The organism is Cellvibrio sp., assembly GCF_039207905.1.
Lineage (GTDB): Bacteria > Pseudomonadota > Gammaproteobacteria > Pseudomonadales > Cellvibrionaceae > Cellvibrio.
On record NZ_JBCECX010000021.1, the window covers coordinates 1 to 57,671 of the forward strand.

Here is a 57,671-nt window from a genome sequence, read left to right on the forward strand (position 1 = left end):
GTGTTGTAGTAACAAACCAGTCCAGCCATTTGTTGGAAATTGGTCGGCGTAAAATCTATTTTGCAACTGACTTCTATATCAAACGCTTGTACGCGCCGTGCAATTAAGCTTTGTTCTTTTGTGGAGCTGAGTGATTCCCGCCCTTTCAAGCGAACAAATCCTTCGCGCTCGCTCAAACTTAACCATTGCCCGGTAACAGGAACACGTAAGCTCTGCCAATAGGGTTGTAACTGCGATTCAGAAAAATCATCACATGCGGCAATAACAGGAAACGGAAATGCCGGTAATGCAGGAGCAGGAACTTGCATGCGTGTCGTTTTTTGATTAGTGACTGGATAAAGCCAGTCATCATCACGCCACTCAACTTGCTCGATGACCGTTTCACGGCCGAGCGTGCAACGACCGCGCGTTGTTAATGGACGACCGGCAAGATATACCGCATACCACTCACCATTTTGCGTGGTCACCAAATCAGCATGACCGGTCTTTTGTAATTGCGCTTCCGGAAAATTGCGCGCTGAAATAATCGGATTGTCAGGGTGCAATTCATATGGCCCGGTAATATTTTTTGCGCGCGCCAGACTGACTGCATGGCCGTATTCAGTGCCGCCTTCCGCAGTTAACAAATAGTACCAGCCACTGCGCTGGTAAATATGCGGCCCTTCCGTTAACCCTAAATTGGAACCGGTAAAGATATGCGAAACTTCACCAACCATCTTTTGTGTTATGGGATCAAACTCTTGTAGCTGTATGCCACCAAAAAATTTTCCGCCGCGATGATCCAGCATCATATTCGTCAGCCACTTTTTTCCGTTGGTATCATGAAATAGCGACGCATCAAATCCGCGTGACATTAAAAACACCGGCTCTGACCAAGGGCCGTGAATGGATGGTGCTGTGACCAAATAATTAGGTGTGTCTTTCCATACACCATCGAACGAGGCAACGTTGCTGTACACCAAATAAAATAAACCATCGCAATAACTCAAACACGGCGCCCATACTCCACAAGAATCGGGATTACCGCGCATATCCAGTTGCGATTTACGATCCAACACCTGCCCGAGCAATTGCCAGTTTTTCAGGTCGCGGGAGTGATGAATTTGCACACCCGGAAACCACTCAAACGTCGAGGTGGCGATGTAGTAATCATCGCCCACACGTACGATACTCGGATCTGGATTGAAGCCGCGTAAAATCGGGTTTTGAATCATGTCATTCATACAGCAACCTTGAACATCAATAATTTTAATGTGCACGAACCAAACTGGTTTCCAACTGTTCCAGCGTTTTCCCTTTGGTTTCAGGAATAAAGCGCACCACAACCACCAAACAAAGCAACATGCAAAAGGCGTAAATCAAATAGGTAAAAGCCGAACCAATAACATCCAACTGCCAAGGGAATAAACTTGCAACAGTAAAACTCGTTGCCGCATTTAGTACGCCAGCGGTAGAGATGCCGATTGCGCGCAAATGATTGGGGAATATTTCTGCCAGCATTGTCCAGGTAACAGGCCCAAGTGATATAGAAAAACCCGCGATAAAACCAAGCAAACCGATAAGCACCGCCATTGCATTGATACTGATGGCAGCCTTCAGGATTTCCGTTTGATAAACACTCAAGTGTTGATTGACTGCCAATGTCAATGCATGCTCATCCTGCGCATCAGCGTAAGCTTCCAGATCCCCCTGCTGACGCTGCGCGATAATCTGGTCTTTAACTGCCAACTTCACTGCGGCAAATAATTGCACTTCACTGGTAAATTCTTTTCCCGTAAGGGATGTTAATCCGCCTGCGAGTAGATCCAGCTCTTGCTGCTTTATTTTTAAATCGGCATCAGTAAGCGATAAGCGAATAATTTCATGCTCGCCTTGCTTGAACACGGCATCGTCCTGCTCAAAAACAAGTGCATCTTGCTGATAAGTATCGGGATCGAGATTGGCAGCTTTTGCTAGCAAAACCTGTTTGAACAATTCAGCGCGAACGTTCTGTACATCATTGGTATCTATCTGATAACGCGCCTGGAAAAACGCGAAACTTGCTAAACCCAACGACAAGGCCATCACACTGGTGCCAATAATCAACAATAATTTTCGCCCGATTTTATCGATCAACACCATCGCAATTAAGGTGGTAATAACAAACACCAGCCCCAGGATAATGGTTTGCAAAAATGCGTTGTCACGCCCTACGCCCGAGCTTTCGAACACCATAGGCGCATAATAAAGAACCGAGTTAATGCCTGATAATTGTTGGAACAATGCTAACGCCATGGCGATCCATAAAATGCGGCGCATAGGCTTGGCGAATAATTGCCGCAATTCATTGCGCAAGGATTTTTGCGGTGCACCTGTTTGCATATTGGTAGTGGAGTGCTGCGCAAGGCTGTTTTTAATCGTCGCCAATTCCGCATCAACTTCATGTGCCGCACGCAAACGTGCTAATACCAGGCGCGCTTCTTGTTCACGGCCTTTACCAAGCAACCAGCGCGGGCTTTCAGGAATTAGCGCTAATAAAATGAGATACGCAGCGGCGGGGAAAAATCCTACTCCCAACATCCAACGCCAATTCAACTCGGGGTTTTGCACCCATTGCAAAATAAAGTAGTTGGAAAAATACGCAGCAAAAATACCGAGGACAATATTGAGCTGATTAATAGACACCAAGCGTCCGCGCTGTTCGGCCGGTGCAATTTCAGCAATGTAAACAGGCGCAATTAAAATCGCGATCCCAACCCCAAAGCCGCCAATAATTTTAGCGATGATGAAGACGGTAATATGACTCGCCAAAGCAGTGCCCAACGCCGCCAACGCAAACAATACGCCAGTAATTAATAATGCACGCTTGCGCCCCAAGGCATCGCCCACAACACCAGCGATAAGATTGCCGAAAATACTGCCTAAAATAATCGCGCCCGAGGATAAGCCCAATAAAAAGCTGTCATCGTAAATGGCGAGAGATACGCGGTAGAAAGGAATTGCACCGGAATTGACCGTGCCATCAAAGCCCAACAAAAAGCCACCCAACGCGACTATCAATGCAAGAAATGCGGGGTACCACCGCTGCTTGAGCATAAAAAAACCTCAAATAAAAAACATGTTCGTTATTGTTTGATTGGGTGCATGCCCCGTTAATACTTATTTTTCAACTTGCCACTCAACAGGCTAGTCGATATTTCAGCCCGACAAGCTATTCCGCCTGTTGCACCTGAGGTTCCTTTCACACTCATACACGTATTCACTGCTTTAGCGATTGACAAATGCGCCATCTAGATTTAATGTTAACGTTAACGTGATCGACATTCAAGAGAGTTTTTAAGAAATAGTAAAAATGATCTTTTACCGCTGCAGGGTTTGTCGATGCGTTGATTGTGTTAATGCTGTTGTGACTAGTGCTCGGATTGTTTTTTGATTTTGCCAATCCAGGACGAGACGTCAGGTCTCATTACGCGGGCCCTTGTGGCCCGCTTTTTTTGAGTGAATTCAGTTAACTGCAATAATGCGCGAGATAATCTTCATGGCTCGATAGAGTCGCCAGGGTGTAATCAATATTGTTATTAATCTGCGCAAGAAAATGTTGCAGTTCTTCTTTGCCCATAGAGTCGGCGATTGGATGATAATGCGCGGGCATCAAGCCCTGCCCTATCATTACCTGCTGCCAGGAATCATCAAACAGTTCATTGCCATCGCGGAACACCCGACCTGTGTCTTTAAATAATTGGATGCGATGGCGCAGCGACTCAGGAACCTCCATGGTGCGGCAAGAATTCCAGAATTCGGTATCATCACGCTCGGTAGCGTGATAATGCAGAATAATAAAATCGCGGATATGGGCAATATCAAATTCAGCCTGACGATTAAATTCATCTATATCAGACTGCATAACGCCGCCCGCCGGAAACATACGCAAAAAGCGAATAATATTTTGCTGGATCAAATGGATGCTGGTTGACTCCAATGGTTCCAAAAAGCCGCTGGATAAACCCACCGCAAGACAGTTTTTATTCCACTGCTGTAAACGACGACCGGTTTTAAACCTGATTACCCGCGGCTGCATTAATGGTTGACCGTCAATATTATCCAACAGTAATTTTTTAGCCGAGTCATCATCCAGATATTTGCTGCAGTAAACCAAGCCGTTCCCTACACGATGCTGCAATGGGATTTTCCATTGCCATCCTGATTCATGTGCAATAGAACGCGTGTAAGGTACAGGCGCAGAAGTTGATTCGGTTTGTACGGCAATAGCACTATCACAGGGTAACCAATGTGACCAATCTTCATAACCAGTATGCAGGGCTTGCTCAATCAGCAGCGCGCGAAAGCCAGTGCAATCGATAAAAAAATCTGCTTCCAGGCGCAGACCTGATTCAAGCGTAATCGCCTCAATAAAACCATTCGATTCAACGGTACTTACACTTTGTATCTTTCCTTCAACACGTTTTACGCCAAACCGTTCACTGAATTTATGCAAGTATTTCGCATACAAGCCGGCATCCAAATGGAAGGCATAATTCAGCCCGCTATTGGGTAGATGCGAAAACAGGTTAGCTTCTGCTGCGCGCCGCTCAAGACAGTAATCACCAAAGTCACCTGCTACACCTAACTCACACCCGCGCCGCCAAAAATGCTGGAAACCTGCAGCCCAACAATCTTTACCGGTTACGCCAAATGCATGCAAGTAGCGATGATTTGGCTTACGCCAATTTTCAAATTGAATACCCAGCTTGAAGGTCGCGCGAGTCTCGCGCATAAATTCGCGCTCATTAATTTCAAGCAGCTTGTGAAAAAAAACCATCGAAGGAATAGTGGCTTCACCAACACCGACTGTTCCAATTTCTTCGGACTCGACCAGGGTGATTTCAATAGCCTTGCCTAGCACCTTTCCCAGTGCCGCAGCCGCCATCCACCCTGCGGTACCACCACCGGCGATAATTATTTTTTCAACTTTTTTCATACAGCATCCAGGTATTTTTACTTTTATGATTATTTAAACAAAAAACGGCCACATCGATGTGGCCGTTTCCCTAGCAGTACAAGATCAAACCATTAGAACTTGTAACGCGCACCTGTTAAAACTTGTAACGTGCACCAATGTTGTAACGTGGCCCTGACTGCACGGCAGAAATGACCATGTTTTTATGACGGCCATGCATACGCTGGGTTTCGTCGGTAATGTTGATACCTTCAACAAACACACTGATCTGCTCGTTAATATCGTAACTCACATTAACATCCACCTGACCGTAGGCTTCAGTGTAAATAGGGTTGCGTTGACCGTTACCGTCAAATGCCGCAGTGAGGAAATCATCGCGCCAGTTGTAAGCAACACGAGCTTGCAAACCATTTTTATCATAGAAGACCACAAAGTTGGCAGAATCGCTCAAACCAAAAAGTGCAAATTGGTTATCGACCCCTTCACCACGGTTAGTGTTGTAGTTGTCGTAATTGATATCGCCATTTACAGTGGTGTAGTTGATGATGCCGCCAAATCCACTTTCACCAAACAGGTGTTGGATTGCAAATTCCCAACCATCAATTGAGGCTTCTCTGGAGTTAACCGGTGTTACCAAACTGAACTCTGCCAATGGATCGGTTGAGTTACCAACGATGGGCGCTCCACCATTTTGGCTCAGAATATAATTGCGGATAATTTCCGGATTATTAGTATTGCCAGTTGCGGCGTTAGCTTCGTTGTAACGTTGACCCAAACCTGGGTGATAAAGGTTGTAGGTGGTGTCTTTGAAGCTGGTGTAACCAATAAAATTCTCTACGTCTTTTTTGTAGTAACCGAGCGATACATAACTACCTTCGGCGTAATACCATTCGCTAGAGAAATCCAGGTTAGTGGATTCAAAGGGTTCAAGTTCGGGGTTACCTGCAGAGCCGGGTGATTCCAAACGGCGCACTGGCAAACCAATTGACTTACCTGCTTGCAAATCCAGATAACTTGGACGCGCAATGGTCACACTGTATGAACTACGCAATACAACATCATCGGTAACTGAAATATCGAAATCGACATTCGGTAAGAAGTTGTCGTACTTGTTAGTCGCTTGTGCAGTAATTTCACCCTCGCGCGTTGCAGAGAATTCGTTACTGGAAACCCAGGTCAACGCAGTGTAATTAGGGATAACTGCAGAGGCGGTTAGGTCAGTTTCTTCGTAGCGCATACCTACAGCAAGATTGGTTGGCATAGTGCCCCACTCCCAACTCATGTTGCCTTGCACATAAGCGGCAGTTTGTTCTTCTTCTACGGTGCGGTCATCGCTAAATACCGGGTCAGCACACAAACGCGGTGTAGTGCCGCAGAAATATAATTGTGCCGATTTATCGTTGTATTTGATCGATGCATCAGCAATCGCTTTGGTGAAACCTTTGAAATCAACATCGTAATAATGCGGTTCAAGGTTAGGATTGCTGGAGCCGGAAATGCTGTCAAACTCACTGCCGAGATTGCGACGGGTAAACAAACTATCATCGAAATATTCTGCACCGCCATAACCGCCCCAGGTATCGCGCTGCGCGTTAGAGAATGCAGAGCGGCCAGTGTTGTCGGTCAACGACAAACCAAAATCAATGCTCTTGACCAAGCTATCGTTGAATTCATATTTACCATTCAACTGCGCTTGTTCAATTTCAGATTTCATGTAACTGTTTCTGAAACTGGTGCCTGAGCTTTGGAATTTTGCCGGTTCAAGACCTTTGCCGTCGGCATAAGTAATGTCCATCACCGGGAAATCTTTGCTGTAATCAACCGTGGTTGATGCGCGGTTGTATTGCACTGCAGTCACAATATTGTTGCTGCCGCGATCATCTTTTGAACCGGCTTCTGCATCGGAATTGTGATAGTCAAACGCGAGCGTTAAATTGTCAGTGGCTTTCCAATTTAAATTAAGACCAACAGAGTTACCTTCGTTGATGGTACCCCAATCACCAACACCCATGCCGATGTCGGCGGTGCTGTCATCTTTATAAATTACTGGTGCAACAACAGAACCTTTGCTGTTGGTACCTTTGGTGAAACTACCACCCGTCATGAACGGCCAGAACCAAACAGAAAGTTCCTGGCGATGTTGTTCAACGTCCATTTCTGAATAGGTGTAATCAACAGTACCGGTCAGCGTATCGCTCGGCGCCCACTGCATGGTTAATTGCGCGTTAGTGCGTTTGCGTTGAATGTCGTTGATGCTGTACATCAAGTTTTGCGCAACCGCATATACATCATTTTCTTGCGGTAAATTTTCAATGCCTGCAGTGTTGTTTGATACTGCAACTGAACCTTTGTTGGTGATCCAACCGCTGGACGTTTCAGCAGTATTGTATCCACCATCGCGCTCCTGATAGCTACCAACCAACGCAACACCAATGGTGTCATCGGCAAATGTTTGGCTGTAAATACCGGAGACTTCGGGAGTGATATCCGAGCCAGTGCGATTGGAAGTATCGCTCGCACCTTTAACGCCGAGCGATGCAGTAATACCGGGCATTTCCAACGGACGCGCGGTTTTGATATTAATCAGCGAGCCGATGCCACCGGTTGATAATTTGGCTTGGCCGGTTTTGTAAACTTCAACTCCGGCAACACTTTCTGCCGCCAGGTTTGCAAAATCATAAGAGCGTGAGTTGGACGCAGAAGTCGCGGCCAGGTTAGCCGCTGGCATTTGACGGCCGTTGAGCGTAATCACGTTGTAATCTGGACCAAAACCACGCACGGTTACACGGCTACCCTCACCGTTGTTACGGTCGATAGACACACCGGTAATACGCTGCAGCGATTCAGCAAGGTTGGTGTCGGGCATCTTGCCGATATCTTCGGCGGAAATAGCATCCACTACCCCGGTGCTATCGCGCTTTACATCCATCGACTGAACCAGCGAGCCGCGGATACCTGTAATTACGACCTCTTCGACTGAGCCGTCGTCCTGCGCGAACACCATGCCACTGGAGAGTGTGCCCATGATGGTTGCGATGGACGTGCAGAGCAAAGTCCGCTTCATAGTAAGTTGTTTCATTATTTTATCCCCTAAGCATTTTTATCCGGGTTTATTTATAAATAGGCGCCGCTCCCCCTCGTGTGCCGACCTGTCTGCGGGAGCCTGTTCATCACAATGAATTGCGATAACGTTAACGTTAACAATTGATGGCAAAATATGCAATAGTTGAGTTGACTATAAGATAGGAGAAACCAATAGGAATAATGCTATATGAGATGCCAAATGTTTGATCCTACAACCTTCCCTCTTACCAAAAGGGAAAAGAAAAAACCCGGCCTGAGCCGGGTGAAGACAAGACAGTAAGGGGAGAAAGCCCTACTTCGGAATGGTTTTCTGGGCCGTTTTGTACTGGAGCTGCAAATCTTTATAAGTGGCCAAGCTAGCGGTAACGGCAGCGGTCAGGTTTGCTGTTTTGGCTTTTTCAGCAGCGGCAGCGGCGGTAGCGGCATTGCTTTTTGCAGTCGCCTGAACCAAGGCCTCGGTGGCAGGTGCGATCGCCTGTTGCGCTGCGTTAACTTCATTAGCAGTCGTCGCCAATTGCGCCAGCAAATCATTGTATTTGGTCACCAGCGTGTTGTACGCCGTTAGTTTGGCTGATTTTGCTGCGGTAGTAGTTGCAGCATTATAAGCAACCACGGCTGCATTTAATTGCACAACCATTGCATTCGCCTTGGTAACCAAACCATTGTATTTGGTCACCGCCTTTTCATAATTTTTGGTGACGGTGGTGGCGTTTTTTGTAGCAGTGGTTAACTCAGTTTTAGCGGTTCGCTCAAGTGCTGTTTTTTCTGTGATTGCCAGCTTGTTGGCATTCACTGCCGCCACTGCCGCTTCATAAGTAAGACGGGCAGATTCCACTTTTGCAGCTAATGCAGTTAAATCTACATTGGCTACACTACTGGCAGAACTGGACGACTTGCTGGAGGCTAAAGCGCTTGAGTTTGCTTTGGATGATGAACTATTAACCGCAGAAGTGCTCGCATAAAAATTCGCAATCTGCGGGGCGGTAATATTCAATGCATAACGCGCGTCAGCACCTGAGGTTGTGTTATTGCGATCAACACCACAGGCCTGGTTTTTACAGGTTTTCAAATCAGGATTGGAAAATTTATAAATTTTTCCCGTCCAGTAATCAACATTAAACTCGGTTTGGTAAGCCATGATGGTGGCAAAAGAATTCACCACGCCATAACCCAGCGCATAATGAAATGTACCGCCAGTGCCATCTTGTTTACGTGAGTGCTTTAAGCCCATGTTGTGCCCCAATTCATGGGCCGTTACAAAATCACCGCAAGAATTTACTGCTACATGCGCATACATGTATGCCTTTTGTGCAGCATTAAAAACGCCATTGCTACCACTACCACCAATCCAGGCAACCCCACAATTACCATGAGAATTCATGTAAGGACGATAAAAAATAACCATATCGGCCTTGGCTTGTTCGCGTGCGGCAGCAACACCACTAAATGCAGCATGTTGGTTAAAGGTAATATTATTTAACGCAGTTTCCGCTGCGTTATCATCGGTGTAATCAACTTGCATTGTTTTGGCAACACGAATTTCAAGATCTACACCACTATCGGCATAAATCTGGTTAGTGACCTGAAAAAGTTGATTGATACGAGTAGTAGGATCACCACCGTATAAAGTGGATACGCCTTTGGTGTAAACCACAAGGACATCAATAGTTGTCGTTGCGGCGAAGGCAGAAACAGACGCTAGTGTTATAACTGCAGTAGCAAAAACACGAACGATTTTTTGTAGGTAAGCTTTCATAAAATATTCTCAATTGACTTTACTTAAAACCCTCCATGATTAACAAATTTGCGAACGAGCTAAAATTTGCGCGTATCCATTAAAGCCAAACTCGTTTTTACTATTTCATAGCAATTCCTCTCATAAAAAATACTTGCGCAATGCGCGCCATCACATCATTAATGTTCGTGCGGGATCTCAAGAAAATCGTTGGATTCCGGATTGGATAATTCAAACTCCGACGGATTTTTATAAATCCATCCACTGCCATTTACAGACTCCAGTGTGTAACTACCTTTTGGTGTAGTGACAGTAGCGAATACCGAGTTTCCACCATAGGTCATTACTACCGGATATTCATCACCCCCATACCCATCCAAATGACCACGCCAGGTGTAATCGCCATTCGGATTCGTAGTACTGCTTTTTACATTCACTGTTAATTTTTCGCCGCCAGGTATAGCCACACTGATTTGCTCACCAGGTTCGGGATAATCAGGATTTTCCATATCGACCGATACCGGTTCATAAACAGAAACGCCGGCGGGCACAGACATGCTTGGAGTCGTGCTGGTGTCACCAATCCCCCAAGCAGCAGAAACAGGTGAATCAGAAGCACTGGCTTCAATTTCAGGCTGATTTGACGCAGGAGATTTCAACGCTTTTTGCGCACGCGCCAACTCTTGATTAGCTTTGGCAACAACCGGGTCGGCTGCAAAATCAAGCGGTTGAGGACGGCTCTCCAGAATCTCTTGTTGTTGCTGATTCGGGGTCAGCTCACCTTGTTCACGGGAGATTTGGTACACAAGGCCAATAATCAAAATGACTGCAGCAGCCAGATAAATTCGCTTGAAATTGCCCGCGCTGGAAACCGCCATAATGAAACCGAAATGTCGCTTTTGATTGTACAAAAATAAGCCAACACAGCCAAAAAATCGAACTTTTATTACTCTTTGTGAAAACAAAGTCTAACTTGTACTTAATTATCTAATTCCGGATATTAAAAACGAGTAAGTGATTATTAAAGTCGTCCTGATTAGACGATGTAAACGATATCTCCACCCACCCTATTTTTGCTCCCACCCAAAAAATAAGGCAGCCACTTGGCTGCCTTGGGATCTACTTATTTACGGGTTACCTGGATGCCAGAGTTGCGACTTCGTATTTAGCCTGCACATTCCGGTAAACCGCCAGTGCACGCGCTGAAGCGGCTTGCAAAGACAAGGTTTGTTCAGCAACCAAAGCAAGTGCACTTTTAGCTTGGCTATAGCTGTTAGTTGCCTGCGCGAGAGCTTCGGTGGCACGCGCCAAAGCAGCCTTCGCATCCGTTGATGAACGCGATAATGTTGCAGCCTCAGCTTGCGCGGCATTGTATTGAGCTAGCAAATTGTTATAGGTCACCTGCGCCGCTTTTTTCGCTGACTTTTTCGCACGTGCATATGCTGAAGAAGCGGCAGTCACTTGCGTGTTTAAGCTTGCCACTTGGTTTTGCTTGCTGGTGTAGAGATTCACCGCAGCATCATAAGCAGCTTGTGCTTTTATCGTCGCCTGACTCGCATTGGTAAGACTGGTTTCCAGTGCGAGAGTCTGTGTCGTTCGCTCTGCAAGCAATTGTTTGTTGCTATTAACTGCTGCCAATGCAGTGTCGTACGCCGTTTTTGCTTTGGTAATTTCCGCATTGGAAATAGTCGAGGTTGAGTCGCCGCTAATCACTGATTGACTGACAGAACCCGAAGCCGATGCACCGGCAAAAAAACCAGCAATTTGCGGCGCAGTAATATTCAACGCGTAACTTGCATCAGCACCACTCACTGGATCGTTGCGATCAACTCCACATGGCAAACCTTTACAGGTCAATTCCGGGTTGGAAAATTTGTATACCTTGCCTTCCCAGTAATTCACGTTGAATGATTCCTGGTAAGCCATGACATCGGTGAATTTTTTATCCACCCCATAACCCAAGGCATAATCCAGAGTAGCGCCTTTACCATCTTGCTTACGCGAGTGACGCAAGCCCATGTTGTGGCCCAACTCGTGCGCGGTAACGTAATCGCCACAACTGTTGATAGCGACCTGAGCAAACATAAACTCTTTTAATTTTGGATTGGCAAAACTACCGTCACTGCCTTTACCAGCAACCCACGCCAAACCGCATGTGCCTTGAACAGCTTTGTAAGGGCGATAAAGAATTACCATATCCGCTTTGGCTTTTTCACGCGCAGCCGCAACACCGGCAAATGCAGGATCGCTGCTGTAAGTAATATCGTTAAGAGCAGTTTGCGCTGAGTTATCGTCGGTGTAATTCACCATCAATGAATCAGCCACACGAATTTCCAAATCAACACCGCTATCCAGATATATTTGGTTAGTCACTTGAAACAGCTGGTTGATACGGGTTGCTGGATTACCACTGTATGTATCGGATACACCCTTGGTGTACACCACCAATACATCAATCACATTATTTGCAGCATAGGACGGCACAGCGACAACACTAAAAAAGCACACATACATAATATGTTTCAGGCTTTTTACTAAATCGAGCATAGAGAAATTCTCGTGGTGTTAAGGACCCGTTCCGTGATGCGTTAATGAGTAAGGGCTGAGCCCGTTTTTTTTGGGCGCAGAGAAGCCCAAGCCAAAAGGTATAACCACCTTCAGGTTGCCAAATAACCAAACATTTGAAGTTAAAACGGTACAGCGATACCGCAGGAATAAATCACTGTTCCTGGGGAATCCTTTTTCGGCTGGGGGAAAACTGCAGCAGCAAGTGCCTTTTGTGCGAGCGCCTTTCGGCATCCATTTTGTCAGATACAGACCTGTGCACCTGACCAGCGAGACAGTCAATTCCGGATTTGCACGCAACCCTGGCGAGCGATTTTCCGAAAAACTACGACTTGGCCTGTAAGCACAATCAAAATCCATATTTGCTTACAAGTTGTACAAATAGTAGATGATCTAAACGACAAAAGATAGTTTTTATTACATTTCAAACAACAAAGTCTATTTATAATTATTTTTTGAACTTTTAATTATAAAAAAACGAAATTATAAGAAATTTAATAGTCGTTTTAAAAATATAAGAGTATTTATACGACAGAGAAAAAACCTTGGTTCACTCGAATGTGATTTTTTTTACGATATAAATCGATGTCAATAAAAAAGGCAGCCGAAGCTGCCTTTTTTTGTTCTCAACGGAAATGCTTAGGCAGCATATACCGGGAACTTTTTGCAAACCTCAGCCACTTTAGTCTTAACACTGGCGATAACTTCGTCAGCATTACCGGCTTCAAGTGCATCAAAAATGTCACAGATCCAATGGGTCAGTTGCACACATTCTGCTTCACCGAAACCACGGGTAGTTACTGCTGGAGTACCTACACGGATACCAGAGGTCACGAACGGTGAACGTGGGTCATTAGGTACAGCGTTTTTGTTTACGGTGATGTGCGCTTTACCTAATGCCTCATCAGCATCTTTACCACTGTATGGCTTGCCGATCAGATCAACAAGCATCAGGTGATTTTCTGTACCGCCAGACACTATGTTGATGCCACGCTCAGCAAATGTTTTTGCCATAGCTTTTGCATTTTTTACAACTTGTTGCTGGTAAACCTTGTACTCAGGGCTCATCGCTTCTTTGAAACTGATCGCTTTTGCAGCAATCACGTGCATCAACGGGCCGCCTTGACCACCAGGGAATACCGCAGAATTGAGTTTCTTCTCAATTTCTTCGTTTGCTTTGGCCAAAATCAGACCGCCGCGAGGACCGCGCAAGGTTTTATGCGTGGTAGTGGTAGTTACGTCGGCAATTTGCACCGGGTTCGGGTAAAGGCCAGCAGCAACCAAACCGGCAACGTGTGCCATATCAACAAACAGGTAAGCACCTACTTTGTCAGCGATATCGCGGAAACGCTGCCAATCCACTACTTGTGAGTAAGCAGAGAAGCCGGCTACAACCACTTTAGGCTTGTGCTCCAGCGCCAGACGCTCAACTTCGTCGTAGTCGATCAGGCCAGTTGCAGGGTTCAAACCGTACTGGATTGCGTTGTAGTATTTGCCTGATGAACTCACTTTGGCACCGTGAGTCAGGTGACCGCCGTGCGCCAGGCTCATGCCCAAAATAGTATCGCCCGGAGCGCAGAGTGCAGCGTAAACCGCTTGGTTTGCCTGTGAACCTGCGTGCGGTTGCACGTTGGCGTAATCAGCGCCAAACAACTCTTTCGCGCGGGAAATAGCCAGAGATTCAGTCACATCTACGTACTCGCAACCACCGTAATAACGCTTGCCCGGATAGCCTTCGGCGTATTTGTTGGTCAACTTGGTGCCTTGCGCAGCAATTACCATCGGGCTGGTGTAGTTTTCCGAGGCGATCAGCTCGATGTGGTCTTCCTGGCGCTGGCCTTCGTTCTGGATGGAAGCCCAGATTTCGGGATCAAAAGAAGCAATAGTTTGGTCTTTATCAAACATAGATTAAGTCCTGAGTGTGGCCCGCGAGCCGCGCAAATCGGCCGAGGTATATGGATGGGAAGGGGGAAAAATTTTTAGGTGCGCATTGTACATCAAGCGCCCAAACGCCTTCCACGCAAAAAACTCATGCAATGCACTAATTCATTTCATATCGGCCGGCATAAAGTCGATTGAGACACGCCATCCCGCACCAAAATAGTACAAAATCACCCCAAAATAACCCGCCCAGCGCGCGGTTGTTGTTTTTTTCATCACGCTAAACCGGCTGCTATACGCCAACCATTCTTCGTTAAAAGGATTAACCCGCATTTTCATTTATTTTTCACATCATCCATTCAAAGTAGGCCTCGCTTTTGCAGTAGCAAGTCCGACAGTAACCAATCACAAGCCGGATGTTGGTTTTTTAACCAGGCTCTGGCTGCTATCGATCAGTAAGGACAACACATGATTTTGGGTTTTCGTACATGGCTTTGGGCCGGCTTGGGCATGGCACTGCTAAGTTCACTCGCACAGGCACAGACCACTACTTCCAGCAGCGCCAACTACACCATCGGCGCTGGCGATGAAGTTCGTATCACTGTATATGGACAACCGGAGCTCACTGCTGAAGGTCAAGTAAGTGCAGCTGGAATGGTTGTAGTGCCATTGATCGGCAATTTATCCATCGCCGGTAAAACCAGTGCCGATGCGGCCTACCTGATCGCCGATCGTTACCAACAAGGTAATTTCCTTAAAAACGCCCAGGTCAATTTACTTATCACCAAATACCGCAGCCAAGTCGTTGCGATCCTCGGAAAAGTAAACAATCCCGGCAAATTAGTTCTGGAAGGCCCGACCAGCTTGACCCAAGCCCTGGCATCCGCCGGTGGTATAGCCGCGAACGGCAGCGAACGCTTGATCCTGACCAGGGCCGGAAAAAATGGTCGCCCTGAGCGCACCGAATACGACCTGCAAAAACTCCTGAATTACGACGCAGATGAAATCGCCCCAGTCTGGTTAAGAGATGGCGACACCCTCTACGTACCTAATGCCGGACGTTTTTACATCAATGGTGAAGTACATGCTCCAGGCATGTTTCCACTCGATAGACCACTCAATGTAAGACAAGCACTCAGCGCCGGCGGCGGACCTACTGCACGCGCCAGCGAAAACAGTGTAAAGATCTTCCGCCAGCAACCGGATGGTTCGGTTAAAGAACTGAAAGCCAAACCCGATGACCGGGTGATGGATGGTGATGTACTGGTCGTTAAGGAAAGCCTCTTCTAATTAGGAGCCCCCTCATGAATGTGAATACCCTGATCGGCATATTGTTCGCCCGCAGATGGGCAATAATCGTAACCACTTCGGTTGCTGTACTGGCAGCTATAGTGTTTAGCTTGCTTACCCCTAAATCGTACACCGCCACAACTGATTTGCTGGTAGACAGCCGCGGACTTGACCCTATTAGTGGCCAGTCACAGCCCGCTCGCCTGACCGGTGCTTACCTCGCAACCCAAGCCGATATCATTCGCAGCCGCACCGTTGCCGCTCGCTTGATCGAGCAGATGGATCTTCATAAATCACCCGCCGTTGCCAAAGCAGCCAAACTTAAAGGCGAACACGCCAGCGACCAATTGCGCATACTAGGTTTCCTTGCGCGAGGATTAAGTGTTATCCCGAAGCGCGACAGCAGTGTGCTGAGCATCGCCTTCCGCGCGCAAGACCCTAACCTCGCTGCCCAGATTGCCGATGGTTTTGCGCAGGCCTACATGTACACCAATTTAGAGTTGCGCATCGAGCCGGCAAAACAGACCACACTCTGGTACAACCAACAGCTCACTGGCCTGCGCACTGAGTTGATCGACAAACAAAATGCACTTTCCAACTATCAGGAAAAGCACAACATTATCGCCTCCTCTGATCGCTTGGATCTCGAATCGGCCAAATTGGCAGAACTCTCCTCAATGCTGATTAGCGCCCAAAACGAGCGTCTTAATTCACAGAGCCGCAGCGATCAAATTGCCAATACCAAACGCGGGCAAATGGAAGCGCGCGCGCTGGATAATCCTCAAGTACAACGCCTTGCCACTGAGCTTGCACAAGCAAAAGCACGCTTGGGCGAGCTGGCTAATCAGGTCGGTGAGAACCACCCCCAATATCGCCAGGCGCGCAGTGATGTCGATACCTTGCAACAACAAATGAACCGCATGCTGGAATTGATCAGCGGCAGCCTGCAATCAAATGTTGAACTGACCCAGGCACGTGAAGAACAACTCAAAGTGGAGTTGGCGGCGCAAAAAGAATTGGTGCTGCAACTTAGCCGTAACCGAAATGAGCTAACACTTTTAAGACAGGAAGCAGACAACGCCCAAACGGCTTATGACGCTGCATTGGCGCGCACGGCGCAAACACGTTTGGAAAGCCAGATAGCTGCAACCGATGTCGCCGTTCTTAACAGCGCCGTAGTGCCTGGTGCGCCGACATCACCGAAACCATTAATGGCAATCGTGCTCGCATGTATAGCAGGATTACTGGCAGGTGTTGCGGCGGCGCTCTGCTGGGAATGGTTGGATCAACGCGTTCGCAGCGTATTGGACTTGGAACAGGGGCTAGGTTTAACAGTTCTCGCCTATATACCGGCAGAAGTGTCTGGCACTAAAGCGAAGTGGAAACTCATGAAAGGGGCAACAACATGAACGATCTCGCTCAAATCCTTGGCAGTGAGAGCCTGCTTGCCACATCGACCAAGATGGGGCCAATGTTGGTAGCCTCAGGAAAACTCAGCCCTAAAGACCTCAGCCTGGTATTGGCTGCCCAGAAAAAGCACGGCCTGCGTTTTGGAGATGCGGCAGTGAAATTGGGTTTGGTTAAGGAGGAGGATATCAACTCAATCCTGGCGGAGCAGTTTGCCTACACCCAAACCCCTGCAGCATCGAGCAAATTTGACCGTCGCCTGAGCGCCCTTTTCCAACCGGATAGCATTCAAGCGGAAGCGGTTCGCAGCCTGCGCAGTGAATTGATGTTGCGGTATTTCAATCCGCAGCAGAATCGCGCTCTTGCATTAGTCAGCGCGGAAGATGCCGCAGGCACAGCCTTGACCGCCGCCAACCTTGCCATCAGCTTTGCGCAATTGGGAGCTCGTACCCTGCTAATTGATAGCAATCTGCGCGCGCCGCAACTCAATAGCCTATTCCATCTGAATGATCACGCACCGGGTTTATCCGATTGGATTGCTGATCGCACTGCGGTTATCCCAACGGCAATTGAATCAGTGCGCTCGCTCTGGGTTTTACCTGCGGGCACTCGCGCTCCCAATCCGCAAGAACTGCTCGCCAGCAAGCAATACCAGGAGCGACTTGAACCACTGATCGAGAGCTTCGATGTGACTATTATCAGCACCGCTCCCATGGATTCAAACCGCGATGCCCAACTGGTTGCTGCCCATGCCGGCGCTGCGGTGCTGGTGGCACAGTCGCACGTAACCAAGACCAAAGCCCTGCTTGCTATAGGTACGCGTTTGCGCGACCTGAATGTACGTCTGCTTGGAACAGTACTGCGCGACTAAGATGTCGCCCCAGAGGTAAAGGATGAACATCCAACAGGCCTATCCGCCTATCGCTCCCCTATCGGCGCCCTGGCAGCCGATACAGGAGCGGCAATGGCTCACAGACCAGCGCTTGGTCACGTTTATTATCGTGGCCAGCGTTGGCTACCAGGCCGTGCTCTGCCTGATCAATAATTTTGTAATGCCGGCCTCGCGACCGTTAGTAGGTATGGCAGAAGCCTTTATCTTGTTTGCTTGCGCTCCGCTGCTGGCGAGACGCCTGCTACCCGGCGTTGTCGCTCTTGCTTGTATTGCTGCGGCGATGCTTTGCATTCTCGGGCTGCTCAATGAGCAACTTAATATCAAAGCGTTTCGCGATATCGCAATTCCGCTGTGTTATTTCTGGTTGGGCTGCAATATCGGCAAACCAGAAATGGCTGATCGTGCCCTCAAAATAGCTATCTATGTTGTTATCACATTGGGAATGCTCGAACTTCTCTTTGTTGATGCTTACACCGAGCTGTTCGATATCTTCAGTTATTACGTCAACATCGGCAGTTTGCTACCCGTCACCGATTATGTGCGCGAAAGTAAACTGCAATTCAACGGCATCCGCCCCGAAGGCATAGGCCGTACTTTGCTGCCCGGCTTGCTCGGTCCACACCGGGTTTCATCAGTATTTTTAGAGCCAGTATCACTCGGCAACTTTGCCACCCTCTGTGCAGCTTGGGGTATTGCACGAGATCGGGCTGAATGGCGCAAAGGGGCATTTTTTGTCGGTGCCGCTATTTTTATGATGGTGCTTTCCGATTCGCGCTTCGCATTGATGACCGTGAGTTTATTTTTTGCCTTGCGTATTTTCCTGCAAGGAAAATTAATCAATATCGCGGTAATCGCTCCTTTTGCTGCTGTAGGTATGTTGGTCTTGGTCGGACTATCCACCACCAATAACTTCAGTGGATTGGTCAACGATAACCTCAGCGGACGCCTCGCCTATAGTGGTTGGTCGCTTATGGAATTCGATTTACCCATGCTGATGGCAACCAATATCCACGACCAATATCCGGATGAAGGCTATGCGCACATGCTCTCCACCTTTGGTTTGCCACTGTGCCTGTTGTTCTGGTTCACCCTCTGGCTGCTGCCTATGCCGACCGAGCAAAGTGCTCGCTTCCGCGCCTTGGCCTCAGTCTATATCGCCCTGATTCTATGCATCAGCGGCTCCTCTTTCTTCGCGCTGAAAAGCGCTGGTTTATTGTGGTTTTTAGTCGGCTGCAGCGTATTAAACCCCGCACCGCAACCACAACGCCCTTCACTCGGCCACAACGCATTACCCGGAGGCCAACATGGCAGTTAAAGAGCAGATCAAAGTTACCCATATCGTTCGTCAGTACTTGCCTTCAATCGGCGGTATGGAAGAGGTTGTCCGCAACATTGCCCGGCATCAATTGCGCGAGGGACAGCAAGCAACGCGCATCATTACCCTCAATCGATTATTCCGAAACTCCGCAGATACCTTGCCGGAGCAAGAAATTATCGATGGCATCGAAGTAATTCGTTTGCCTTACGTTGGTTCGAGCCGCTATCCACTTTGTCCGGGCGTGTTGAAATATCTGAAAGACGCAGACGTAATCCACGTACACGGTGTGGACTTTTTTTACGACTTTCTTGCTGCAACCAAATGGCTACATCGCCGTCCATTGGTACTCTCTACTCACGGTGGATTTTTCCATACCAGTTTTGCCTCTCGCGCCAAACAGGCTTACTTCAAAAGCATCACCCGACTGTCTGCAAGTGCCTATAACCATGTGGTCGCCACCAGCGCCAATGACGGCGATTTGTTTGGGCAAATCATGAGCCAGCGTAAATTGCAGGTGATTGAAAACGGTGTCGATGTAGAAAAATATGCGCGCTGCGCTGCACCGACCCTTACACCTACATTGATGTATTTCGGTCGCTGGTCATCGAATAAAGGTTTACTACCGGCGATGGAATTATTCGCCGATTTGCATCGTCAGCATCCTGAATGGCGCTTGATTATCGCCGGTCGCGAATACGACCACTCGCTCACCGAATTGAAAGAGGTGAGCGAAAAGTTGGGTATTGCAAATGCGGTGACTCTGGCGGCAAATCCGAGTGATGCGGAAATCCAGGACTTATTGCGTCAGTCGAGTTATTTCCTTTGTCTCTCTCGACATGAAGGATTCGGCATTGCGCCGATTGAAGCAATGAGCGCAGGTTTAACGCCAATACTCAGTTCGATTCCACCGTTCAAGCGCCTGGAAAATGAGTCGGGATTAGGGTTTTGTTTTGATCCCGCAACCCAAGCGAATGACGCAATCACCCAGCTGCTGCAACTACATAATCAAGGGGAAGCGGCCTATCAAATACGAGTAACGACAGCACAGAACTTTGCTACTCGTTACGCATGGCCGCAAGTAGCTGACAGATATCTCGCGCTGTATAGCCAATTGCGGAGAGCATCGTGAAAACTTACGCCAGCCACTATCGCACCCTGCTCACCCGAGTGACTCTGGGGGTGATATTGGGCCTGCCTGCTTTCAGCGTTTTCGCCGGATGTCTTGACCAAGCGCGGCTCACCGGCGTCAATCTCGCTGGTGCTGAATTTAATGAAAAACAAATACCCGGTGTCGTGTTTAAGGATTACACCTATCCAAGCACTGCCGAGCTGAAATTTATCGCCGCACAAGGCGCCAATATTATTCGCCTGCCTTTTCTGTGGGAACGTTTGCAGCCAGTTGCCAATGGTCCTTTCGACAAGGCGGAATTAGGCCGTCTGCGTTCAACAGTGAATAACGCCAATGCGCAAGGTTTGTGTGTGCTGTTGGATGTTCATAATTACGCGCGTTATCACGGCTACAAACTCACCGAAAATATGCCAGATGGCACCAGTGTTAGCAGTGCGTTTATTTCCTTCTGGGTGGCACTGTCCAACGAATTTCCCGATCCTGCAACCGCTGCTTTTGGTTTGATGAATGAACCGGCAACTATTCATCTGGTCGATTGGGCGGTCATCGCCAAACAAACACTCGCAGCACTGCGTGCAGCTGAGGCAACAAATTTGATCTTCGTTAGTGGCGGACGCTGGAGCGGTGTGCACGACTGGTTTGCCGGCCTTCAGTTCAGCAACTCCACAGAGTTTGATGATCTGCGTGATCCACTCAAACGCACCATTATTGAAGTGCACCAATACGCTGACAGCGACTACTCGGGCACACACACAGCCACCACCGGAAAAGGTTGTCGTCCCGCGACAGAATTCGATGCCAAGTTTGAGCGCATCAGCAACTGGGCGATAGAAAACCAGCAAAAACTTTTCCTTGGAGAATTCGGTGTTCCCTCCAGCAGCGATTGCATACAAACACTTACCCGCTTTCTCGACTTGATGAAAGATAACCCTTGGCGTGGTTGGAGTTACTGGGCCGCAGGCGGCTGGTGGGGTAACTACGCTCTTGCTCTCAGCGGACCAAACCAGACAGTTTCCCCGCAATGGGCGCCGCTGAAAAATTACTTTTATCTTCCCACAGCTCCCGGTGGTAACAGTCCACCTAAGCCACCTGCAGCGGAAGATCAGAACCCCTAGCTATTAATGCCTACTCAGGTTGTATAGGAGAAAACCATGTCAGCACCCAATGTACTCAGTACAACTCAAAACTCGCTCGCAACGGAATTTGCAGCGAATTACTCAGCGACAGTTGATCAGAGTGATGCAACCGCTACGCACACTCCTGCATCAAAACAAAAATATCTACTGCTCTCTGCACATGATTTCCGCTCACCACGCAAAGCAGGAATGCATTTTGTTGCCAGCGAGTTAGCCAAATTGGGGACCACTCGTTTTTTCTCACTGCGCTACAGTTTTCTCTCACGTTATAAACACGACCCGCGTCTATCGTTGGACGACCAGGCCAACAAAATTGTGTTTTACCAAGGCGTGGAATGTTATTTGTGGAAGACGCTGATTCACCCTATTCGCATTCGCCCATTTGAATCCTTGATGTACCATCTGTATGGCTACGGATTTAACAGTGTGCTGCGCGATTGGATTCGCGATTCAGACGTTATTATTTTAGAGAGCGGTGTTGCGCCTATTTTTTTCGATTTGATCAAAAAATTAAACCCAAAAGCGAAAGTACTTTATCGCGCATCAGATGCACTTGATACCATTGATGCGGCCACCTATATCAGCAAAACCTTTGACCGTATCGCAAAAGACATAGATACCATTGTGTTACCGTCGAAAGCACTCGCCGAAAAAATTCCATCTACCCATAATCTCGCCTTTGTGCCACAGGGGATTGATCACTCAGTAAATGAAAAGGCAAATCCTTCACCCTACGGCGAGGGTATACATGCAGTATCGGTTGGCTCAATGTTATTTGATCCCGACTTTTTTGTGCTCGCATCGCGTCGTTTTCCGCATATTCATTTTCACATTATCGGCTCTTGCCAGCCGCGCCATCACGAATACGGTGATAACGTAACTGTGTATGGCGAAATGCCGTTCGATAAAACCTTGCCCTACATCAAGCACGCCACTTTGGGAATCGCACCCTACTCCAGCGTTAACTTACCTGCTTACTTGCGCGATACCTCCCTCAAGCTAACGCAATACGAATTTTTTGGGTTGCCTGCCATTTGCCCGCATTTTATTGCAGCCGATTACCCAACCCGTTTTGGCTACGATATTGGCAATGAGGAATCTATAGCCCTCGCCATTTCGCGAGCATTAAATCCGCAAGCCCCACTCCCAAAACGCACAGTACTAGATTGGAGCCAGGTGACCGAACGTATGTTGGCGCCAAAAAAATTCAGCGACACTGAGGTTTTTGCATAATGGCAACTATCCCTCCAGGAAAAAATACTAATGATGAGGTAATCCCGCTCGGTGGCTTTCCTATTTTACGAACCACCAGCACCGCGCTCTTACCATTGCTGCATAAAAAAATGCAGCAACATCAAATCGCGCTTTTTTTTGCGAACACCAATTTCATTGTGAAATGTCAGGCGTACAAAGATGTTATGTCGGATGCAAATACCATCATCGTTAATGATGGTATTGGGATCGACATAGCGACTTGGCTCATCCACAGAAAAACGTTTATTGAAAATTTGAATGGCACGGATTTTTCGCCACTGTTCCTGCAAAGCCTTGGCACTGAAGCGCGCGTGTTTTTAATGGGCTCCAAACCGGGCATTGCACAACGGGCAGCAGATCGTTTGCGTGCAGAATATCAAGTCAATGTTGTCGGTGTGCGCAATGGTTATGACGAAGCGAAAAACACCAGCGAACTTATTGATGCGATCAATTCATCAAACGCAAACGTAGTATTAATTGCGATGGGCAATCCGTACCAGGAAGAGTGGATTCTGCGCAATCGCCATCAACTGAATGCGAGAGTACTAATGGGTGTTGGTGCACTCTTTGATTTTCTTGCAGGCGATAAGGCCCGAGCACCGGCATTCGTGCAGAAATTGCGACTCGAATGGTTTTATCGTTTATGCCTTGAGCCATCGCGTTTATTGCGCCGCTACACGCTGGACATAGCCGTATTCTTACGTTTGTGCATGCAGCAAGGGAAAACCCTTGGTACGGCCACCAATCAACCAGTAGACAATAGTTAATTACTCAATTCGCTACTATTCCACCGTTAATTTTTTGCATTGTCCACCGGGTTATTTATGAGTTTGAAACGTCAGCTAAGTAGTAGTACAGCTTGGATGAGCCTTGCAGCCAGCGGAATGAGTCTGGTGAGTTTTCTTGTTTTTATTATTATCTCGCGCATTTTATCCCCAAATGAAATTGGCTTGGTGGTATTCGCCATCCTCGTTGTAGAGTTAGGAAAAATTGTGATCAACGGCGGCATTACCATTGCTGTCGTACAACGTAAAGACTGGGATGACAATTATTCATCAACCTGCTTCTACTTAAATTTGCTCTATGGAATTATCTTCACTGCATTAGTAGTCACAGTGGGAGCAAAACTCACGCATGACTTTTATGACCCTGCTGCTGTTGAGATACTGCAAGTTCTCTCCGTCATCTTCCTCATAGAAGCATTCAAAGTTGTTCATGAAGGAAAGTTGCGCCGCGAATTTTTATTTAAAGTAATAGCATTGCGCAGCATTCTGGCCAGCAGTATTTCTGGTGTTGTGGGCGTCACTCTCGCCCTGCAAGGTTACGGTGTTTGGGCACTGGTTGCTCAACAACTTACCGGACAAGTGTTAATCACCGCTGTCACTCTTATAAGCGCACACTGGTGGCCGCGTTTGCATTTTTCATTTTCGCTTGCGCGCGAAGCCTTGGGTTTTTCAGCCCCCATGATGCTGGCAAACTTGATTTACACCCTATGCAATACGCTTTTGGAATTTATGGTAGGGATCATTCTCGGACCAGTCGCCTTAGGTATTTATCGCATCGCCGGGCGCGCACTTTTTATCTTGCAAGACATTATTATCCGGCCAATGGAGCAGACGGTATTTCCTGCCTTATCGCGACTAAAAGATAATTTAGCTTGTGGTGAGGCAACTCTGCGCATCATGCGTATGAGCTGTTTTGTTATAGTCCCAATATTTTTTGGCACGGCAGCTATAGCAGCAGAGTTTATCGAATTGGTTTTTGGCGAAAAGTGGAGCGCTAGTGGCTCACTCATGAGCTTGCTTGCGATAGGTTCAACACCACTCGTGGTTCGCTTGCAAGTCAATGCCGCGCTCACCTCGCAAAAAAAATCCAGCTGGGTAATGTTTAGCACAATATCGACGCTGTTGATTACATTGGGGATAGGTTATCTGGCAATCCCACACGGGCTTCAATACGCAGCACTTGCTTACATTGCGGTAAGTTACATCACAGGCGTCGTCAGCTTGCTTATATTCTATAAAGTGTTTGGTTGCCGCTTGTTAGCAATCGTCAATGCACTTTGGCCAAGTTATCTGGCATCCGGAATTATGCTTGGAATATGCATGCTACTTAAGCATGAACTACCCGCATCTTTACCAAGCACATTACAAATTGTATTGGTGTGTGCAACGGGTGGTTTAGCCTACTTATTATTAGGGCTATTGGTATTCAGAAAGGAAACCAAAAATTTCCTGCAAGAAGGCTTAAGTATTGCACCTGCTAAATTTTCACCTTTACTGTTGCGCCTGCAAGGTTGGTTTCGCCTAAACTGATCTGAAATATTTTTTGCATCACGCTACTAGTAACACTGAAATCTGTAAAACCGGACAATGTAATGAAACAACAGATACGCCAGCTATACCGTTATTTTCGCGCGCAACTATTACAGCGGGTTATCCCCAAGAGTGCAACGGTTTTACCCAATGAAAAAGACTTATGTATTGAGGTCATTGGTTTTTTTCAGAGTATTTCAGGTATTGGGGAATCAGCTCGCCTTTGCGCACAACAATTGGCAGCAGATGGATATCGCGTTAAATGCACCAGCGTAGAATCCTTTTTTCGCAAACCACAAGAGATAAATTGGCAGTGGCATGATACGACTGCAGGCACAGAAATAAATTGCCGTATTTACCATCTCAACCCGCCAATGCTACCACCGGTCATTTTACAAATGGGTCTATCCAATTTTAAAAAGACCTACAACATCGGCTACTGGGCGTGGGAGCTGGAAACCATACCAGCAGAATGGATCAAAGCCATACGCTATATGAATGCGATTTTTACGCCGTCGAACTTCACCACCAAAGCAATTAAAAATTACACCAGCATTCCCGTGTTAACAGCCACGCATCCAGTTACACGCAGCGCAACGTCCCAAGGTATACGAGACCGTCTCAATATTCCTGCGCAAGCATTTTTAGTCTCCAATATTTTTAGTTTTGGCAGTGCGATGGAACGCAAGAACCCCATGGGTTTGATTACCGCGTTCACACAAGCGTTTAACGCAACTGATGATGCCTATCTTGTGCTAAAAGCTAACGCTGGTTCCAACACACCAGAGAAGCAAAACCTGTTAAAAGCAATACAAGCTTATCCAAACATTCGATTGGTTGATGAACACTGGAGCCGTGAAGATGTACTTGGCCTGATAGAAAGCTCTGATCTTTATGCTTCACTACATCGCTCGGAAGGATTTGGTTTGACTATCGCAGAAGCCATGTTGCTGGATACACCAACACTAGTAACAGCCTGGTCAGGCAATATGGATTTTTGCACTGAAGAAAATAGTTTTCTGGTGCAGTTTAAACCGATCAAAGTCGAATCGAGCCACCCTGAATTTCAAGGTTTTGAAAATGCTACATGGGCAGATGCAGATGTCCAACAGACAACTCAGATCCTGAAGCAGATTTATCAGAAGCGAGAATTGCTTCTTCAGAAAAAACACATCTGTGCCAAGCAGATGCAAAGTTGCATTGATACTAATAAGTATCAACACGCGCTGAAAAAATTGGTGGATGGCGAAGGATCAAAAGAAACAAATCAGAACTGGACAGCTAATCCCAACGTAGCCGAATAACCTTCGTAATCACGCTCATAAATAGGTGACTGACGATCAACCCATTGACTACTCAAACGCAATAAAATTGCCTCAGAATATGACCAGGATATGAGAAGCGGCGTAACAGTAATGTTGCGCTCTATTCGCTCTGTCACCACTGCACTTTCTTCATAGTCCAACTCAGCATAACTCCCACCAAAACCGATTTTAACTTTGGGAGAAAATTGCCATTGAAATGTAAGTGCAGTATCGCTTACTTCAGATGGAGCATCGGATGTTTCGCCAATTGCTGGCTGATTGAAACGATATGTCAGCTCACTGATTAGCTTGTCTGTAATTGCCCATTCCAAATTGAGGCTAGCAAGCGAACCCTCACCATCATTACCGTTTGCGGCTTCGGATTTAGCTGCCCGATCAAAATACCCCACCAAACCGGTTAATTTGGTTTTTGGTGTTAGCGTCCATTCGGTTTCCAATTCCACTTGGCGGTAGTCAAAATCCAAATCGCCCAAAATAGGACTGGGCATTTCGTAACTACGATCACCCTCGCGATAACGTAGCCCTACCCAGGATGAAGCAAAACGATAGCGAATCTCGGAAAAAAAATCCTGATCCTGAAAGTCCATGCTCGCCCGCTCATCGTTTGAGTGGGTATTATCCATTTGATGCACACCAATAATTAAGCCAAAACGCTTGGCATCACCAAGCGATAATCGGGCATTGGCATCCTCTCTGGCGACAAGATCTTTCCCTGTAAACTCCAATCGATCAACTGGAGTTTCCTCGCGTAAAAAATCTAATTGGGTACTAAAGTTGGATGTAAACTGGCTCCGCCATGACGCCTTTCCTTCGATGGATGAGCCATTCAAATCTTCGCGTTCGTTGTAGCGGTATTGACTCGCATTAACGCTCAGGGCAATTTTTTGTGCAGAGATTTGCTTATTAAACCGAATACCCGCACCGGCACGGGTAATTTGTTCTTCAACTTCCTCCGGTGACCGCAGAAAATTACTATCGTAGGTGTGCTGAGCGCCTGCCGAAAATGCTAAAGCACTCTGATCGGTTTGTTGAGCCAATACAGGTAAACTCAAACCCGAACTACCGACCAGAATGCCCGTTAAATATCCCGCCAATCTTCTCATCAATCAATAAGCCTGTTGTCCAACAAATCCTTTAAAGATAGTTTTCCACAAAATTTTAATGTCCAGTATTACCGACCAGTTACGGATATATTCAAGATCGTAAGCAATACGGCCGGACATTTTATCAAGCGTCTCGGTTTCGCCACGGAAGCCATTCACTTGCGCCAAACCGGTGATGCCTGGTTTAACCTTATGACGCAGCATATAACCCTTAATCTGTCCGCGATAAAACTCGTTGTGTGCGACCGCATGTGGACGCGGGCCAACCAACGACATACTACCGGAGATCACATTAAACAGTTGTGGTAATTCATCCAAGGAAGTGCGACGCAAAAAATTGCCGTAAGGGGTAATCCGTGGATCTTCACGTTTTGCTTGTGCAACGTTAGGGCCATCCTCACATACTGTCATTGAACGGAATTTCCAAACTTTGATACGTTCACCACCCATACCATAACGAGTTTGTTTGAAAAATACCGGACCAGATGATGTCAACTTAACACCAAGTGCAATCAACATCATAGGGATAGCTAGAACACTGAGAATCCCCAAACCTAAAACCAAATCTTCCAAACGTTTTGCACTGCCGTTATCCACCAATGGCGAATCGTAAATACTTAACGCAGGGATACCCTGCAAGCAGGTTAAGCGAGAATGTAATAAGTCGAAACTGAATACATCCGGGATTACATAAGGAGATACGGTGGTATCCGCAAGACGGTCAATAACCGAGTGCATACGCAATTCTGCGCGCATTGGTAAGGCTACAAATACAATGTCTAATTTTCCATCGTGGGAGTCCTGATACAACTGCTCCAAGCCACCTTTAACTTCGATGTTCTGACCGAACAAACGGCGGCTTACATCATTATTGGGTGCACGGTCATCATAGAACCCGATTACTTTGTAACCCAACCACGGCATTACGGACATTGAATTAATTAAACGCAATCCGAGATCATTGGCACCAACAATCGCAACACGACGTGGCTCAGCAGGATTGGAGCGTAATTTCGCAAGCAAAATGCGACGCCCAATATGCATTGCAATCATTACAACTGGCGTTGCAACTAACCAACTACTAATCGCCAAAAATCCTAAGCTGGCGAATGGATAGGTTAATACAACGGCCAAAACCATAAACGGAATGGTGGCAAACCATGCAAGGAAGAGGCGAATTCCCAAGTCATACATCGAGTGTCCACGCCACAAATAATAAACCTCATTACTCTCGGCGAAGAATCCAAAAATAATAACGGCACTAATTGCAAAGGCAGTGTAAATATTACTCCACTCCAGCCCTAAAAGATTAAGTGCGACCCAGAGCATACCTACAATAAGAGCGCTATCCACTGCGCGGAATAATGCAAGAATTTTGGAATGGTGAAAACGAACCACTGGTGGTTCATTGGATAAGGTAACGGGACTAACCGCCGACCCCTCAACAGATGGATTACTCATTACTACCTCCATGCAAGTTACTACGTCGTGTAATATTGCAACGATATTTGTTACTTCACTACACTCTCGCGGTGATACAAAGCACTTTTCAGGCCAGAAAATAAGTACTGTAATTTTTATTTATTTTTTTGAGTAAAAGTTCAAAAAAAAAATTACAAAATAAATAAAAGTAATTTAGAGCGACAGATAAGTGAAGGAACCTACAAGTACGAGTTTTAATCGAACTTTTATCGCCCCAATTTAAAGCAAACACTCCCCAAAAGGATTCATAACCATTAACAGGGAGCTTCAGCCAAAAAGAATATAAGCAATTGGTAATGCTGTTTCTAAGCCACAAAAAACGGCAAAAAAGACACTCAGCAATAAATGCAGCAGCTATAGGTTTTTAACTGCACTACCCAAGCTACTGTAAAAATCCTGTTTGAAATCCTGCATGCGCTGCTGTGCAGCAGACGAAATCCTCTTGATGGATTCTTCATCCATTTTCATTGCATTTTCTACCGCTGCTTCTAACGCTGCAGGTACAACAGCAAAGCGTGGTGCAATGCTTTTTTGCCCAGAATATTCCGCTGTCAACATCAAAGCGCAGGACTCATTCGCAATTTCATTCATTGGTGGCGCATCAGTAACCATTACTACCGAGCCGTATCCCATTGCTTCCAATATCGAGTGACCAAAACCTTCGGTCTCGGTTGCATAAATATGAAAGAGTGAACTGGAAGCAAACTGTACGAAATCTTCGACGCGAGGAAATATGTCTAAAAATTCGACATTATCCGGTTTGACTAAAGGACGCTTTGATGGATGAATTACTATTTTTAATGGCGGCCACTCTGGATGGCGAGCCCAAACATCTATTATATTTTTAGCGCCACGATATTCGCTCATGCCCGTACGCGAGAAAAAATAATCCCTGCGTTTAGTAACACTGGCGTCATAGCTCTCTAAAACCGAACAGAAACCTATGTAGCGAACTGGTCGTTTGTATTGTGCATATATTTCCTGCGCAAATTTTGTTTTCGCCCACACTTCTTTTATATAAGGCAGCAACTGCACGTGAGACACCTCAAACCATTCCTGATTAGGAATAACAATGTGGTGCTCAGACCTGTAAAGATTTTCGTAGAAGATAGATTCCAGATGAATTCCGACCGTATCTTTTTCGCGAAACAAGATGTCCTGAACTGATCTGTAGAAAAAAAGAACATTGAAGGCTTTGAGAATTTTGATCAGCATTCCTCTAATGCCGCCAAACCTCACTTCACTTGATGGCATTTCGACTATTTCTGCCTGATAGCCAAAATGCGTTAAAGCGTCACTTAATATCCTTGCGTCCTTTCTCAAACCGAAGCCGGTTTTTGAGAAGTAGATCCTAAACTTCATATACCATCTCCATACCCATTCACTCATTGCCCTTCCTTAAGCACGTTCCAGGCCAAAAAGCCCACAACAAGCGCCCAACTAACTGAACTTTGTGGCGTGAGTCATAGAGTCGCTATAATCCTCAACACCAACAACTCCTACTTATTTGCTATGCCTCAGCTTAAATATTTAAACGGTTATTCAAACGAGACCCTTCATCAGGTTCAGCAAGTTATAGATGAAGGGCGCTTAGCTGAGCTACTGCTTAAACGCTACCCCAAAACCCATGACGTACGAACCGATAATGCTCTCTACCAGTACACGCAGGAATTGAAAAGCGCCTATATGGGGAAAACCCAACCGCTGAGTAAGGTTGGATACGACAGCAAAATTAAAGTTATTCAACATGCCCTCGGCCAGCACCACTACATCAGCCGGGTACAAGGCGGAAAACTAAAAACGGTTAACGAGATAAAAATCGCCAGCGTATTCCGTAATGCACCGGAGGCGTTTCTGAAGATGATAGTGGTGCACGAACTCGCCCACTTTAAAGAAAAAGAACACAACAAAGCCTTTTACCAGCTATGCCGTCACATGGAACCGAATTATCATCAGTACGAATTCGATCTGCGCTTGTATTTAACACAGATCGAATTGTTTGGTGGGATCTATTGAAACAGAAACATTTATCTACGGGCGATTTCGTTAATTTCATCAATCAGTGCCGGCAGTTGCGATTCGCCATATCCAATATGCACTGCGGCAACGTTGCCATAAGCATCAATAATGACCATGTGAGGAATTCCTTCAACACCGTATTTCCTCCCTGTCTTCTTGTTAACATCAGACACCAGCTTCATCTGGGTGTCTGAAAGGGCATCCGCTATTTTTCTAAACAGTTTTCGGCTTTCACCATAATTGATTGAGATAACCTGTAGTTTCTCAGGTGTAGCACTTTTCTGGATGCCACCAAGAATGGGCAATTCTTTCATACAAGGCCCACACCATGACGCCCAAAACGACACTATGACAACCTTGCCTTTAAAGTCAGAAACACGAACCTCTGCTCCATCAATGGTTTTCCCAACTAAATCATGGGGAATATCACCAACATTGTAGGGCTCTGCATACACAACGATGGAACACAAAAAACATAAAGCAGCTAATACTGTTCTCATTGCAACTTACTCCTTGAATTAAATTATTAAAAGTATCCATCCACCATATTAACTGATCACAAACTTTTTACATACTCAACCAAATCCCAACGTTCCTCCTCATTCAGTTGAGTTCCGTATTCATGTCCCGCATTGGAGTTTCCACGCAAACTGGTATCAAAGAAGCTGGTATTTGGAGCTTCACTGGAAATATGCCCTACTTTAACCAAATCCAATTCAATATTACCGACATAAAATGAAACCGGACGTTGCGCAGCAGGCAAGAGCAAATCATAAATAGTTGGCACAGATCCATTATGCAGATAAGGCGCGGACGCCCAAATGCCATTTATCGGACGAGCCTTGTAACTGTTGTAGATAGTTTGCTCTGGCGGAGCTTCATTAGAGCGATATTCTTTAAAGATGGCTTTAATGGTTTGCCAAGGCTGATTGAGTAAAGCACCTGCGGCAGTGTGAGTTACCAGATCCAATGGTGAAGTTTCTGCGGGAAGTTTATCGCCGAACAACACCATTGACTTGTCACCTTCAAGCACACCACTTTTTACTTTATGGTTGATAAAGTTCTCAACCATTAATGGATCTGTCCCCACCTCTTTATAGTGAGTGAGTACAGCCGTTAATTTGCGTTTTTTATCTGCAGGGTCAACAAGCGTGTGACACTCAAGACAATGTTGATCATAAAGAATTTTTCCTTTCGCCATTTTTGTTGCATCCAATTCATCTGCAATATCTGCCGGCCACCGGGGCGCAGATAATTGATAAAAATCTCTTTGGATATCGCCCAGGTTATTAATGCGAATCGAAGATTGATAGGTGAGCTTTTTTTTAGGGACAGTCACGGTGCCATAAACGGCAAGAGCAGTAATAGCATTCTGAAAAAGTGGACCAGGTTCTTTGTTAGGTGCAGACGCATTCCACTGTACGACATTTAAATGCGACGCATCCCATAACACTGGATAACTGGTCGGTGCATTGGGTGAATGAATATTTTCTGGAATACCGAGCGCCTCAACAGCGATGGCATTAAATATTTGCCCAAAAGCATCGAGCCTGCCATGACCATACGCAACATCAGTAGCATTCACTGCATAATGCTTTTCCAATTCTGCAATCCGGCTCTTGACCTGTGTTTTTAATAGTTCAGGAGTGAGTCCCGATGTGGGTGCCGCGGCAATAACCTGCTGTGCAAAACGTGAGTACTTATCATCGTTCACGACTGTTGCCTTCAGGGATGCAAGCAAAGCATTTTCGAATCCGGTGAAATCAATTAACGCTTGACCACCGTCAATACGAATGCGTTTGCCATTAATTTTAACTTGCCCGGTATGGCAAGCCGCGCAGGTTAAGCCAACATAATCGCCATTTTTTTTATCGGCATCACGAACAATACCAACGGGCAAACCATCTGGATTGAATTCATCGGGAGAGGTAACAATAAACCCCAAAGCAGCCATGTGTGATGTATCGCGAAATAACGCAGAGCTATCTGCTTGCTCCAAAGCGATAAACCAATCGTAGGGAATAATGCGTGAACCGAAGGAGGTAAATGAAATAGCTTGGCGGGTTTTATGATCCCATCCCTGTTGCAAATAAACGGTGTCCTGCAACGACGGCGCTACTGCATGTGTGGATAAGCTCCCACTTGCACACATTGCACCCAGGATTAACAAAGACAACTGTGGAACTTTTTTTACTAATAGCCAACGTGGCGTAATATTGGTCATGTTGCATCCTCAACATTAATGGACTATCACTCGAGATCCTTTTTCAGTGATAGCCAATATTACATACGCTCTAGCTGTATATTTCCTTGCGTTTTTTAAGAAACCTCTTGAAGTTAATTATCTGGAACTGCTCATCCAGAAACAGAATACTAATGACTATAGCCTAAGAATTTGGATTCGTTATTACAGCAACTAACGCCGCCCACCCAATAACGAACCAAGGATGCCGCGCACGATCTGCCGCCCAAGGTTACTGCCTATCGCACGTGCAGCACTTTTAGCAAAAGCATCAACTGCAGTATCGCGTTTCGCACCAGTGCGTGCAGTTTGCTGTTGCGCCCGCGCCTGCTCTTTGGCGATACGTTCCTGATCTTTTTGTTGCTGTTTAAAAATACGCTCTTGCTCTGCGCGTAGCTGTTCCTGGATTTTTTCTTGCTGCTGCGTTTGTGCTTGCTGTGCAACGCGTCCTTTTAAAATCTCGTAAGCTGATTCACGATCCACAACCTGACTGTAGATAGCCTTGTAGGGGGAGCGAGACATCACTTCCGTGCGCTCTTCATCCGTCAGCGGACCAATGCGCGACCCCGGAGGTGCAATCATTACGCGCTCAACCGGTGTGGGAGAACCCTTTTCGTCCAGCACGGAAACCAACGCCTCGCCAATTCCCAATTCGGTAATCACCGCTTCTGTCGAAAAAGCAGGATTGGGGCGGAAGGTTTGTGCTGCGATTTTTACTGCCTGCTGATCTTTAGGTGTGTAAGCACGCAACGCATGCTGTATACGATTTCCCAATTGGCCGAGTACCGTATCAGGAATGTCAGCCGGGCTTTGGGAGATAAAATAAATACCCACACCTTTAGAGCGAATTAAACGCACCACCTGTTCAATTTTGTCCACCAACAATTTTGGTGCACCATTAAATAGCAAATGCGCTTCGTCAAAAAAGAAAACCAATTTCGGTTTATCCGCGTCGCCTTGCTCAGGCAAATTCTCAAACAACTCTGAAATCAGCCAGAGTAAAAATATTGCGTAGAGCTTTGGTTGGTTGACCAAAGTGGTCGCATCCAGAATATTGACTACACCGGTTCCTTCTAGCGTGACCTGCATAAGGTGATTCAAATCCAGCGCTGGTTCACCAAAAAATTCGTCTGCACCATCTTGTTCCAACATCATCAACCGGCGCTGGATAGCAGCAATACTTGCTTCACTAATACCGCCATATTGATCTTCCAGGGACTTGCGCTCGTCCTTCATCCAGCTAAGCATGGCCTGCAAGTCTTTCAAATCCAACATCAACATGCCTTGGTCATCGGCAATTTTAAATGCAGCATAAAGTACGCCAGTTTGTGTTTCGTTTAGATCGAAAAAATTGGCGAGCAGTAACGGACCAAAATCAGAAATGGTGGCGCGTACCGGATGACCTTTTTTTGCGTACAGATCCCAAAACACGCAGGGAAATAATCGCTGTTGGTAGTCGGTTATATTCATCAACTGGACACGCTCGTCCACTTTCGGATGCGGTTTCCCTGCTTTAGCGAGACCCGATAAATCGCCTTTAATATCAGCCATAAACACCGGCACGCCCGCTTTGGCGAAGCCCTCAGCCAACACCTGCAAACTTACGGTTTTACCGGTACCGGTTGCGCCCGCAATCAGGCCATGGCGGTTCGCCATGCGCAAATTCAAGTGCGCGGATTGAGAGCCATTACCGCCAATAAGAAAGTGAGAGGTCATAAAAACTCCTGAAAAAATGAGGCTATTGCTGCTGGAATTCAGCAAATACTTCAATTGCAATCTGATCGCCAATGGCGGGGACCAAATAATCAATCCCGAACGCAGAGCGACTAAATGTAGTAGTGGCAGAAAAACCTAAAGTATAGAAGCCGGTGAGCATATTGTTAGCGCCGCCGTTAAAAGTCACCGTTAAATCGACAGGTGCAGTAACGCCATGCAAGGTTAATTCACCGGTAAACACAGCGGAATTTTGGTCTATCACACTAACGCTGGTGGTTTTAAAAAAAGCTTGCGGATATTTGTCTGCATCGAGCCAACTGCTTCCACGCAACGTCTCTTCCAAATCGGGATTATTTGCATCGATACTAGCCATATCAATAACAGCAGATAATTTAGCAGCAGCAATATTGGCAGGGTCAAATTCAAGGCTGGCATCCACTTTATTAAAGCGTCCCACGAAAGTAGATAGCCCCATATGATTTATTTTGAACAGCACGGCCACATGGGCTTGGTCCAGCTTATAAGAGCCTTTTTCCAATTGCACGATACCGGTTTTTACATTGGGTTTAATTAAGCTACCGCAACTTGAAAGACAAACACCGATAACAATGAACATTACTATTTTTATCAGGTGATGCAACATCGTGAACTCACTCCTTTAAATCAGGCAGCCATGATCTGAACAATCAGACCCGTAGCATTATTTTTGTGTGTAGAGCTTACGCAATTGATGCTTGGGCGTTTTGGTTAACTTATGCATAAATCCGAAAGTCGGCTCATTCAATTCATGTTGCTCACGCAATTCATCCAGCAAGCTTAACCATAAATGTGCGGTGACTTCTGCATCCGCTAGCGCCCGGTGATAAGTCCCGTCACTGGGCAAATTTTTATACTGCGCCAGAGTAGCTAATTGGTGATTGGGCGCATTTTGGAAAATCCGACGCGCGGCCAACAAGCTGCAGGCAATTCCGGATGAATAATATTTTTTAATGCGCCGAAATTCCGCGCGCAAAAAGCGTTCATCAAAGCTGGCATTGTGTGCAACCAGATTATGACCAGCGATGAATTCATAAAACTCCGTCATCACACTCGCATTATCGCGTGCGCTTTTTACCATCGCATTGGTAATGCCCGTGAGGTTTTCAATAAACAATGGAATACGAATGCCGGGGTTCATAATCTGCTGGAAGCGATCGGTAATTTTTCCATTTTCAATCAACACCGCACCGATTTCGATCGCGCGGTCACCCATATCTGGCGACAGCCCGGTCGTTTCAAAATCGAACACAATCAGGTTATTCGCGGGGAAAGAGTGAAAATCCAGACTCATAGATCAATGACCAAGTGGCATAAATAACAAAAAAGAGAGAACAAAAAATTAACCTAATAAAAAAGGGACGCACTGATTAAAGCGCATCCCTTTCTGCAATTGCCGCAAACAATTGGCAACATACTGGATTAATCCGGCAGTGTAATATTCAACTCCAACACCGAGCAATTGTCGGAATTGTCGAGGTTGACAGTCACCTGATCAGATTCAATATGAATGTATTTACGGATGACCGCGATAATCTCCTGCTGCATTTGCGGCAGAAAATCCGGTTGGTTTATATTGCGCTTCGTGCGCTCGTGCGCAACGATAATTTGCAAACGTTCCTTAGCGACCGAGGCCGACGACGGCGCGCGTTTCTTGCGCAGGTAATCAAAAATACTCACTGTTTACACCCCCAGCAGACGCTTCAGGAAACTTTTCTTTTCCGCTTCAAGGAAGCGATGTGGTATTTCTTTACCGAGCAGGCGATCTACTGCATCGTTGTAGGCTTGGCCTGCTGGCGTAGCTTCATCAAGAATAACCGGTGTACCTTGGTTAGATGCTTTCAATACCGCTTCTGACTCAGGAATTACGCCCAGCAGTGAAATCGCCAGAATTTCTTCTACATCATTCACACTCAGCATCTCGCCCGCTTCAACACGTACAGGGTTGTAGCGAGTCAGCAGCAAATGCTCTTTAATTGGTTCCAGGTTTTGCTCGGCGCGACGGGATTTGCTTTGCAAAATACCGAGGATACGATCCGAGTCACGCACTGACGACACTTCCGGGTTGGTCACTACAATGGCGATGTCAGCAAAATACAATGCCATCAACGCGCCCTGCTCAATACCGGCAGGTGAATCGCACACGATAAATTCAAAATCTTTGGCGAGTTCGTTGATAACCACTTCCACACCTTCGCGTGTCAGTGCATCTTTATCGCGGGTTTGTGAAGCAGGTAGGATGTAAAGACCTTCAGTGCGCTTATCTTTAATCAGCGCCTGGTTCAAGGTTGACTCGCCTTTAATAACGTTTACAAAATCGTAAACCACGCGGCGTTCACAGCCCATAATCAAATCCAGATTACGCAGGCCCACATCAAAATCGATTACTACTGTTTTGTGTCCACGCATCGCCAAGCCAGTGCTGATTGCTGCGCTGGATGTGGTTTTGCCCACACCACCTTTACCTGATGTAACAACGATAATCTTGGCCAAGGGAGGCTCCTGTTAAATATTCAATGTCTGAAAAATCACATCCAACTGATAAATGGATGCAGAAAATTAATTGCTAAATTTTTAATTACTGAAGCATTTAGTTACTCACCAGCGCTTCGACAACGACTTTTTCGCCATTGAGGGAAACCTGCACTGGTTTTTTCAATAATTCTTTGGGAAGTGAATCCTGCAGCACAAAATTGCCGGCGATTGAAACCAATTCAGCTTCCATCTGTTGGCAAAAAATGCGGGCAGATTCATCTCCCTTAACACCGGCCAATGCGCGTCCGCGCAAGGTGCCATAAATATGTATGTGGCCATCAGCGAGAACCTCCGCACCTTCGCTGACTTGCGCCAGTACGATCAGGTCAGCGCCTTCAGCATAAATCTGCTGGCCAGAACGCACCGGGCGGGTCACCACTTTGCTCTGGCGCTGCACCAGTCGCTCTTCAATAACGGTTTCGATTACCGTTTCTACAACCGTCTCAACCACCCGCTCTACGACAGTCTCTACCGCGCGCGGTGCTGCTTCCTGTTTAGGGAGCTTGAGTGCACGCTCGCTGGGGGTCGGCAATACGGCTAAACCGGTCTTGTTGACCGCCGCTAACAATACCTCAGGTACGCCGCTAAAACCTAGTGGTTGTAAATCCAGTTCACGGCAAATTGTCAGCAAATCCCCGAGTTTCTTCAGGTTTTCCGGGTTTTCCAAACGATCGAGATTGATCAGCACGGGCGAGTTATTAAAAAACTGCGGTGCCTGGACGATTTTTTCTTTCAGTTCAGCCGCTAAACTCTTGGGTTCATAGTGGACAATCGCCAGTACCACCACGGTCACTGCACTGCCTTTTAACTGAAAATTCACATCGATCATGCGCTGCTCTCTATAACCCACATCACTGCGATGAATATCGCAAAAGTGCGCCATTATCGGGGCACCACTTGATTAGTCAAGCGAGAGACTGCACCTAGTTCAGCTCGGGTTAAGCGCCGGGCTCCTATAAAGGAACCATTAGTACCAATCCGCCCTCTCAAGGGACATGTCCGGCATCCAAGCGAGAACCATCATGACTAGCAAGATTCTGCAACGCCCCGGCAAAATCGCGTTAACGATCAGTCTGCTTTTGCCATTAATAGTGGGTTGTACGACCACCCAGGCGGTCGATAAAACCAGCTATAGCACTACCGCTGCGCAAGCCAGTTTTAGCGAGGCACAGCTGGACTCGCTGCTGGCGCCTATCGCGCTCTACCCGGATACGGTCTTGTCCCACGTACTTATTGCGTCGACCTACCCGCTGGAAGTGGTTGAGGCCGACCGCTGGGCGAGCAACAACACCCGCCTGAAAGGTGACGATGCCGTCAACGCCGTAGACAACAAGGACTGGGACCCGAGCGTTAAAGCGCTGGTCGCATTCCCTGACATATTGCAGCGTATGAGCGATGACCTGGATTGGACCCAGCAATTGGGCGATGCCTTCCTCGCAAGTGAAGAGCGGGTGATGGATAGTATCCAGAAGCTTCGCAACCGCGCTTATGCCTCAGGTAGCCTCGATAAGGTCGAGCATGTGCGCGTAGTGCGCGAAGAAAAAATCATCATGATTGAGCCGTCCGTCGAGCGTGTTGTCTATGTACCCGCTTACGACACCCGCGTGGTTTACGGCAACTGGTGGTGGGCGGATTATCCACCGGTTTACTGGCATTACCCGAGCAGCTATGTCTTCGTGTCCGGCTTTTATTGGGGGCCACGGGTTTATATCGGCCCACGCTTTTATTTCAGCGGCGCCCATTGGCATCAACGCCGTGTGTATGTAGTTGACCACCATCATCACCACCGTTTTTACGACAGCCGCAGCGTGGTGCGCTACTCCAATGCCAAACACTGGCACCACAATCCGGTACATAGACGCGGAGTGGCCTATTACGACAATAACACCCGCGACCGCTTCCACAGCCCGCGTGAAAGCTATAGCGATTCACGCCAATACCGCGCAGGCTTGGATGGCAACGGCAATCGCGGCGGCTACCTTGGTGATCGCAACAATCACAACAACAGTCGCATAGCGCCAAATGCGGCACGCGACCAGCGCCAGGGGCGCGATGATTTCCAACAACGGTTGGATCGTCGCCAAGCCGGGCAAATCACCACTAACAGCGCGAACGTCAGCAACGATAGGCCGGTAGTGCAGCAACCGCGCGCCGAGCAATTGCGCGAGCGGATGAACAATCGCAACGGGCGTGAGCAAGGCAATTTGCAAAACCGCACCACGACGCCACGCACTGAGCAGCGGGTCGATGTGCGCCAGAACGAGCGCCGGATACAGTCGAATCCTAGCGAAACCCGCAGCTGGGATAATCGCGCCAATACCAATCGCGTAGAACGGACGCAAACCACACGCGACACCAATCGTATTGAAAGAGTTGAGCAACCGAACGTCCAGCAACAAAATCGTACTGAACGCCCAATGATTCAAAGGATCGAGCAGCGCAACCAATCAGCGGAACCAGTGCAGCGTGTTGATCGCCAACAAATTCAGCGAGTGGAGCGTCAGGAACAGCCGCGCGTTGAACGCATTGATCGGTCAGAGCGGATGGAACGTGCGGGCGGAGGCGGCAGTAACCGCACCTCCGATAACCGCGGCGAGCTGCGCGGCGGACGTGAACGCTAGACAAGATCACCTCAAGTGTTAAGTTTGTTTAATAGCCCCAAACCAGCAATTGGTTTGGGGCTATAACTTTTCGATAAGCACACAAGCCCTTCCCCATCTGTCTATTGTGCGTGCGAGCTTTTATACTACTGCAACATTGTCGTGCGACACTCCACGAATCACCCCGTATTACACAGAGCAAATTCCAGTTTATGCAGCACACCGCACCTTTTGTCCGCTTGATGGCTATCGCCATATTAGCCAGCAGTTTATTCGCCTGTAGTAGCAATAAGATTGTCCGCCAAGCCGATGCATGGCCAGCGGATATGCCGACACGCGCCTACTTCCTGAAAGTCTATGAGGCGGATGAAGCCAATAAAAAAATCCAGACGCAGGATGAATACCTCACCTGGATTGTGCGCTTCTACAGCGGTTGGGAATTGTATCGCCGCGGCTGGATCAAAATGACCAATGAGTTGGTCGATCAAGTCGATGACCAAAGCCAGGTTAAAGAGATTAGATACAAAGTTGATCGCATTGGCCGTTTGGTATCGGGCGAATGGGCAAAAAAATCCGATACCCGCACCATTTATCTGCGCCACGTTTCAATTTGGGGAAATGCATTATTGGAGTCGCTTGATCGCGACCAGGCGTTGCCACTTATCAATCGCGTGAATCAAGATGTAGACGATTTGCTCGCCCACCGGATTCATGCCGATGTGATCACCGCTGAGCGCTATTTCCCAGCCGACAAAGACGATCCGTTTTTATAAAATAGATTGCAAAAAAATCCCCGGCCAGACCGGGGATTTTTATTTGTACTGTGTTAATTACCAAGTCCAATTCACGCCTAATTTTAATGTGGTCGGCGGACCATTAAAGGTTCCGTTTGGCTGACCAAAGTTTGCCGGTAAATCTTCATTCGCACCGCCGAACCAATCCTGATAACCACCGTGATTCACTGCATTAGTCACATTCAATACATCCACGCGTAACGTGAGATAAGAATCCTGGCTGATCATACCGGTAGCGAATTGTTTACTCAGTGCAATATCCAATTGTTTATAGCCGAGAAAACCATCATCTTCCGGTTTAAATGTTCTGTACACGCACTGATTCCAGCCAGCGCGGCAATCGGTACCTTGATAGGTTTTTGCACTTTCCAGATTTAATTTCGCCGAAAAATCAAAACCGGCAGGCAAATCAAACATGGCTGCAATCACCAAACGATGCTCAGGCACTGAGGTTGAATCGTGCCAGCCGTAGTCATCAATATCGGGATAATCCAGTGCAAATACTTCACCCGCTTTACGCCGGTCTTGTGCATCGGTAAAGGTGTACGCAAGGGTCACGCCCCAAAAATCATCGGCTTTAGGCTTATCCAATTTGATATAAAGTGAATCCGCTTTTGATTCCAGCGCATTCATGCCAATCAAACCATTACTGAACCCGGGAATGCTGAATCCCCATGGCTGCCCCCAGGTGCTGCCCGGTTCAAAAAAGCTGCCATCGGGACGGCGATTGATGAGCATCCACACAAAACCATCTTCACTTTTAATATGCGACAAACTCACTTCCGCATTCCAATCGCCCCAATCGCCGCGTACACCTAAACTAAACTGATCGGAGTACGGCGTTTTGAGATTATTGTTCACCATATAGACTTCACGCCCCGCGCCTGTATTGGCGTAAAGCAATTCATCCAAACCTGCAGCGGTAAGATATTTTGGGTCCCAAGCAACGCAGTTAGTCGCCGCCGGATCACAATTATTTTGCGGATCTTCCGAATCAAAATTCACGCGATAAGTTGGGAAAGTGGCTTTGGTTACCTCAAGCTGCAAGTTATCAAATAAATTGCGGTCATAGGCACGGCCCGCACCACCGAATAACACCAAATTATTTTCTGTACCCAGGTCGTAACTGAAACCTAAACGCGGCTGCCAGGCATCTTTAAAACTATCGCGATTATTGCCGGTGCTGATGTAATCATTCACATCGATACCCGAATTATCGAGATTGCGCCAACTGCGTAACGCCGTCACCACCGATTCCGGTGTTTTATAATCCAGATACGCATCTGACTCTTCATAATCCCAACGCAAACCGGCATTAATCGTTAACCGGTCAGTCGCATCCCAATCATCCTGAAAATAAATTCCCAATTGTTTGTTATCTGCAACCACCGCACCGTCACCAATGCCTGCGAGCGGCGCGCCCCATTCCACCATATAAGGTTGCGTCCATGAATAATCGACGTTGTAACTGTACTGCGGATTAAAGGGCTGTTGCTCAACCGAGGTTAATTCAATCGCTTTGTATTTAATGCCGGCTTTAAATTGATGATTGGCAATACCGGTGTAAGTAAAATCTTCTTGCAGCGCCCAACCGGATTGGCTTTTTTCTTGATAATCACGCCCTGCGCCCGTGCTGAGTATTTGCACTTTACCCGCATTGAGCAAAACTGTTCCATTACCCATGGTGTGTGGGCGTGGATTAAAGGTGTAATCCTCGTAAGTAATACGGGTATCGTTAATCCAATTTTCAGTACGCCAGTTATGGCTCAAAACAATACGGGTTTCTTCATTGTTTTTATCGGTGCCGTAATCCAGTGTGCGCTGGCCACCTATGCCGGTAAGCTCAGTTTCATCGCGATACTTGGCCGTCAATTCCAACTTTTGCTCATCGTTAACGACGTAACTTAATTTACCGAAATACAAGTCTTCTTCAAAACTTGCACTCACCCCGCCCAATTGACTCTGTATGTTTGTAGGCAATTTACTGACATCGTAATTTGCTCCCACTATCACAGTGCGCGGGTCGCGATTGCTTTTCCCTTCATAAGCAAAGAAGAAATGTAATTTATCCTGAATAATCGGCCCACCCACATTGACACCGTATTGGATTTGCTGGCTGGGTACTTTTTTATGTTCCTTTAATTCATTAGGATTTTTTTCGCGCATACCTTCATCGGAGTAGTCGTAAAAAAATCCGCCGTGGAATTCGTTGGAGCCAGATGCTGTTACCGCCACAATCGCCGCACTACTGAGCTGGTCATATTCAGCAGAATAGTTTTGGGTTATTACCTTATACTCAGCAATCGCCGATTGCGGAAAAGGATTGCCGCGGCTTGCATCCTGCCCCGTTACACCGCCGCGCAGTACATAATTTTTTTGTCCTACACCATCGATAAAGATATTGATCGCATTCGGGCTTTGCGCACCACCTTGAATGCTGGTACTGCCATCCTGCCCTTCATTAAATTGAACACCGGGAGCCAAATCAGCAAAGGATAAAAAATTGCGCGTCGTTTGCGGCAGGGATTCAATTTGCTCCAGCGAAATACTTGTGCCTATCTCTCCCGCGACTTTTTCTTTCTCCTGCACACCGATCACCACTAATTCTTCTACCGGCTGCTCAAGGTCACTTTGGGCGAGGTCGATATCCAGCGTGCGCTTTTGCCCCACCTTCAAATTGATTTGCTGCTGGCCTTGCAGTTTCTTTCCGGCAATTGTTAACCGATAAACACCCGGTGGTAATCCAGTAAATGAATAACCGCCCGTGCTTTGCGTCACTGCTTTGTAGTTGTGGCCGTTGGCAAGGTTAACCAGATTTATTGTGGCTCCGGCAATGGGTTGGTCTTGCGAGTCAATAACGCCAGACAAACTCGCGCTGCCAATTTGCGCATAGAGCGGGCTACTTATCGCGGTAAGTGCCAGCGCACCAATAAGTGAAGCGAGGAGTTTTTTTGCTGTGGAGAATTTCAGGAGATGAGGCTGCATATGTACTTCCTTTTATTAACGATTGGCTTTTATTAATTATTAAGGTTCTGAACCAGGCAACAAGGCGTTTAGCCTCATTCAAGTCTAGATCAGGAAATCAATATTCTGCACAAACAAAAAAGGCTTACCTTGCGGTAAGCCTCTTATTTTTTCGTTAATTAATAAAATTTGCTGATTAAGATGCCAAAACTTTCATTGCGATTTCCGAGCCGGGCAATCCGTCTTGCGCAATCAACATAATCATGCCTAAAAATATTGCTACTACAGCCAAGTACCAGAGCACCGAAAACCAAATGCCGTAGGTATTTAAGGGAGGAATATCTTCCGCTAATCCCACTCGCCAACTAGCCAAAATATCCACCACGCCTAACACAATAAAAAAGGTGATGAAATAAAATCCGAGCTTCCACGCAAATACGAAGCACGCAGCCGAAATCGTCAACAGCGCCACTAACGCCAAATAATTTCGCCCGGAAAACACCAACGACTTAACCACTCGCCCGCCATCTAACGGATGCACTGGAATCAAGTTAAATAAATTCAACAATGCGCTGGTGGATGCGACCAAACCAGCGAAGTGGCTTTCGGTCATCAAATAAACAATATAAAACGCAACTGTCATGATCAAACCAAACACTGGCCCCATCATGGAGATGTACACATCCTGCCAACGAGTTTTGGGCATGTCACCCACTGCAAGGCCGCCGACAAATGGAATCAAATACATTCCTTTAGTCGGCAAGCCGCATTTTTTCATCGCGCGCAAATGGCCGTATTCATGGAAGACCAACACCGCAATTAAAGCGAACGCAAACTCCACCGTGAACATCACGCTGTACACCGCAACCGATGCAGCAAGTAAAGCAACTTTGAATACCTGCACAGCTTTTAATAATTTGAATGCAATTAAACCAATCGCCAACCAGGAATTGGGTTTTGATGGCGCCGGAGCATTAACCGGCGCAGCAACTGCATCGGAATATTCTGCGCTGGAATTTTCACCATCCGCGTCATCATTGCGGGTCACCAGATGCGCTTCTGCACCCAGCACTTGCACAGCGTTAACCCATAATTGATAAGTCACTTGCGCAAGCGCCACATTTAATTGAAAAGTGATTTTCACTTCGCCCAAATCGGGCACATCAATATTGTGCTCACTGATAGGACTGAAATTGCGCAGCTTTGATACTGTCTCACCATTTACCGCAACAAATTCGTCGCCTGTCGCAGGCGTAACGCCCACCATAAATTGATATCCGGCGTAATCGAATGAAAATACTTGCATAAAACTCCAACGCTTTTTAAACGCGACTTGTTAACAATAGATAATTAAAAAAAACAGGTGAAAAATTACAGCTCCAATATCGCAGGCATTGTACACACCTAAGCGCCTATCTGCTGCTCAATAGCTAGCGCTAAACCCGCGAGTCCTTTATCCAATTCTTGTTGATCCAAGCTGGCGTAGCCGAGGCGCAAGGCCGGAATTGCGCTGCCAGTTCCGGAAAACAATTGTCCCGTCAAAATCGCCACTCCCTGCACCAATGCATCGCGCTGCAGTTGTTGCATATCCATACGCGCATCCAACTCCAGCCACAATGCCAAACCGCCGGGTGGAATCGTGAACACTGCCGAGGGGATCATTTCCCGCACGCGTGTTACTGCGTAATCGCGCCGCTCTTTGTATATCTTCAGTGAGCGTCGCACGTGCCGTTTTATTTCACCGGTGCGCATCAATTCAGCAACAGCAAGTTCGGTGAGCGAATTGCCCTGACGATCAATCAAAATAATATCGCGCATGCAGCGATTAATTACCGTTTCCGGCGCAGCGATATAACCCAGCCGCAAACCCGGCGCGAGCACTTTGGAAAGGGAGCCAATATGAATTACCCGGCCGTCAGTATCCATACTGGCAAGCGGCAACATGGGGCTATGGGAGAAATGAAACTCGTGATCATAATCATCTTCAATGATGACAAAATCATGCTGCCGCGCCAGCTCCAATAATCGAATCCGCCGCTCAACCGAGAGCATAACCGTTGTGGGAAATTGATGATGCGGCGTAGTGTAAATTGCGCTGACTTTGCGTCGTGCGCACAAAGCCGCGAGCGCATCCAAATCCATGCCGGAATTATCTTGCGGAATATATTCCAGTGCGATGCCAAAGGATGCAAAAGCTTCGCGCGCAGGTGGATAACTGAGGTCTTCCATCACCACGCAACCATCGCTCGCGGCAAGTAAACGCGCACTTAAATAAATGCCCATCTGACTGCCGCGCACCACACAAATCTGCGCTTCCGTTACACCCATACCGCGCTCAGCGCGCAGCATATCGGCAATCGCAACGCGTAATAATGAGTTTCCACGCGGATCATCGTATGCCAGCCGATTCGCGCGCGCGGAGAAAACCAGCGCGTGCCGATACGCGCGCGACAACACATCAAACGGCACCAAGCGCGCATCGGGCACGCCGTCGCTAAAGCGAATAACACCGGCGACATTTGCTGCTAAATCGCCGTAGGGCATAGCGTTATTTTCGGGCAGTGCGCGCGCGAAAGAGGAAGGTAGTTGCACTGAAGCGGGATCATCATTGCCCTCCTGTTGCAAGGGCAAACGGGTGGAGACAAATGCACCGCGCCTTGCTTCAGTTTCAATCCAACCTTGCGCCAACAACTCATCGTAGGCTTGCACTACGGTTTTGCGATTAAGGGCTAAAGCCTCTGCGATTGTCCGGCTGCCGGGTAAGGCGGTACCGGGCAGTAAGCGCCCGCGTTGGATCTCCTGAATAATCGCCTGCACCAGCTGCAAATGCAGCGGAACGCCCGCCGCCCGTTCCAGCACCAGGGTCAAATACCAATTTCGCAACATTCGCCACCTCGCCTTAAACACAGACATCGCTGGCCCCATAACTTTTTTAGAACTGGATGTTTAAGGGGGCCAGAAAAACTCGCACTATCACTGCCAACAGACCTTACGTCAACCCCGAGGAGCAGAGAAATGGCGAGCACACTTGATACCCCCAAAGACGAATTGATTCTCCAGTCGCAGCAAAAAATGGAGCAGTTCCTGTCAGTCCCAAACTGGAGCACACAGGAAAAACTGGCGCTGAGCTGCCGCATTTTATTTGATGCCGGGCACGACTCCGGCCTCGCTGGCCAGATCACCGCTCGTGCTGATCAACCCGGCACTTACTACACCCAGCAATTGGGTCTCGGCTTTGATGAAATTACCGCATCCAATTTGTTGTTAGTTGATGAAGATTTGAATCGCCTGAGCGGTGCGGGAATGCCCAATCCTGCCAACCGTTTTCACACTTGGGTCTACCGCAATTATCCTGAGATAAATTGCATCATCCACACCCACCCTTTTCATGTCGCCACCCTGTCCATGCTCGAACAGCCGCTGGTGATTTCACACATGGATACCACGCCGCTCTTTGACGATTGCGCCTTTCTTGAAAAATGGCCCGGCATTCCCGTAGGCAACAGTGAAGGACAAATTATTTCCGAGGCATTGGCCAACAAACGCTGTTTGTTTCTCGCGCATCACGGCTTGTTGGTGACTGGCCGTACGGTGGAAGAAGCGCTGATACTCGCACATTTATTTGAGCGCGCCGCACGCATGCAACTAGTCGCTATGGCAGCGGGAAATATTCAACCACTTGATGAAGACCTTGCACGAGAAGCGCACGACTGGACATCAACCCCAAAACGTCATCAAGCATTTTTCGCGTATTACGCGCGGCGTGCATTACGCAATCACCGCGATTGTTTGCAATAACTAAATCCATTTCATTTTTTCAATACAACCTTCAATACACCATCAGAGGATATTTTTTATGAGCAAAAGCAACACACAGTTTCAGGGAATTATTACTTATCCCATTACACCTTTTTTGCCTAACGGCGAGATTGATCTGAAAACATTGAATCAATTAATCGAGCAATTGATCAGTAATGGATCCCACGCGATTGCGCCTTTGGGAAGTACAGGTGAGAGTGCTTATTTAAATGATGAAGAATGGACAGAGGTGGCACAAACCAGTATTAAAGCCGTCGCTAAACGCTTACCGGTGATTGTGGGGGTTTCAGACCTCACGACTGCAAACGCAGTAAAGCGAGCAAAAATTGCCGAAAAAGCCGGTGCAGATGCGATCATGGTGTTGCCGGTATCTTATTGGAAATTATCCAACGACGAAATTTTCAGCCACTACGCCAAAATTGCCGATGCAGTTTCGCTACCAATAATGGTGTACAACAATCCAGCAACCAGTGGTATTGATATGTCGCCGGAATTTATCGTGCAGATGTTTAAATCCATCGACAATGTCACTATGGTAAAAGAGAGCACGGGTGATATTCAGCGCATGCATAAAATTCGTTTGCTCGCCAACAATGAATTACCGTTTTACAACGGCAGCAATCCGCTCGCATTGGAGGCATTTGCTGCAGGTGCAAGTGGTTGGTGTACTGCTGCCCCCAATATTATTCCGCAATGGCCGATGAAGCTTTACCAAGCGTTTCAGAATAATGATCTCCCGCTCGCTCGCGATCTGTTTTACAAACAACTGCCACTGCTGGAATTTATTTTGAAAGGCGGATTACCTACCACGATTAAAGCTGGCCTTAAACTCAAAGGATTAAATGTAGGTTCACCGCGCCTACCACTACAACCGCTCGATGAGGCGGGCACTAAAAAACTGGAGACGCTGCTAGAAAGTTTGCACAAAACACAGTAAACCTCCGCCACACACAAAGGGCAACGCAAAAAGAGCCTTACAGAAGAAGCCCACGGCTTCTTCTGTCTGTTTACCATCTGCCAATCCAACGCAAATCCTACGGTAAAACTGGAAATCCCCTGGCCATAACGCATACACTGTACACCTCTTCCCCACACGCCTTGGCTAAAGGTCTCCTATGTTACAAATCGGCAAACAAAATCGCTTGACCATCGTAAAGCACACTGACTTCGGTATTTTTCTCGACGGTGGCAAATACGGCAACATCCTCCTCCCCAAACGCTACGTGACGGCTGATATGAAAATCGGCGGCATTCTGGATGTATTTATCTATCTGGATTCCGATGATTGCATTATCGCCACCACACTCACGCCCAAAGCAACGGTCGGTGAATGTGCATTCCTCGAAGTGAAAGAAGTGAACAATGTAGGGGCCTTCCTCGATTGGGGTTTACCAAAAGATTTATTAGTGCCCTACGGCGAGCAACAAAAGTCCATGGAGGCAGGCCGCTCTTACGTGGTGTGCATTTTTCTCGACCAATACACCGGCCGCATCACTGCGTCATCGCGCCTCAGCCGCCATTTGGAAGAACGCGCGAGCGGATTAAGCGCAAAACAAGCCGTGGATTTACTGATTTGTGGCCGCAGCGATATGGGCTACAAAGCGGTTATCAATCACACCCATTTAGGTTTGGTATTCCGCGATGAAGCATTCCGCACATTGCTTTACGGTGAGAAAGTAAAAGGCTATATCAAAAGTATCCGCCCCGATCGCAAAATCGATTTAAGTTTGCAAGCACAAGCTCACGACCGCAAAGAAGATCTGGCTGAAAAAATCCTCGCTGATTTACAACGGCAGGGCGGAACTTCTTACTTAACGGATAAAAGCGAACCTGAATTGATTTACAAAGTATTCAATGTCAGTAAAGGCAATTATAAAAATGCGCTGAGTTTGCTCTACAAGCAACGCAAAATTTTAATTGATAAAGACAAAATTACTTTGGTGGAATAAGGGTGGAATTAATGGTAGACGCTGGAAAAATTATTCGTTGGGGCATTATCGGTGTAGGCGATGTATGTGAAGTAAAAAGTGGCCCGGGCTTTTATAAAGCACCAGGATCGCACTTAGTTGCGGTGATGCGCCGCAATGGAGAAAAAGCCAAAGATTTTGCGCAGCGCCACAAGGTAGCAAATTGGTACGACGATGCCAATGCAATGCTCGCCAATCCTGATATAGATGCAATTTACATCGCCACTCCGCCCGCACAACACAAAGATTATGCAATCGCGGCGCTAACTGCCGGGAAAAATGTGTATATCGAAAAACCGGTCACCTTGAATGCTGCTGAATGCGATGCAATTATTGCCGCAGAAAAAAGCAGCGGCAAAAAAGTCAGCGTTGCGCATTATCGTCGTTACGTCCCCTGTTTTACCAAAGTGATCGACCTGATTCGCGCTGGCGCCATTGGTGAACCACTGATGGTACAGCTGGATATGTTGCAACCAGCAAAATCAAAAATCATCACCGAAACCGACGACAATTGGCGAGTGAACCCCGTACTCTCTGGTGGTGGTTTATTCCACGATTTATCACCACACCAACTCGACCTGATGCTGCATTGGTTTGGCCCAGTTGTTCACGCCAGTGGTTTTGGTTACAACCAGCGCCAATTTAACCAGGCTGATGATAGCGTTCACGGTTGGGCGAAATTGCAATCTGGTGTTGTACTACAAGGTCGCTGGCATTTTGCAGTCGCTCCGGAACACACTCGCGACCTGTGCGAAATTATTGGTACTAAAGGAAAGCTATCAATTAATTTTTTCGGGCAACAAGTTATTCGTTTGAGCAACAGCGATGGTGAACAGGAAATTATTATTCCCAATCCACAACATATCCAGCAGCCGATGATTGAGCAGGTTAATCAATATTTTCGCAACGAACGCGATAACCCCTGCACCGTTAATGAAGCCAAATCAGTCATGCAGTTGATCGATTGTTTCTCTTCAGCGATTAAATAAATTTTTTTAAAAACCTTATCGAATTAAAAACAGGCCGCAATTAATGCGGCCTGTTTTTTTATGTGCACCTTTTCAGTACACGCTCCAATTAAAAGTGTCGCCTCAATTTTCACAACGCAATTTTTTGCATATAAATTACCCCTTACTTGTGCACAAGGTCACATAAATGTGCACTTTTTGTACGGCAGGCTTTTTGCTTAACACTAAACTGTAAAAAGCTGTACATCATGTATGGCTTGATGGAAAGCACCTCCAAAAGCGCACAGCACATGCTTTCTAAATCAATCCAGTCTGCCAAACTCGTAAGGAGATATGATGTTTACTAAAAATGTCTTACATCAAGCAATTCAACGTACTTCTACTTCATTAATCCAATTCATGCTCCCACTCGGTGGCGCACTGTTACTCGCAAGCACCACTGCATATGCACAGCCAAACAATAAACCCGAAGCAGAAGATGTCGAAGAACTGGTGGTAGTAGGTTCACGTATTCGGCAGACGAATCCAAACACCATTTCTCCTGTTAAAGCCCTGACCCGGGAATCCGCAACTATTGCCGGTCTCAATTCAGCTACCGACATATTGCAAAGCAACGCCATCACCGGCGGCTCTTCGCAAATCAATAATGCCTACGGCGGTTATGTCACTGAAGGTGGGCCAGGCGCGAATACAATTTCTCTGCGCGGCTTGGGCGCCAGCCGTACATTGGTATTAATTAATGGTCGACGTGTTGCACCATCGGGCACACAAGGCGCAGTGGGAACGCCAGATTTAAACGTATTGCCCACGGCATTAATTGAACGCGTAGAAATATTACGTGACGGTGCCTCTTCTATTTACGGTTCGGATGCAGTGAGCGGTGTAGTCAATGTGATTACGCGCGATGACCTTGATGGATTTACGATTCAAGGTGACGTCAATTTGCCCACTGAAGAGAACGGCGAGCAATATCGTCTTTCCATTGCGGGCGGCATGAATGAAGAGCGCTTTTCACTTTCAGGTTCCTTCGATTATTTCGAACGCAAAAGCCTCACCTTGAATGACCGCGAATGGACTCGTTGTAACCGCGATATGTTTCGCGATCCGGAAACCGGCGAGTCATGGGATTATGTAGATCCAAAAACGGGTAAAGCAAAATGCTATCCACTAACCACAACGGGATCGAATGGTGTCACTGTAAATACCATAGGAACACAAGCAGTCACTGCTGATAATTATTTATCGCTTGGACTAACCTCACCTGTTGTGGGCGGCCCAGGTTCAGCGGGAACAACCTTTACGCGCTTCCGCCCTAACGCGGCAATTACTACCGGAATTCCCGGTTACGAAGGTGTCGGCGGCGGTGCAAATGATTTGAATGTTCGCGACACATTTGAACCGCGCATGTTGGCGGAAGATTTAATTTCTCCAGTAAAAATCTACACCGGTTTTGTGCAAGGTAAATATGATTTACAAGCCTTGGGGGATGCAGAAGTCTACGTTGAACTATTGGCTTCGCGACGCGAATCGCAGCAAACAGGCTACCGCCAGCTCTCACTGGATTATCGTTTGGGCAGCCCACTTATTCCGAGTGAACTTGGATATGCCGATTTCGGTGCTGACCAAGGCACCAGCGATGGTGATCGTGTAGGCGTGCGTGCATTTATTGGATATGGAAATGATCGTAATGAGCAGACTATAGATTTCTATCAACCGACTATTGGTATTCGTGGAAATCTGGAGTTTTTACCAGACTGGCGTTACGACCTCTACACAAGATACTCTCGATCCGATGGAACTTATGAAGGGAGCTCCTTCTTGATTGATAAACTCACCAACGCAAGTGATGCCGTTGCCGCAACTTCCGGAGTTGATGCCAGCCTGATAAGAGATGGACTAACTTGCGATATCAATTTAACAAATCCCAATGAAAAGTGCATTCCATTTCCGGCATTAACGGCGGCCATTGTTGGTGGTGATTTACCGCAAGACTTCAAAGATTATATTTTCCGTAGAACTAGTGGCAATACAATTTACGAAGAAACGATTTATAGCGCGATTTTTGATGGCCCGTTAGTCAGCGTCCCCGCCGGGAAAATTCAGGGTGTACTTGGCTTTGAGTATCGCAATGCAGAAATAGACGATCAACCTGACCCAAATAGTATCGCTGGAAATTTATTTAATTTAAGTAGCGCCGCACCCACTAAAGGGAAAGATAATGTTGCCGAGATTTACACCGAAATCGAAATTCCAATATTGGCGGATGTTGCCTTTGCCAAAGAACTCACATTCAACGGCTCAATTCGCTACACCGATTACGATTCTTATGGATCAGATGATACCTACAAAATCGGTTTGATTTATTCGCCCACTGAATGGGTTTCGCTGCGCGCAACACGCGGCACATCCTTCCGTGCTCCCGCACTTTACGAACAATTCCAGGGGCCAACTAGCGGCTTCCGCGCCTCATCGCTCGATCCTTGTAATGAATATGGTGCAGATGGTGTAAACCCAAATCGCGCCGCTAACTGCGCATCGGAATTGCCCGGTGATCCTGAATTTTTGGCAACCCAGGGAGTTGAAGTATTTAGTGTCGGTGGTGCAGCAGCAGGCTTGTTTGCTGAAACATCGGACAACGTTACTTACGGCATTATTTTACAACCGGAAATCAGCGACGAAACCCAGTTAAGGTTTTCTGCTGATTATTTTGATATCGAAATTAACAACGGCGTTAACAAAGCCGGTGAAGATGAAATTCTCGATCGCTGCTACGATGATCCTGAATTCCGCGCTGGCGGAGGATTATGCCGCTTGGTTACCCGCGATCCGGTAACAAAACAATTAAGCGTATCTGATGCTTACACCAACTTAGCCACAGAAATTTCACGCGGAATTGATTTCAGTACCAATTTCTCCCAAGCGGTGGGGGCAGGAACATTTTTACTCGACTTGAGTGTCACTCGCTATTACTCACAAGCAGAGAGATTGTTTGAGGGGGATGAGATGGATGAGCTCAACGGCAGTTTGGAAAAACCAAAATACGGTGGCAGCGGTGATATTGCTTATGAAATAGATGCTTGGAGATTTAGCTACGGTATTGAATGGATTAGCAGCATGGATGGTTACCGCGAAGCAGGCGAAGATCCAGCGGAGAGCGCATCTGATTACACTGTGCCTGACTACTACGAGCACCGCATTTCAGCTCGTTATCAAGCGGATACCTGGAAAGGTACGTTTGGTGTGCGCAACCTGACTAACGAAACACCGAAAGTTATTTCGGCTGGTTATTTTAACCGCGTCGGCAACGCACCTTTATACAGCGGTTATGATTACGTCGGCAGAGAGGTGTTTATTAACTTCCAAATCCAGCTTTGATGTAAACAATTTTAAAAGGAAGTTTTTCGGGATTTACCTGCTGGCGACAAAAAGGAAATTGATCGCTAGCAGGATTAAGCCATCACTACTGTGCTGAAAACAAATAGGGAAATAGTTTTTGCTTTTCAGCCGCACTCAAACCTTCAACCCGCGCTTTGTTCACCTCAGGAATATCTTCCACATCCGCATAATATTCCAAGGCTTTTTCCAAACTTGCCTCACGGATGATATGTAAGATCGGATAAGGCGAGCGGTTTGTCAGGTTTTCCGCATCATCAGGCTCAGCATCAGCAAAGCAATAATCCGGATGAAAAGTGGCAAGCTGATATACACCTACCCAGCGATTGCGTTTAAGTAGCTGTTGGGTCCAATTCAAGAATTGGTTGTAATCAAAAAAATCTTGCAGATGATCAGGTACAACCACCAATGTAGTTTCGATTTCGCTCGCCAGTTTTTCGTCAAGCAACTCCATTTCTTGCTGCAAGTCCTGCAACAGTATTTCATCATCCGTTGCATCACTGACAAAAAAGCGCACGCGATTTTCACGTGTCGGTTTACCGGAAAATGGGCAGAGATTTAAACCTATCACCACCTCATTCAACCAGCGGGCAACATCAGCAATAAATTTATCACTCGCAACATGCGCAGCCATACATCAGCTTCCGGCTTTATTTTGTTGCTGCAACAAACCCAAACCTTCAATAAAGTCGAGCACCAATTCGTCATCGCAGCCTTTGAACTGAACATGACCAGGTTTGCGGAATAATGCAGCCAAATCCGATTTAGTTAATTCAATCGTGACCAGCTTGAGTGCATCGCGCACATGTTGCTCGTGCAAGTTATAAGCGATACGTAATTTTTTCAGCACATCGTTATTGGAAATTTTGGCATGCCTCTCAATCACTTCCACCTCGGCATCCGCCTTTTTTCCGCGTTGCTGATCAATTAAATTATTCAGGAAATGAATCAGGATGTAATCCGGCATTGGCTCAAAACCAGGCTGATAATCAGTCTTCAGCAAATTGGCAACATCTTTATCGGTCAAGTCAATATCAGATGCGGCGAATAACGCCTGGATTTGCGCTGTCTCAAACTGTAAAGATTGGGTAATTTTGCGAAAAATATCGTTGGTTCTCATGGTCCGCTCTATGATTCCACCTAGGTTTTGCGGCATTCTACCGCAAAACACCTTCGCCTAGAGAATCCATCCATGAATCCTTTTACTGAAGTAAATCCATTTGAACCTGAATTGGTTGCAGGCCGCAAACGCGCTAAACAGCTGTGTGAGCAACTAAACGCCCTGCGCGCCGACCAAACCAAAGCGCGTAAGCCCATCTATCAGCAGCTATTTGGTCAAGTATCCAGCGCTTACATCGAACCCTCTTTTTTCTGCGATTACGGCAGCAATATTTTTCTGGGCGAAAAATTTTATGCCAATCATAACTGCGTTATTTTGGATTGTGCCGAAGTGCGCATCGGCGATCGGGTAATGTTTGGCCCTAATGTACAAATCTATGCAACCACTCATCCACTCGACCCGGTCGAACGAGCATCAGGAAAAGAATTCTGCGCTGCCGTAACTATTGGCGATGATTGCTGGATTGGTGGCGGCGCAATTATTTTTGCGGGCGTTACTATAGGAAAAGGATCTGTGATTGGTGCGGGAAGCGTAGTGACGAAAGACATTCCCGAGGGCGTTGTTGCGGCAGGTAATCCTTGCAAAGTAATTAAAACAATCAATTCGCAGCAGGTAGAATAAAATTACCTCGCCCCAAAAAATATGGAGCGAGGTTACACATCAATCCAAAATAATATGCGGCAAAAAACGCGACGTATCTTTGGTAATAAGTGATTCATCTTCGCGAATACAAATTCCCGCTGCACTATCGCCTACCACCCAACTACCGAGCATTGCATAGGTATCTGCATTGCGGTATTCATCGCGGAATTTCGGTAGCGCTTGTAATGCCTGACGTACGTAACGGCCATCAGCGTAGGGGCCTGCGGCGGAAATTTTTTCACCGGTTGCAGTAATTAAATCTACGTTCGCGCCTTCGCGTGAGAACAAAGGTTTGCGCACCCAACCGGCTCCGAGTGGCTCGCTGGTTCCTGTCTCAAAAAAAGCGGGTAGCAAATTCGGATGATTAGGATAGCGTTGCCACAGCAATGGCAGAATGCCTTTATTCGATAGCAGCATTTTCCATGCAGGTTCAATCATTTGGGTATTGGCTGCGGTGATCGCGCGCGCAAAACCCTCTTGCACCATAAATTCCCAAGGGTAAAGTTTGAACAATCCCTTGATTGGATGATCATCCAGATCAACAAATTGCTCACCGCGCCCGTTCATATCCTCGATTACACCGATATCCTCAAGCGGAATGTAGCGGACATCAACACCGGCTTGCGCGGCCATATCCATTAGATAATTGACGGTGCCGCGGTCTTCAAGATTATCGCGCACACTGGCGAAGTAAAAGGGTTGTGGTAAATCCAGCTGGGCAAAAGCTTGTTCGATTTTGTCGTGCAGGGAATTGAATTGATCTGCGCGCTCAGGCAACACGCCGTTTTTAATTTGGTCTTCCAGCCAGACCCATTGGAAAAATCCGGTTTCAAATAATGAGGTGGGCGTGTCGTAATTTAATTCGAGTAATTTTGCAGGGCCGGTGCCGTTGTATACAAAATCGAAACGGCCATACAAATGCGGTTCGCCGTTATTCCACGAATTCCAAATATAACTCCAGAAATCGCGCGGAATATTCAGCAACGTGAGCATTTCTTCGCTGCGGGTAATATCGCCGACCATATCCATGGCCATTTGATGCAGCTCTTCCGTCGGCGTCTCCAAATCGTTTTCAATTTGTTGCAAACTGAATTGATAATAGGCCGTTTCATCCCAGTAGGGTTCGCCATCAAAGGTATGAAAATCAAACCCTACTTCTTCGGCGTAAGCGCGCCAATTAGCGCGTTCGGCAACACTGATACGTTTCATTCATTAACCGCCAAAACTATTGCGCGATGCTGCTTGCTGACCGAAACCACCGCGACTAACAACTTGACCCATTTGCGGTTTAACTTGCGATGGCTTAAGCGTGATTGGGCCAATACCTTTTGCAACCGGTGCGTTGGTTGCCGTGCGGAATGTGCCGCGATCATCGCGCGATTTATATAATGGTTGTGTCGCGACGTTAGGGCCGCCTGCAGCTGCTCCGGCAGCAGCAGGTTGCTGAAGATTGGCGCCGCCACGGTTCATCATTTGCCCGGCAAGAAAGCCCATCATCATCGGCATAAATACACTGCCACCCGATGCAGTTTGTTGCGGCGCAGTTTCGCACTGGCCTGCACCAAAATCGGTTTCACATTCTTCTTTGTTTAAATATTTTGGCGCAACTTGCGGATGCAAATTTTGCGCTGCTGCGAAGTCAGCTTCACATTGCGCTGCGCTATTCAGTGCGGCAGCACTACATTCACTTGGATCGGTAAATACCATCGCTTGTTCGCGCTCTTCGCCGCAACCGGCGAGCAATAAAGTGGCGACGGGAACCATCAATACCAATGCGGCTTTTTTACTGCGTTTCATCATTCAACTCCACAATCGTTATCGATTAAATTAGTAAGACATACACGCGGCGTTAATTAAACCTACTGCAATTGCAATAGTTGCGGCAAAAATACCCGATGCCATTTCGCCGCTGTCGATGCGCTCAGACAAATTTTTAATCACTAAACGCAACACAGCAAACGTAAGAATTTGTACTACCAATGCAACGGCGCCCCAAACTGCACA

Annotated in this window: 47 protein-coding genes (1 of these 47 running past the window's edge); 19 read left to right on the forward strand and 28 right to left on the reverse strand. The window is 47.0% G+C overall.

The window, feature by feature from the left end; translation table 11 throughout:
- The 9 genes from AAGC78_RS13645 to AAGC78_RS13685 form a co-directional block, all read right to left on the reverse strand.
- Positions 1–1,223 (reverse strand): glycoside hydrolase family 43 protein (locus tag AAGC78_RS13645; protein ID WP_435784643.1); only part of this gene is annotated, 1,223 nt, incomplete at its 3' end.
- Between the two features lie 25 nt (positions 1,224–1,248).
- Complete coding sequence (locus AAGC78_RS13650) at positions 1,249–3,075, reverse strand: sugar porter family MFS transporter (RefSeq protein ID WP_435784644.1); 1,827 nt, start codon at positions 3,073–3,075, stop codon at positions 1,249–1,251.
- Between the two features lie 412 nt (positions 3,076–3,487).
- Positions 3,488–4,957, reverse strand: a complete 1,470-nt coding sequence (locus AAGC78_RS13655) for a tryptophan halogenase family protein (RefSeq protein ID WP_435784645.1) — start codon at positions 4,955–4,957, stop codon at positions 3,488–3,490.
- A 115-nt stretch (positions 4,958–5,072) separates the two neighbouring features.
- The gene (locus tag AAGC78_RS13660) at positions 5,073–8,015 is read right to left on the reverse strand and encodes a TonB-dependent receptor (RefSeq protein WP_435784646.1); all 2,943 of its coding nucleotides are present in this window, start codon (positions 8,013–8,015) and stop codon (positions 5,073–5,075) included.
- A 297-nt stretch (positions 8,016–8,312) separates the two neighbouring features.
- Positions 8,313–9,776 carry a zinc-dependent metalloprotease gene (locus tag AAGC78_RS13665; RefSeq protein ID WP_435784647.1) on the reverse strand — a complete coding sequence of 488 codons (1,464 nt, stop codon included), beginning with the start codon at positions 9,774–9,776 and terminating at the stop codon, positions 8,313–8,315.
- Between the two features lie 158 nt (positions 9,777–9,934).
- On the reverse strand, positions 9,935–10,633 hold the full coding sequence (locus AAGC78_RS13670) for a hypothetical protein (RefSeq protein ID WP_435784648.1): 699 nt from the start codon (positions 10,631–10,633) through the stop codon (positions 9,935–9,937).
- A 256-nt stretch (positions 10,634–10,889) separates the two neighbouring features.
- Entirely contained in the window at positions 10,890–12,302 is a 1,413-nt protein-coding gene (locus AAGC78_RS13675) for a M12 family metallo-peptidase (protein ID WP_435784649.1), read from the reverse strand.
- Between the two features lie 657 nt (positions 12,303–12,959).
- Positions 12,960–14,225 carry a serine hydroxymethyltransferase gene (glyA, locus tag AAGC78_RS13680; protein ID WP_435784650.1) on the reverse strand — a complete coding sequence of 422 codons (1,266 nt, stop codon included), beginning with the start codon at positions 14,223–14,225 and terminating at the stop codon, positions 12,960–12,962.
- Positions 14,226–14,366: 141 nt separating this feature from the next.
- Positions 14,367–14,540, reverse strand: coding sequence for a hypothetical protein (locus tag AAGC78_RS13685; RefSeq protein WP_435784651.1), 174 nt, complete (start codon positions 14,538–14,540; stop codon positions 14,367–14,369).
- A gap of 129 nt (positions 14,541–14,669) precedes the next feature.
- Here AAGC78_RS13685 and AAGC78_RS13690 point away from each other — a divergent pair, with 129 nt between their 5' ends.
- From AAGC78_RS13690 to AAGC78_RS13735, 10 genes are all read left to right on the forward strand, one after another.
- Positions 14,670–15,491, forward strand: a complete 822-nt coding sequence (locus AAGC78_RS13690; protein WP_435784652.1) for a polysaccharide biosynthesis/export family protein — start codon at positions 14,670–14,672, stop codon at positions 15,489–15,491.
- Between the two features lie 14 nt (positions 15,492–15,505).
- Complete coding sequence (locus AAGC78_RS13695; protein WP_435784653.1) at positions 15,506–16,900, forward strand: Wzz/FepE/Etk N-terminal domain-containing protein; 1,395 nt, start codon at positions 15,506–15,508, stop codon at positions 16,898–16,900.
- Complete coding sequence (locus tag AAGC78_RS13700; protein WP_435784654.1) at positions 16,897–17,769, forward strand: polysaccharide biosynthesis tyrosine autokinase; 873 nt, start codon at positions 16,897–16,899, stop codon at positions 17,767–17,769. The genes AAGC78_RS13695 and AAGC78_RS13700 overlap by 4 nt, the downstream gene beginning before the upstream one ends.
- A gap of 22 nt (positions 17,770–17,791) precedes the next feature.
- On the forward strand, positions 17,792–19,105 hold the full coding sequence (locus AAGC78_RS13705) for a polysaccharide biosynthesis protein GumE (protein ID WP_435784655.1): 1,314 nt from the start codon (positions 17,792–17,794) through the stop codon (positions 19,103–19,105).
- Positions 19,095–20,237 (forward strand): glycosyltransferase family 4 protein, encoded by a 1,143-nt coding sequence (locus AAGC78_RS13710; RefSeq protein ID WP_435784656.1) that lies wholly within the window; start codon positions 19,095–19,097, stop codon positions 20,235–20,237. Before AAGC78_RS13705 ends, AAGC78_RS13710 begins: the two co-directional genes overlap by 11 nt.
- Entirely contained in the window at positions 20,234–21,352 is a 1,119-nt protein-coding gene (locus AAGC78_RS13715) for a glycoside hydrolase family 5 protein (RefSeq protein ID WP_435784657.1), read from the forward strand. Before AAGC78_RS13710 ends, AAGC78_RS13715 begins: the two co-directional genes overlap by 4 nt.
- Positions 21,353–21,388: 36 nt before the next feature.
- On the forward strand, positions 21,389–22,606 hold the full coding sequence (locus AAGC78_RS13720) for a GumK N-terminal domain-containing glycosyltransferase (RefSeq protein WP_435784658.1): 1,218 nt from the start codon (positions 21,389–21,391) through the stop codon (positions 22,604–22,606).
- Entirely contained in the window at positions 22,606–23,394 is a 789-nt protein-coding gene (locus AAGC78_RS13725) for a WecB/TagA/CpsF family glycosyltransferase (protein WP_435784659.1), read from the forward strand. Before AAGC78_RS13720 ends, AAGC78_RS13725 begins: the two co-directional genes overlap by 1 nt.
- A gap of 57 nt (positions 23,395–23,451) precedes the next feature.
- Positions 23,452–24,942: a lipopolysaccharide biosynthesis protein gene (locus AAGC78_RS13730; RefSeq protein ID WP_435784660.1), complete on the forward strand. Its 1,491-nt coding sequence runs from the start codon at positions 23,452–23,454 to the stop codon at positions 24,940–24,942.
- Positions 24,943–25,004: 62 nt separating this feature from the next.
- The gene (locus AAGC78_RS13735; RefSeq protein ID WP_435784661.1) at positions 25,005–26,246 is read left to right on the forward strand and encodes a glycosyltransferase; all 1,242 of its coding nucleotides are present in this window, start codon (positions 25,005–25,007) and stop codon (positions 26,244–26,246) included.
- Here the strand turns inward: AAGC78_RS13735 and AAGC78_RS13740 are convergent.
- The 3 genes from AAGC78_RS13740 to AAGC78_RS13750 form a co-directional block, all read right to left on the reverse strand.
- Positions 26,210–27,370, reverse strand: a complete 1,161-nt coding sequence (locus tag AAGC78_RS13740) for a hypothetical protein (protein ID WP_435784662.1) — start codon at positions 27,368–27,370, stop codon at positions 26,210–26,212. The two genes, AAGC78_RS13735 and AAGC78_RS13740, sit on opposite strands and share 37 nt — an antisense overlap.
- A 3-nt stretch (positions 27,371–27,373) precedes the next feature.
- Positions 27,374–28,831, reverse strand: a complete 1,458-nt coding sequence (locus AAGC78_RS13745) for an undecaprenyl-phosphate glucose phosphotransferase (protein WP_435784663.1) — start codon at positions 28,829–28,831, stop codon at positions 27,374–27,376.
- 375 nt (positions 28,832–29,206) lie between these two features.
- Positions 29,207–30,241, reverse strand: coding sequence for a glycosyltransferase (locus tag AAGC78_RS13750; protein WP_435784664.1), 1,035 nt, complete (start codon positions 30,239–30,241; stop codon positions 29,207–29,209).
- Positions 30,242–30,310: 69 nt separating this feature from the next.
- Here AAGC78_RS13750 and AAGC78_RS13755 point away from each other — a divergent pair, with 69 nt between their 5' ends.
- Positions 30,311–30,868: a M48 metallopeptidase family protein gene (locus AAGC78_RS13755; protein WP_435784665.1), complete on the forward strand. Its 558-nt coding sequence runs from the start codon at positions 30,311–30,313 to the stop codon at positions 30,866–30,868.
- Between the two features lie 11 nt (positions 30,869–30,879).
- On the opposite strand, the gene AAGC78_RS13760 is transcribed toward AAGC78_RS13755, so the two are convergent.
- The 8 genes from AAGC78_RS13760 to minC form a co-directional block, all read right to left on the reverse strand.
- Complete coding sequence (locus AAGC78_RS13760; protein ID WP_435784666.1) at positions 30,880–31,371, reverse strand: TlpA family protein disulfide reductase; 492 nt, start codon at positions 31,369–31,371, stop codon at positions 30,880–30,882.
- Between the two features lie 56 nt (positions 31,372–31,427).
- Positions 31,428–33,095: a di-heme-cytochrome C peroxidase gene (locus tag AAGC78_RS13765; RefSeq protein ID WP_435784667.1), complete on the reverse strand. Its 1,668-nt coding sequence runs from the start codon at positions 33,093–33,095 to the stop codon at positions 31,428–31,430.
- 192 nt (positions 33,096–33,287) lie between these two features.
- Positions 33,288–34,829, reverse strand: coding sequence for a helicase HerA-like domain-containing protein (locus AAGC78_RS13770; protein ID WP_435784668.1), 1,542 nt, complete (start codon positions 34,827–34,829; stop codon positions 33,288–33,290).
- A gap of 22 nt (positions 34,830–34,851) precedes the next feature.
- The gene (locus AAGC78_RS13775; RefSeq protein WP_435784669.1) at positions 34,852–35,472 is read right to left on the reverse strand and encodes a YceI family protein; all 621 of its coding nucleotides are present in this window, start codon (positions 35,470–35,472) and stop codon (positions 34,852–34,854) included.
- Positions 35,473–35,529: 57 nt separating this feature from the next.
- Positions 35,530–36,159 carry a 3'-5' exonuclease gene (locus tag AAGC78_RS13780; protein ID WP_435784670.1) on the reverse strand — a complete coding sequence of 210 codons (630 nt, stop codon included), beginning with the start codon at positions 36,157–36,159 and terminating at the stop codon, positions 35,530–35,532.
- A gap of 128 nt (positions 36,160–36,287) precedes the next feature.
- Positions 36,288–36,545 (reverse strand): cell division topological specificity factor MinE, encoded by a 258-nt coding sequence (gene minE / locus AAGC78_RS13785; RefSeq protein WP_435784671.1) that lies wholly within the window; start codon positions 36,543–36,545, stop codon positions 36,288–36,290.
- Between the two features lie 3 nt (positions 36,546–36,548).
- Positions 36,549–37,358, reverse strand: a complete 810-nt coding sequence (gene minD / locus AAGC78_RS13790; protein WP_435784672.1) for a septum site-determining protein MinD — start codon at positions 37,356–37,358, stop codon at positions 36,549–36,551.
- Positions 37,359–37,455: 97 nt separating this feature from the next.
- Entirely contained in the window at positions 37,456–38,283 is an 828-nt protein-coding gene (gene minC, locus AAGC78_RS13795) for a septum site-determining protein MinC (RefSeq protein WP_435784673.1), read from the reverse strand.
- Between the two features lie 139 nt (positions 38,284–38,422).
- Between minC and AAGC78_RS13800 the strand changes: the two genes are divergently transcribed.
- Together AAGC78_RS13800 and AAGC78_RS13805 are read left to right on the forward strand one after the other, a co-directional pair.
- Positions 38,423–40,021, forward strand: a complete 1,599-nt coding sequence (locus AAGC78_RS13800) for a DUF3300 domain-containing protein (protein WP_435784674.1) — start codon at positions 38,423–38,425, stop codon at positions 40,019–40,021.
- 191 nt (positions 40,022–40,212) lie between these two features.
- Positions 40,213–40,773 (forward strand): hypothetical protein, encoded by a 561-nt coding sequence (locus tag AAGC78_RS13805; RefSeq protein WP_435784675.1) that lies wholly within the window; start codon positions 40,213–40,215, stop codon positions 40,771–40,773.
- 57 nt (positions 40,774–40,830) lie between these two features.
- On the opposite strand, the gene AAGC78_RS13810 is transcribed toward AAGC78_RS13805, so the two are convergent.
- The 3 genes from AAGC78_RS13810 to AAGC78_RS13820 form a co-directional block, all read right to left on the reverse strand.
- Complete coding sequence (locus AAGC78_RS13810; protein WP_435784676.1) at positions 40,831–43,779, reverse strand: TonB-dependent receptor; 2,949 nt, start codon at positions 43,777–43,779, stop codon at positions 40,831–40,833.
- 175 nt (positions 43,780–43,954) lie between these two features.
- Positions 43,955–45,064, reverse strand: a complete 1,110-nt coding sequence (locus AAGC78_RS13815) for a site-2 protease family protein (RefSeq protein WP_435784677.1) — start codon at positions 45,062–45,064, stop codon at positions 43,955–43,957.
- Positions 45,065–45,162: 98 nt separating this feature from the next.
- The gene (locus AAGC78_RS13820; protein WP_435784678.1) at positions 45,163–46,644 is read right to left on the reverse strand and encodes a PLP-dependent aminotransferase family protein; all 1,482 of its coding nucleotides are present in this window, start codon (positions 46,642–46,644) and stop codon (positions 45,163–45,165) included.
- 129 nt (positions 46,645–46,773) lie between these two features.
- Here AAGC78_RS13820 and AAGC78_RS13825 point away from each other — a divergent pair, with 129 nt between their 5' ends.
- The 5 genes from AAGC78_RS13825 (at position 46,774) to AAGC78_RS13845 (ending at position 53,887) form a co-directional block, all read left to right on the forward strand.
- A complete protein-coding gene (locus AAGC78_RS13825) occupies positions 46,774–47,556 on the forward strand; it encodes an aldolase (RefSeq protein ID WP_435784679.1) in 783 nt (260 codons plus the stop codon).
- A 58-nt stretch (positions 47,557–47,614) separates the two neighbouring features.
- On the forward strand, positions 47,615–48,514 hold the full coding sequence (locus AAGC78_RS13830) for a dihydrodipicolinate synthase family protein (protein ID WP_435784680.1): 900 nt from the start codon (positions 47,615–47,617) through the stop codon (positions 48,512–48,514).
- A gap of 178 nt (positions 48,515–48,692) precedes the next feature.
- Positions 48,693–49,526, forward strand: a complete 834-nt coding sequence (locus AAGC78_RS13835) for a CvfB family protein (RefSeq protein WP_435784681.1) — start codon at positions 48,693–48,695, stop codon at positions 49,524–49,526.
- A gap of 11 nt (positions 49,527–49,537) precedes the next feature.
- The gene (locus AAGC78_RS13840) at positions 49,538–50,533 is read left to right on the forward strand and encodes a Gfo/Idh/MocA family protein (protein WP_435784682.1); all 996 of its coding nucleotides are present in this window, start codon (positions 49,538–49,540) and stop codon (positions 50,531–50,533) included.
- Positions 50,534–50,848: 315 nt separating this feature from the next.
- Positions 50,849–53,887, forward strand: coding sequence for a TonB-dependent receptor domain-containing protein (locus AAGC78_RS13845; RefSeq protein ID WP_435784683.1), 3,039 nt, complete (start codon positions 50,849–50,851; stop codon positions 53,885–53,887).
- Between the two features lie 85 nt (positions 53,888–53,972).
- Here the strand turns inward: AAGC78_RS13845 and AAGC78_RS13850 are convergent, their stop codons facing one another.
- The gene (locus AAGC78_RS13850) at positions 53,973–54,539 is read right to left on the reverse strand and encodes a DUF1415 domain-containing protein (protein WP_435784684.1); all 567 of its coding nucleotides are present in this window, start codon (positions 54,537–54,539) and stop codon (positions 53,973–53,975) included.
- Between the two features lie 3 nt (positions 54,540–54,542).
- Positions 54,543–55,025, reverse strand: a complete 483-nt coding sequence (locus AAGC78_RS13855) for a DUF1456 family protein (protein ID WP_435784685.1) — start codon at positions 55,023–55,025, stop codon at positions 54,543–54,545.
- 72 nt (positions 55,026–55,097) lie between these two features.
- On the opposite strand from AAGC78_RS13855, the gene AAGC78_RS13860 reads away from it, so the two are divergent.
- Positions 55,098–55,646, forward strand: coding sequence for a sugar O-acetyltransferase (locus AAGC78_RS13860; RefSeq protein WP_435784686.1), 549 nt, complete (start codon positions 55,098–55,100; stop codon positions 55,644–55,646).
- Positions 55,647–55,685: 39 nt separating this feature from the next.
- Here the strand turns inward: AAGC78_RS13860 and AAGC78_RS13865 are convergent, their stop codons facing one another.
- The 3 genes in view from AAGC78_RS13865 to AAGC78_RS13875 are tightly spaced (at most 27 nt apart) and all read right to left on the reverse strand, a layout consistent with a single transcriptional unit that may run on beyond the window.
- The gene (locus AAGC78_RS13865) at positions 55,686–56,876 is read right to left on the reverse strand and encodes a glutathionylspermidine synthase family protein (protein WP_435784687.1); all 1,191 of its coding nucleotides are present in this window, start codon (positions 56,874–56,876) and stop codon (positions 55,686–55,688) included.
- A 3-nt stretch (positions 56,877–56,879) separates the two neighbouring features.
- On the reverse strand, positions 56,880–57,467 hold the full coding sequence (locus AAGC78_RS13870; RefSeq protein ID WP_435784688.1) for a DUF1190 domain-containing protein: 588 nt from the start codon (positions 57,465–57,467) through the stop codon (positions 56,880–56,882).
- A 27-nt stretch (positions 57,468–57,494) separates the two neighbouring features.
- Positions 57,495–57,671, reverse strand: the 3' portion of a protein-coding gene (locus AAGC78_RS13875) for a DUF350 domain-containing protein (protein ID WP_435784689.1). The gene runs 237 nt beyond the window's last position; only the last 177 of its 414 coding nucleotides appear in the window; its start codon lies off the right edge, out of view — the gene reads right to left on this strand; it ends in the stop codon at positions 57,495–57,497.

What these genes read in the sequence shown, in the direction of transcription:
- AAGC78_RS13650 (WP_435784644.1), bottom strand. Translation starts at nt 3,075, where the DNA reads ATGCTCAAGCAGCGGTGGTACCCCGCATTTCTTGCATTGATAGTCGCG.
- AAGC78_RS13655 (WP_435784645.1), bottom strand. Translation starts at nt 4,957, where the DNA reads ATGAAAAAAGTTGAAAAAATAATTATCGCCGGTGGTGGTACCGCAGGG.
- AAGC78_RS13660 (WP_435784646.1), bottom strand. Translation starts at nt 8,015, where the DNA reads ATGAAACAACTTACTATGAAGCGGACTTTGCTCTGCACGTCCATCGCA.
- AAGC78_RS13665 (WP_435784647.1), bottom strand. Translation starts at nt 9,776, where the DNA reads ATGAAAGCTTACCTACAAAAAATCGTTCGTGTTTTTGCTACTGCAGTT.
- AAGC78_RS13670 (WP_435784648.1), bottom strand. Translation starts at nt 10,633, where the DNA reads ATGGCGGTTTCCAGCGCGGGCAATTTCAAGCGAATTTATCTGGCTGCT.
- AAGC78_RS13675 (WP_435784649.1), bottom strand. Translation starts at nt 12,302, where the DNA reads ATGCTCGATTTAGTAAAAAGCCTGAAACATATTATGTATGTGTGCTTT.
- glyA (WP_435784650.1), bottom strand. Translation starts at nt 14,225, where the DNA reads ATGTTTGATAAAGACCAAACTATTGCTTCTTTTGATCCCGAAATCTGG.
- AAGC78_RS13685 (WP_435784651.1), bottom strand. Translation starts at nt 14,540, where the DNA reads ATGAAAATGCGGGTTAATCCTTTTAACGAAGAATGGTTGGCGTATAGC.
- AAGC78_RS13690 (WP_435784652.1), top strand. Translation starts at nt 14,670, where the DNA reads ATGATTTTGGGTTTTCGTACATGGCTTTGGGCCGGCTTGGGCATGGCA.
- AAGC78_RS13695 (WP_435784653.1), top strand. Translation starts at nt 15,506, where the DNA reads ATGAATGTGAATACCCTGATCGGCATATTGTTCGCCCGCAGATGGGCA.
- AAGC78_RS13700 (WP_435784654.1), top strand. Translation starts at nt 16,897, where the DNA reads ATGAACGATCTCGCTCAAATCCTTGGCAGTGAGAGCCTGCTTGCCACA.
- AAGC78_RS13705 (WP_435784655.1), top strand. Translation starts at nt 17,792, where the DNA reads ATGAACATCCAACAGGCCTATCCGCCTATCGCTCCCCTATCGGCGCCC.
- AAGC78_RS13710 (WP_435784656.1), top strand. Translation starts at nt 19,095, where the DNA reads ATGGCAGTTAAAGAGCAGATCAAAGTTACCCATATCGTTCGTCAGTAC.
- AAGC78_RS13720 (WP_435784658.1), top strand. Translation starts at nt 21,389, where the DNA reads ATGTCAGCACCCAATGTACTCAGTACAACTCAAAACTCGCTCGCAACG.
- AAGC78_RS13725 (WP_435784659.1), top strand. Translation starts at nt 22,606, where the DNA reads ATGGCAACTATCCCTCCAGGAAAAAATACTAATGATGAGGTAATCCCG.
- AAGC78_RS13730 (WP_435784660.1), top strand. Translation starts at nt 23,452, where the DNA reads ATGAGTTTGAAACGTCAGCTAAGTAGTAGTACAGCTTGGATGAGCCTT.
- AAGC78_RS13735 (WP_435784661.1), top strand. Translation starts at nt 25,005, where the DNA reads ATGAAACAACAGATACGCCAGCTATACCGTTATTTTCGCGCGCAACTA.
- AAGC78_RS13740 (WP_435784662.1), bottom strand. Translation starts at nt 27,370, where the DNA reads ATGAGAAGATTGGCGGGATATTTAACGGGCATTCTGGTCGGTAGTTCG.
- AAGC78_RS13745 (WP_435784663.1), bottom strand. Translation starts at nt 28,831, where the DNA reads ATGAGTAATCCATCTGTTGAGGGGTCGGCGGTTAGTCCCGTTACCTTA.
- AAGC78_RS13750 (WP_435784664.1), bottom strand. Translation starts at nt 30,241, where the DNA reads ATGAGTGAATGGGTATGGAGATGGTATATGAAGTTTAGGATCTACTTC.
- AAGC78_RS13760 (WP_435784666.1), bottom strand. Translation starts at nt 31,371, where the DNA reads ATGAGAACAGTATTAGCTGCTTTATGTTTTTTGTGTTCCATCGTTGTG.
- AAGC78_RS13765 (WP_435784667.1), bottom strand. Translation starts at nt 33,095, where the DNA reads ATGACCAATATTACGCCACGTTGGCTATTAGTAAAAAAAGTTCCACAG.
- AAGC78_RS13770 (WP_435784668.1), bottom strand. Translation starts at nt 34,829, where the DNA reads ATGACCTCTCACTTTCTTATTGGCGGTAATGGCTCTCAATCCGCGCAC.
- AAGC78_RS13775 (WP_435784669.1), bottom strand. Translation starts at nt 35,472, where the DNA reads ATGTTGCATCACCTGATAAAAATAGTAATGTTCATTGTTATCGGTGTT.
- AAGC78_RS13780 (WP_435784670.1), bottom strand. Translation starts at nt 36,159, where the DNA reads ATGAGTCTGGATTTTCACTCTTTCCCCGCGAATAACCTGATTGTGTTC.
- minC (WP_435784673.1), bottom strand. Translation starts at nt 38,283, where the DNA reads ATGGCGCACTTTTGCGATATTCATCGCAGTGATGTGGGTTATAGAGAG.
- AAGC78_RS13800 (WP_435784674.1), top strand. Translation starts at nt 38,423, where the DNA reads ATGACTAGCAAGATTCTGCAACGCCCCGGCAAAATCGCGTTAACGATC.
- AAGC78_RS13805 (WP_435784675.1), top strand. Translation starts at nt 40,213, where the DNA reads ATGCAGCACACCGCACCTTTTGTCCGCTTGATGGCTATCGCCATATTA.
- AAGC78_RS13810 (WP_435784676.1), bottom strand. Translation starts at nt 43,779, where the DNA reads ATGCAGCCTCATCTCCTGAAATTCTCCACAGCAAAAAAACTCCTCGCT.
- AAGC78_RS13815 (WP_435784677.1), bottom strand. Translation starts at nt 45,064, where the DNA reads ATGCAAGTATTTTCATTCGATTACGCCGGATATCAATTTATGGTGGGC.
- AAGC78_RS13820 (WP_435784678.1), bottom strand. Translation starts at nt 46,644, where the DNA reads ATGTTGCGAAATTGGTATTTGACCCTGGTGCTGGAACGGGCGGCGGGC.
- AAGC78_RS13825 (WP_435784679.1), top strand. Translation starts at nt 46,774, where the DNA reads ATGGCGAGCACACTTGATACCCCCAAAGACGAATTGATTCTCCAGTCG.
- AAGC78_RS13830 (WP_435784680.1), top strand. Translation starts at nt 47,615, where the DNA reads ATGAGCAAAAGCAACACACAGTTTCAGGGAATTATTACTTATCCCATT.
- AAGC78_RS13835 (WP_435784681.1), top strand. Translation starts at nt 48,693, where the DNA reads ATGTTACAAATCGGCAAACAAAATCGCTTGACCATCGTAAAGCACACT.
- AAGC78_RS13840 (WP_435784682.1), top strand. Translation starts at nt 49,538, where the DNA reads ATGGTAGACGCTGGAAAAATTATTCGTTGGGGCATTATCGGTGTAGGC.
- AAGC78_RS13845 (WP_435784683.1), top strand. Translation starts at nt 50,849, where the DNA reads ATGTTTACTAAAAATGTCTTACATCAAGCAATTCAACGTACTTCTACT.
- AAGC78_RS13850 (WP_435784684.1), bottom strand. Translation starts at nt 54,539, where the DNA reads ATGGCTGCGCATGTTGCGAGTGATAAATTTATTGCTGATGTTGCCCGC.
- AAGC78_RS13855 (WP_435784685.1), bottom strand. Translation starts at nt 55,025, where the DNA reads ATGAGAACCAACGATATTTTTCGCAAAATTACCCAATCTTTACAGTTT.
- AAGC78_RS13860 (WP_435784686.1), top strand. Translation starts at nt 55,098, where the DNA reads ATGAATCCTTTTACTGAAGTAAATCCATTTGAACCTGAATTGGTTGCA.
- AAGC78_RS13865 (WP_435784687.1), bottom strand. Translation starts at nt 56,876, where the DNA reads ATGAAACGTATCAGTGTTGCCGAACGCGCTAATTGGCGCGCTTACGCC.
- AAGC78_RS13870 (WP_435784688.1), bottom strand. Translation starts at nt 57,467, where the DNA reads ATGATGAAACGCAGTAAAAAAGCCGCATTGGTATTGATGGTTCCCGTC.